At 65.6% G+C, this 56824-nt stretch carries 52 protein-coding genes, 1 other RNA gene and 1 pseudogene (2 of these 54 only partly in view); 38 read left to right on the top strand and 16 right to left on the bottom strand.

Annotated features, from left to right (window positions below; translation table 11 throughout):
- Window positions 1–29, bottom strand: partial view of a TAXI family TRAP transporter solute-binding subunit gene (locus tag CO675_RS25670; RefSeq protein WP_097674617.1) — the 5' end (the start) only. 1357 nt of this gene lie to the left of the window's left edge; only the first 29 of its 1386 coding nucleotides appear in the window; the start codon lies at window positions 27–29; the stop codon falls past the left edge of the window.
- A gap of 138 nt (window positions 30–167) precedes the next feature.
- Here CO675_RS25670 and CO675_RS25665 point away from each other — a divergent pair, with 138 nt between their 5' ends.
- The 3 genes from CO675_RS25665 to CO675_RS25655 all read left to right on the top strand — a co-directional run bounded on the left by CO675_RS25665 (window position 168) and on the right by CO675_RS25655 (window position 2809).
- A complete protein-coding gene (locus CO675_RS25665) occupies window positions 168–1223 on the top strand; it encodes a glycosyltransferase family 4 protein (RefSeq protein WP_097674616.1) in 1056 nt (351 codons plus the stop codon).
- Window positions 1224–1258: 35 nt separating this feature from the next.
- The gene (locus tag CO675_RS25660; protein ID WP_097674615.1) at window positions 1259–1948 is read left to right on the top strand and encodes a class I SAM-dependent methyltransferase; all 690 of its coding nucleotides are present in this window, start codon (window positions 1259–1261) and stop codon (window positions 1946–1948) included.
- A gap of 243 nt (window positions 1949–2191) precedes the next feature.
- Entirely contained in the window at window positions 2192–2809 is a 618-nt protein-coding gene (locus CO675_RS25655; protein WP_097674614.1) for a hypothetical protein, read from the top strand.
- A 294-nt stretch (window positions 2810–3103) separates the two neighbouring features.
- Here CO675_RS25655 and CO675_RS25650 read toward each other — a convergent pair whose 3' ends face one another.
- Window positions 3104–4768, bottom strand: a complete 1665-nt coding sequence (locus CO675_RS25650; protein ID WP_097674613.1) for an aminotransferase class III-fold pyridoxal phosphate-dependent enzyme — start codon at window positions 4766–4768, stop codon at window positions 3104–3106.
- A gap of 34 nt (window positions 4769–4802) precedes the next feature.
- On the opposite strand from CO675_RS25650, the gene asd reads away from it, so the two are divergent.
- A complete protein-coding gene (gene asd / locus CO675_RS25645; protein ID WP_097674612.1) occupies window positions 4803–5672 on the top strand; it encodes an archaetidylserine decarboxylase in 870 nt (289 codons plus the stop codon).
- Between the two features lie 134 nt (window positions 5673–5806).
- On the top strand, window positions 5807–6550 hold the full coding sequence (locus tag CO675_RS25640) for an NUDIX hydrolase (RefSeq protein WP_097674611.1): 744 nt from the start codon (window positions 5807–5809) through the stop codon (window positions 6548–6550).
- A gap of 16 nt (window positions 6551–6566) precedes the next feature.
- Here CO675_RS25640 and CO675_RS25635 read toward each other — a convergent pair whose 3' ends face one another.
- The 5 genes from CO675_RS25635 to CO675_RS25615 all read right to left on the bottom strand — a co-directional run bounded on the left by CO675_RS25635 (window position 6567) and on the right by CO675_RS25615 (window position 11465).
- Complete coding sequence (locus CO675_RS25635; protein ID WP_502693406.1) at window positions 6567–8183, bottom strand: FecR family protein; 1617 nt, start codon at window positions 8181–8183, stop codon at window positions 6567–6569.
- Between the two features lie 71 nt (window positions 8184–8254).
- Window positions 8255–8581, bottom strand: a complete 327-nt coding sequence (locus tag CO675_RS25630) for a hypothetical protein (protein ID WP_244549566.1) — start codon at window positions 8579–8581, stop codon at window positions 8255–8257.
- A gap of 155 nt (window positions 8582–8736) precedes the next feature.
- On the bottom strand, window positions 8737–9351 hold the full coding sequence (locus tag CO675_RS25625; RefSeq protein ID WP_097674608.1) for an inner membrane-spanning protein YciB: 615 nt from the start codon (window positions 9349–9351) through the stop codon (window positions 8737–8739).
- Window positions 9352–9459: 108 nt separating this feature from the next.
- Window positions 9460–10638 carry an AraC family transcriptional regulator gene (locus CO675_RS25620; RefSeq protein ID WP_245452915.1) on the bottom strand — a complete coding sequence of 393 codons (1179 nt, stop codon included), beginning with the start codon at window positions 10636–10638 and terminating at the stop codon, window positions 9460–9462.
- An 86-nt stretch (window positions 10639–10724) separates the two neighbouring features.
- A complete protein-coding gene (locus tag CO675_RS25615; protein ID WP_097674606.1) occupies window positions 10725–11465 on the bottom strand; it encodes a DUF2147 domain-containing protein in 741 nt (246 codons plus the stop codon).
- Window positions 11466–11646: 181 nt separating this feature from the next.
- Between CO675_RS25615 and CO675_RS25610 the strand changes: the two genes are divergently transcribed.
- From CO675_RS25610 to CO675_RS25580, 7 genes are all read left to right on the top strand, one after another.
- Window positions 11647–12483, top strand: coding sequence for a DUF2147 domain-containing protein (locus CO675_RS25610; protein ID WP_097674605.1), 837 nt, complete (start codon window positions 11647–11649; stop codon window positions 12481–12483).
- 104 nt (window positions 12484–12587) lie between these two features.
- Entirely contained in the window at window positions 12588–12917 is a 330-nt protein-coding gene (locus CO675_RS25605) for a hypothetical protein (protein WP_143279103.1), read from the top strand.
- 502 nt (window positions 12918–13419) lie between these two features.
- Window positions 13420–14637 (top strand): extensin-like domain-containing protein, encoded by a 1218-nt coding sequence (locus tag CO675_RS25600; protein WP_097674603.1) that lies wholly within the window; start codon window positions 13420–13422, stop codon window positions 14635–14637.
- 111 nt (window positions 14638–14748) lie between these two features.
- Complete coding sequence (locus CO675_RS25595) at window positions 14749–15132, top strand: response regulator (RefSeq protein ID WP_050403215.1); 384 nt, start codon at window positions 14749–14751, stop codon at window positions 15130–15132.
- A gap of 140 nt (window positions 15133–15272) precedes the next feature.
- A complete protein-coding gene (locus CO675_RS25590) occupies window positions 15273–15467 on the top strand; it encodes a hypothetical protein (protein WP_050403216.1) in 195 nt (64 codons plus the stop codon).
- A gap of 89 nt (window positions 15468–15556) precedes the next feature.
- Window positions 15557–16261 carry an SDR family oxidoreductase gene (locus CO675_RS25585; RefSeq protein ID WP_097674602.1) on the top strand — a complete coding sequence of 235 codons (705 nt, stop codon included), beginning with the start codon at window positions 15557–15559 and terminating at the stop codon, window positions 16259–16261.
- A gap of 375 nt (window positions 16262–16636) precedes the next feature.
- Window positions 16637–19309: a flavin-containing monooxygenase gene (locus CO675_RS25580; protein ID WP_097674601.1), complete on the top strand. Its 2673-nt coding sequence runs from the start codon at window positions 16637–16639 to the stop codon at window positions 19307–19309.
- 84 nt (window positions 19310–19393) lie between these two features.
- Here the strand turns inward: CO675_RS25580 and CO675_RS25575 are convergent, their stop codons facing one another.
- Together CO675_RS25575 and CO675_RS25570 are read right to left on the bottom strand one after the other, a co-directional pair.
- Window positions 19394–19687, bottom strand: coding sequence for a hypothetical protein (locus CO675_RS25575; protein WP_097674600.1), 294 nt, complete (start codon window positions 19685–19687; stop codon window positions 19394–19396).
- A 162-nt stretch (window positions 19688–19849) separates the two neighbouring features.
- Entirely contained in the window at window positions 19850–20692 is an 843-nt protein-coding gene (locus CO675_RS25570; protein WP_097674599.1) for a GNAT family N-acetyltransferase, read from the bottom strand.
- 371 nt (window positions 20693–21063) lie between these two features.
- Here CO675_RS25570 and CO675_RS25565 point away from each other — a divergent pair, with 371 nt between their 5' ends.
- Window positions 21064–24000: a cadherin-like domain-containing protein gene (locus tag CO675_RS25565; RefSeq protein WP_097674598.1), complete on the top strand. Its 2937-nt coding sequence runs from the start codon at window positions 21064–21066 to the stop codon at window positions 23998–24000.
- Window positions 24001–24085: 85 nt separating this feature from the next.
- Window positions 24086–24442, top strand: a complete 357-nt coding sequence (locus tag CO675_RS25560) for a hypothetical protein (protein WP_143279102.1) — start codon at window positions 24086–24088, stop codon at window positions 24440–24442.
- 77 nt (window positions 24443–24519) lie between these two features.
- On the opposite strand, the gene CO675_RS25555 is transcribed toward CO675_RS25560, so the two are convergent.
- Together CO675_RS25555 and CO675_RS25550 are read right to left on the bottom strand one after the other, a co-directional pair.
- On the bottom strand, window positions 24520–25590 hold the full coding sequence (locus CO675_RS25555; protein WP_097674596.1) for a helix-turn-helix transcriptional regulator: 1071 nt from the start codon (window positions 25588–25590) through the stop codon (window positions 24520–24522).
- A gap of 123 nt (window positions 25591–25713) precedes the next feature.
- Window positions 25714–26361, bottom strand: a complete 648-nt coding sequence (locus tag CO675_RS25550) for a TetR/AcrR family transcriptional regulator (protein ID WP_097674595.1) — start codon at window positions 26359–26361, stop codon at window positions 25714–25716.
- A 190-nt stretch (window positions 26362–26551) separates the two neighbouring features.
- On the opposite strand from CO675_RS25550, the gene CO675_RS25545 reads away from it, so the two are divergent.
- The 3 genes from CO675_RS25545 (at window position 26552) to CO675_RS25535 (ending at window position 31682) form a co-directional block, all read left to right on the top strand.
- Window positions 26552–27877 carry an HlyD family secretion protein gene (locus CO675_RS25545; RefSeq protein ID WP_198964738.1) on the top strand — a complete coding sequence of 442 codons (1326 nt, stop codon included), beginning with the start codon at window positions 26552–26554 and terminating at the stop codon, window positions 27875–27877.
- Between the two features lie 50 nt (window positions 27878–27927).
- A complete protein-coding gene (locus CO675_RS25540; RefSeq protein ID WP_097674593.1) occupies window positions 27928–29517 on the top strand; it encodes a DHA2 family efflux MFS transporter permease subunit in 1590 nt (529 codons plus the stop codon).
- Between the two features lie 365 nt (window positions 29518–29882).
- The gene (locus CO675_RS25535) at window positions 29883–31682 is read left to right on the top strand and encodes an ABC transporter ATP-binding protein (RefSeq protein WP_097674592.1); all 1800 of its coding nucleotides are present in this window, start codon (window positions 29883–29885) and stop codon (window positions 31680–31682) included.
- Between the two features lie 53 nt (window positions 31683–31735).
- Here CO675_RS25535 and CO675_RS25530 read toward each other — a convergent pair whose 3' ends face one another.
- A complete protein-coding gene (locus CO675_RS25530) occupies window positions 31736–32479 on the bottom strand; it encodes a sulfite exporter TauE/SafE family protein (protein ID WP_097674591.1) in 744 nt (247 codons plus the stop codon).
- A 106-nt stretch (window positions 32480–32585) separates the two neighbouring features.
- Here CO675_RS25530 and CO675_RS25525 point away from each other — a divergent pair, with 106 nt between their 5' ends.
- Together CO675_RS25525 and CO675_RS40110 are read left to right on the top strand one after the other, a co-directional pair.
- A complete protein-coding gene (locus CO675_RS25525; protein WP_097674590.1) occupies window positions 32586–33302 on the top strand; it encodes an alpha/beta fold hydrolase in 717 nt (238 codons plus the stop codon).
- A 181-nt stretch (window positions 33303–33483) separates the two neighbouring features.
- Window positions 33484–33756, top strand: coding sequence for a hypothetical protein (locus CO675_RS40110; RefSeq protein WP_143279100.1), 273 nt, complete (start codon window positions 33484–33486; stop codon window positions 33754–33756).
- 61 nt (window positions 33757–33817) lie between these two features.
- On the opposite strand, the gene CO675_RS25520 is transcribed toward CO675_RS40110, so the two are convergent.
- The gene (locus CO675_RS25520; RefSeq protein WP_097674589.1) at window positions 33818–34003 is read right to left on the bottom strand and encodes an RNA polymerase sigma factor region1.1 domain-containing protein; all 186 of its coding nucleotides are present in this window, start codon (window positions 34001–34003) and stop codon (window positions 33818–33820) included.
- Between the two features lie 102 nt (window positions 34004–34105).
- An RNA gene (gene rnpB / locus CO675_RS25515) (RNase P RNA component class A) lies at window positions 34106–34528 on the bottom strand.
- A gap of 147 nt (window positions 34529–34675) precedes the next feature.
- Here rnpB and CO675_RS25510 point away from each other — a divergent pair.
- On the top strand, window positions 34676–35032 hold the full coding sequence (locus CO675_RS25510; protein WP_097674649.1) for a YciI family protein: 357 nt from the start codon (window positions 34676–34678) through the stop codon (window positions 35030–35032).
- Window positions 35033–35104: 72 nt separating this feature from the next.
- The gene (locus tag CO675_RS25505; protein WP_097674588.1) at window positions 35105–36340 is read left to right on the top strand and encodes an RNA polymerase sigma factor; all 1236 of its coding nucleotides are present in this window, start codon (window positions 35105–35107) and stop codon (window positions 36338–36340) included.
- An 83-nt stretch (window positions 36341–36423) separates the two neighbouring features.
- Here CO675_RS25505 and CO675_RS25500 read toward each other — a convergent pair whose 3' ends face one another.
- Both CO675_RS25500 and CO675_RS25495 read right to left on the bottom strand, forming a co-directional pair.
- Window positions 36424–36648, bottom strand: coding sequence for a hypothetical protein (locus CO675_RS25500; protein ID WP_097674648.1), 225 nt, complete (start codon window positions 36646–36648; stop codon window positions 36424–36426).
- 107 nt (window positions 36649–36755) lie between these two features.
- On the bottom strand, window positions 36756–37628 hold the full coding sequence (locus CO675_RS25495) for an N-acetylmuramoyl-L-alanine amidase (protein ID WP_198964737.1): 873 nt from the start codon (window positions 37626–37628) through the stop codon (window positions 36756–36758).
- 479 nt (window positions 37629–38107) lie between these two features.
- On the opposite strand from CO675_RS25495, the gene rsmH reads away from it, so the two are divergent.
- From rsmH to ftsZ, 17 genes and pseudogenes are all read left to right on the top strand, one after another.
- Window positions 38108–39103, top strand: a complete 996-nt coding sequence (gene rsmH / locus CO675_RS25490) for a 16S rRNA (cytosine(1402)-N(4))-methyltransferase RsmH (RefSeq protein WP_097674587.1) — start codon at window positions 38108–38110, stop codon at window positions 39101–39103.
- A gap of 2 nt (window positions 39104–39105) precedes the next feature.
- Entirely contained in the window at window positions 39106–39555 is a 450-nt protein-coding gene (gene ftsL / locus CO675_RS25485) for a cell division protein FtsL (RefSeq protein WP_097674586.1), read from the top strand.
- Window positions 39552–41324, top strand: a complete 1773-nt coding sequence (locus CO675_RS25480; protein ID WP_502693405.1) for a peptidoglycan D,D-transpeptidase FtsI family protein — start codon at window positions 39552–39554, stop codon at window positions 41322–41324. Before ftsL ends, CO675_RS25480 begins: the two co-directional genes overlap by 4 nt.
- A 103-nt stretch (window positions 41325–41427) precedes the next feature.
- Window positions 41428–42897, top strand: coding sequence for a UDP-N-acetylmuramoyl-L-alanyl-D-glutamate--2,6-diaminopimelate ligase (locus tag CO675_RS25475; protein WP_097674646.1), 1470 nt, complete (start codon window positions 41428–41430; stop codon window positions 42895–42897).
- Window positions 42894–44327: a UDP-N-acetylmuramoylalanyl-D-glutamyl-2,6-diaminopimelate--D-alanyl-D-alanine ligase gene (locus CO675_RS25470; protein ID WP_097674584.1), complete on the top strand. Its 1434-nt coding sequence runs from the start codon at window positions 42894–42896 to the stop codon at window positions 44325–44327. The genes CO675_RS25475 and CO675_RS25470 overlap by 4 nt, the downstream gene beginning before the upstream one ends.
- A 10-nt stretch (window positions 44328–44337) precedes the next feature.
- The gene (gene mraY / locus CO675_RS25465) at window positions 44338–45444 is read left to right on the top strand and encodes a phospho-N-acetylmuramoyl-pentapeptide-transferase (protein ID WP_097674583.1); all 1107 of its coding nucleotides are present in this window, start codon (window positions 44338–44340) and stop codon (window positions 45442–45444) included.
- 8 nt (window positions 45445–45452) lie between these two features.
- Entirely contained in the window at window positions 45453–46853 is a 1401-nt protein-coding gene (gene murD, locus CO675_RS25460; protein ID WP_097674582.1) for a UDP-N-acetylmuramoyl-L-alanine--D-glutamate ligase, read from the top strand.
- Between the two features lie 317 nt (window positions 46854–47170).
- The gene (ftsW, locus tag CO675_RS25455) at window positions 47171–48322 is read left to right on the top strand and encodes a putative lipid II flippase FtsW (protein ID WP_097674581.1); all 1152 of its coding nucleotides are present in this window, start codon (window positions 47171–47173) and stop codon (window positions 48320–48322) included.
- Between the two features lie 104 nt (window positions 48323–48426).
- Window positions 48427–49527, top strand: a complete 1101-nt coding sequence (gene murG / locus CO675_RS25450) for an undecaprenyldiphospho-muramoylpentapeptide beta-N-acetylglucosaminyltransferase (RefSeq protein ID WP_097674580.1) — start codon at window positions 48427–48429, stop codon at window positions 49525–49527.
- 37 nt (window positions 49528–49564) lie between these two features.
- Window positions 49565–50404 (top strand): class I SAM-dependent methyltransferase, encoded by an 840-nt coding sequence (locus CO675_RS25445; protein WP_097674579.1) that lies wholly within the window; start codon window positions 49565–49567, stop codon window positions 50402–50404.
- Between the two features lie 228 nt (window positions 50405–50632).
- Entirely contained in the window at window positions 50633–52036 is a 1404-nt protein-coding gene (gene murC, locus CO675_RS25440) for a UDP-N-acetylmuramate--L-alanine ligase (protein WP_097674578.1), read from the top strand.
- Window positions 52037–52038: 2 nt separating this feature from the next.
- Window positions 52039–52956 carry a UDP-N-acetylmuramate dehydrogenase gene (gene murB, locus CO675_RS25435; RefSeq protein WP_097674645.1) on the top strand — a complete coding sequence of 306 codons (918 nt, stop codon included), beginning with the start codon at window positions 52039–52041 and terminating at the stop codon, window positions 52954–52956.
- Window positions 52956–53942 (top strand): D-alanine--D-alanine ligase family protein, encoded by a 987-nt coding sequence (locus tag CO675_RS25430; RefSeq protein WP_097674577.1) that lies wholly within the window; start codon window positions 52956–52958, stop codon window positions 53940–53942. Before murB ends, CO675_RS25430 begins: the two co-directional genes overlap by 1 nt.
- Window positions 53943–54068: 126 nt before the next feature.
- Window positions 54069–54337 (top strand): annotated as a pseudogene (locus CO675_RS41530) (hypothetical protein); the annotation flags it as partial.
- Entirely contained in the window at window positions 54277–55287 is a 1011-nt protein-coding gene (locus CO675_RS25420; RefSeq protein ID WP_097674576.1) for a cell division protein FtsQ/DivIB, read from the top strand. The pseudogene CO675_RS41530 and the gene CO675_RS25420, both read left to right, overlap by 61 nt.
- On the top strand, window positions 55284–56600 hold the full coding sequence (gene ftsA, locus CO675_RS25415; protein ID WP_097674575.1) for a cell division protein FtsA: 1317 nt from the start codon (window positions 55284–55286) through the stop codon (window positions 56598–56600). Before CO675_RS25420 ends, ftsA begins: the two co-directional genes overlap by 4 nt.
- Window positions 56601–56689: 89 nt before the next feature.
- Window positions 56690–56824 carry the start of a cell division protein FtsZ gene (ftsZ, locus tag CO675_RS25410; protein WP_097674574.1) on the top strand. Its footprint extends 1650 nt past the window's final position, so only the first 135 of its 1785 coding nucleotides appear in the window; the start codon lies at window positions 56690–56692; its stop codon lies off the right edge, out of view.

Raw genomic sequence — 56824 nt, 5'->3', positions numbered from 1 at the left:
CCGGGATGTTCACTCTGCTGCTCTGACATCTGGCTGTCATGTTACACGAAAAACCGGCAGTTCGCCGTGAAAAACAACCTAACATTTCGATGACGTCATACGTTTGAAACATCCATGTCAGAACGTCGTGCGAGCAGAATCAAGATTAACGATTTGGGTCTCCTGCGATGCGCATACTCGTTGCGACCGATGCCTGGCATCCGCAAGTCAACGGCGTGGTCCGGACGCTGACGTCGCTTGCGCGTAGCGCAGCGGCCCTCGGCGCCGAGATCGAATTCCTCACGCCCGACGGCTTCCGCTCGGTCGGCGTGCCGACCTATCCGGGTCTGCGCATGGCGCTGCCGAACCGCCGCGAGATCGCGCGCCGGATCGAGGAGGCCGCGCCCGAGGCGATCCACATCGCGACCGAAGGGCCGATCGGCTGGGCGGTGCGCGGCTATTGCCAGCGCAACAAGCTCGCCTTCACCACCTCCTATACAACGCGCTTCCCGGAATATGTTTCGGTGCGCACCGGAATTCCCGACAGCGTCGGCTATGCCGTGCTGCGCCACTTCCACGCGTCCGGATCGATGACGATGGTTGCGACCGACTCGCTGCGCACAGAGCTTGCCGAGCGCGGTTTCCGCAAGCTCGGCTTCTGGACCCGCGGCGTCGACACCAAAATCTTCAATCCGGACCAGCCGGCGCTGCTCGATCTGCCGCGGCCGATCTTCATGACCATGGGCCGCGTCGCGGTGGAGAAGAATCTCGACGCCTTCCTGTCGCTGGATCTGCCGGGCTCCAAGGTCGTGGTCGGCGACGGCCCGCAACGGGCGGCGCTGCAACAGAAATATCCCGACGCGATTTTCCTCGGCGAGAAGAAGGGCCAGGATCTGACCTCGCACCTCGCCGCCGCCGACGTGTTCGTGTTCCCGAGCCTGACCGACACCTTCGGTGTCGTGCAGCTCGAGGCGCTGGCCTGCGGCACGCCGGTCGCGGCGTTCCCGGTCACCGGCCCGAAGGACGTCATCGCGGATCATCCGATCGGTGCGATCGACAACGATCTGCGCAGCGCCTGCCTGCGCGCGCTGAACATGTCGCGCGCCGACTGCCGCAATTTTGCGTTGGAGCGTTCCTGGGAAAACAGTGCGCGTCAGTTCATCGGCAATCTGGCCACGTTGCAGCCGAGCCGCGCGCCGCGGCCCGCCCGCCGCGTCGCCGGCCGCAGTGCGGTTCCGAATTAACGGTTCAAACGAACGAAAGACGAGAGACCTAATCTATGGCTGAAATCATCAAGCTGGGCGCCGACCGTTCCATGGACTTCGACCGCGAGACGGTCGAGCAGGCCTATGACCGCTGGGCCCCGATCTACGACCTCGTGTTCGGCGGCGTGTTCAGCAAGGGCCGGCAGGCTGCGATCCAGGCCACCAACAAGATCGGCGGCCGCGTGCTCGAGGTCGGCGTCGGCACCGGCATCTCGCTGCCGCTCTATAGCCAGAACGTGCGCATCTTCGGCACCGACATCTCCGAGGCGATGCTGGAGAAGGCCAAGAAGCGGGTTGCCGAGCAGGGCCTGAAGAATGTCGAGGGCCTCGCGGTGATGGACGCCGAGAAGCTCGAATTCCCCGACAGTTCGTTCGACGTGGTGATGGCGCAGTACGTGCTGTCGGCGGTGCCGAACCCGGAAGCCGCGATGGACGAGTTCGCCCGCGTGCTCAAGCCCGGCGGCGAGATGATCATCCTGACTCGCGTCAGCGCCGATGCCGGCGTCCGCCGCTTCATCGAGCAGACATTGCAGCCGGTGGTGCGCCCGCTCGGGTTCCGCACCGCCGAATTCGCCTGGTCGCGCTACACCAAGTGGCTGGCCGGCGCGCGCGGCATGGAGCTCGCGGAGCGCCGCCTGATCCCGCCCCTCGGCCACTTCTCGCTGGTCCGCTTCCGCAAGGCGGACGTCGCCAAAGCCGCCTGAGGCGGCTTGGCCAAGGCGGCTCAGCCCGCCGGTCTTCCCGGGTGAGGTGGCGCACAGCGCCTCCCAAGCCAGGAGGCTACGATCTCCTCCGCCTCATCTCCGCAAACCTCGCCGGGATGAGGCAGAACTCTTCTCCGGTTGCGTCAAGGCGTCGCTCCGCATTGTCATATGTCATTATGATGATGTCACACGCGATACATCGAATCCCTGTAAATCCTGTCCCGAAAGATGTTGGGGGAACCAATGATCAAGAATTTTCTGCAAGAGCTGCGTACCCAGCGCTGGGATGACCATCGCTTCTACCATCACAGCCGGATCAACCAGAGCCTGCACTTCGTCAGCGCGCTGAGCTTTCTGTTCGCCTATGTGATGCTGTTCTTCGATCCGGTGGTGTCGGCACTGGTCGGCTGGCTGGTCTCGATGACTTCGCGCCAGGCCGGTCACTTCTTCTTCGAGCCGAAGGGGTATGACCACGTCAACCAGGCGACCCACGAGCACAAGGAAGACATCAAGGTCGGCTATAACCTGCAGCGCAAGGTCGTGCTGATGGCGATCTGGGCGCTGTCGCCGATGGTGCTGTACTTCGATCCGACCCTGTTCGGCCTGTTCAAGCCCTGGGTCACGATGGGCGACTTTACCCGCCAGGTCGCCAAGATCTGGCTCGTGGTCGGCATCGGGGGCCTCTTGTTCCGCACCATCCACCTGTTCTTCATCCGCGACGTCGAGACCGGCCTCGTCTGGATGACCAAGATCGTCACCGACCCCTTCCACGACCTGAAGCTCTATCACAAGGCGCCGCTGTTCCTGATGAAGGGCGAACTGATCGATCCGGGTCTCGAGAAGCACGTCAGGCACGCCTGATCGTTGCTCCAACATCTCTCCGATATGCGTCATGCCCGGGCTTGTCCCGGGCATCTACGTCTTAGGGCTATCGTGAACAGACTCGGCCGAACTGCTCGTCACAACGGGACTGCGCTCCCTGTCCCGCTTGCGGGGGAGGGTTGGGGTGGGGGTGTCGCCGCTTGCGACACTCATTGTGAGGAGAGAGCCCCCACCCGGATCGCATCTATCGATGCGATCCGGCCTCCCCCGCAAGCGGGGGAGGCGAAGGAAGGGCAAGAGCGGGGCGAGGGAGCGGAGGGACAGTGCGTCGCTTCAGCGCCCGAACCTCACGGCGACCATCTCTTTCAGGATCTGCCGCTTGATGTTCTTGTTGGTGAGGCCTTCCTTGTGCCACCACCAGGCGTCGCGCTTCATCTTCTCGGCTGCCGCGACGAAACGATCGCTGACCTCGGCGAAGTCGGCGTCGGTGTAATTCAGGGTGAAGATCAGGCGGCCGGTGCCGACCCAGCTCAGCGCCAGTCCCTCGGCCCGCAGATAGTATTGCAGCATCCAGTTGTAGCGGGACGGCTCGGTGTAAGAGACGGTCCAGATCGACGAGATGTTGCCGACGCGAACCGGCAGCGCCGCGGCCGTGAGCCGGTCGTTGAGCGCCTTGGCGCGGCCGTTCCAGGTCTCCTCCAGCCCGTTGTAGATCGAGCGGAAGTTGGGGCTGGTGAGCCGGCTCAAAAACTCGTCCATCGCCGTCATCACATAGGGATGCGAGTTGAAGGTGCCGCGGGCGAAGCAGATATCGGCCGGCCGGTCGTCGCGGAAACGCCGCATCAGGTCCTTGCGGCCGCACACCACGCCGACCGGAAGCCCGCCGGCGAGGCTCTTGCCGTAGGTCGCCATGTCGGCCTTGACGCCGAAATATTCCTGGGCGCCACCGGCGGCGAGGCGGAAGCCGACGAACACCTCGTCGAAGATCAAGACGATGCCGCGCTCGGTGCAGACCTCGCGCAGCTGCTTCAGCCATTCGGTGTAGGCGGCGCGGTCGTAGCGGGAGGAGCGCGACGAATCGACCAGCGCGGAATCGCCGGGCGCGTTGCCGTTCGGATGCAGCGCCTGCAGCGGATTGACCAGCACGCAGGCGATGTCCTTGCGGGTGCGCAGCACGTGCAGGGTCTTCTCCGACATGTCGGCGAGCGTGTAGGTCTCGTGCGGCGACACCGGATTGCCGACGCCGGGCTGCACCTCGCCCCACCAGCCGTGATAGGCGCCGGCGAACCGCACCAGATGCGTCCGCTTGGTGTGGTAGCGCGCGAGCCGCACCGCCTGCATCACGGCCTCGGTGCCGGACATGTGGAACGAGACCTCGTCGAGGCCGGAGATCTCGCAGAGCCGTTTGACGTTGTCGGCAATGATCGGGTGGTAGGGCCCGAGCACCGGGCCGAGCGCGTGCGCCCGCTTCTCACCCTCGGCGATGCACTCCTTGTAGAAGTCGTTGCCGAAGATGTTGACGCCGTAGGAGCCGGTCAGGTCGTAGGACACATTGCCGTCGAGGTCGGTGACGGTGACGCCGCTGGACGCCTCGACGAAGGCCGAGGTGCCGAGATGCTCGCGCACCAGGCGGCTGTACTGGAACGGCACGCGGTAGGTTTCGGTGAACTGCAGGTCGGAGATCCGCTCCGTCACCTCGGCGGTCAGCGCACGGCCCTTGGGGTAGCGATCCGCGTAAAGGCCGGCGAGGCGGAAGAAGCCGTCCTGGCGTTGCATCGCGACGTCCTTCGGTGCTCCGTCGGAGCGGAAGAACTCGTCGATGTCGAATTCGTAGTGCGGCACCATGCGCGCCACCATCTTGGACATCTTGGAGTGTCCGGTCAGCGAGCGGTGCTTGGCTCGCGACAGCGCGAGGCGGGCCTGAATTTTGGGGAAAGCTGCGGCGGCGCCGGCAAGCGCGGCGGCGGACAGCGAGAGAATCGGAAGGGATGTTTCCATGACAGAAGCGCTAGCCTCGGCACCTAACAAATTCATGACAGTCAAGGGCCTGATCTCGGCATTCACCCAGCAGGAAGACCTCAATTTCCTGCTAACAAACCGGATTCCGCGGGCGGCGATCACCCGCTTCATGGGCTGGTTCTCCAAGGTCGAGAACCCCCTGGTCCGCGATGCATCGATCGCCTGCTGGAAGCTGTTCTCCGACCTCGATCTGTCCGAGGCGAAGAAGACCGAGTTCAAGAGTTTGCACGATTGCTTTACCCGCGAGCTCAAGCCCGGCCTGCGCCCGGCGGCGGCCGATCCCGCCATTATCGCGAGCCCGTCGGATGCGATCATCGGCGCGCATGGGCGGATCGAGGATGGGCAGCTGTTCCAGGTCAAGGGCGCGCCGTATTCGCTGCTCGATCTTCTCGGCGATCCCGCGCTGGTGGAGCAGCACAGCAACGGCCGCTTCATCACGCTGCGGCTGACCTCGAGCATGTATCACCGCTTTCACGCACCCTATGATCTTGCGATCGACAAGGTGACGTTCATTCACGGCGACGTCTGGAACGTCAATCCGATCGCGCTGAAGCGGGTCGAGCGGCTGTTCTGCAAGAACGAGCGCGCGGTGCTGCGCGCGAAGCTTCCGACCGGCGAGGCGCTGACGCTGGTTCCGGTCGCCGCGATCCTCGTCGCCAGCCTTCGCCTGCATTTCCTCGACATCACGCTGAACGCGCAGTCGCGCGGCCCGGTGGATTTCTCCTGTGACGCGCATGTCAAGAAGGGCGACGAGCTCGGCTGGTTCGAGCACGGCTCGACCATCATCGTGCTCGCACCCGGCCATTTCGAGTTCTGCGACAATGTCGCGGAGGGAACTCGGATCAAATGCGGCGAACCGCTGTTGCGGAAGCCCGCTTACTGAACTCGCCTTCTCGTTCGCGCCATTCTTTGAGCATGGTCTGCCCGGAAAACCGGTTTCCACTTTTCCCGATCATGCCTTAGAATGGCTGCGATCGTCGTGCGACGATCCTAAATCGCAAACCTTTGGGACACGAGATGGCGCGGACGCCTGTTCTGGCGGCGGGAGGCATTGTGCTGCGGCGGGAGGCTCCGCCGCGCTTCGCCATCGTGCGCCTGCGCAAGCGCAATGAGTGGGTGTTGCCGAAGGGCAAGCTCGACGATGGCGAGACGCCGCGCGACGCTGCCGAACGCGAGGTGCTGGAGGAAACCGGCCACGATGTCGAGGTGCACGAATTCCTCGGCACGCTGGTCTATGATTCAGGCGGGCGTTCGAAGGTGGTGCACTACTGGCGCATGGATGCCGGTGGCAAGCCGGTGCGCGCGTTGATGAGCGACATCAGGGAAGTGGACTGGCTGCCGCTCGATGAAGCGCTCGACCGCCTGTCGCGCGGCTATGAGCGCGTATTCTTGGAAAATGTCGGACCGATCGCGTTGCAGGCCGCGGCGAACGCCGAGCGCGAGCGGCGCACGCGGTTGCGGGTTGCGGCCGCGGAGCGACGGCGCGCGCAGCCTGCCGAGCAAGAGCCGGCCGCTGGCGCGCCCGTGATCGCTGGCGCGCGGGCGGCAGATCCAGCACCGGTTCGGCCGGCCGTGACGCCGGAGTATGCCGCAGCGGATGCCGGCGAAGTGGCCGGGCGTGAGCACGTCGTTGAAGTGACTGCACCCGAAGCGCCGCCGTCATCCGCGCGCGAGATCGCACCCATTGCTGCGGTCGTGCAGCCGACCCCGCGCAAGAACCTGATCGAGCGCGTGCGCGACTGGCTGCGCCGCGCGGCCTGACGCCGCGCGCTTCCAATCAGTTGTGACGCTTGTCCTTGGGCTGCGGCCTCGCGGCGCGCGGCGGCGGTGCGCGCCGTTGCTGGAAGGCGGGGCGTGCCTGCACTGCGGGCCGTTGCATGCCGGGGCGAACGCCAGGCGCTGCTTGCTGAATGCCGGGCCGCACCTGGCCGGGTGCCGGCGGCGCAGGCTGCGCCGTGCCCTGTCTCGGCACGCTTGGTTGACCCGGCTGTCCCGGCTGGCGGACGCCGCCCGGCACTGGCGTGCGTCCGGGCTGCAGGCCGCCTTGACGTGCAGGCGATTGTTGTCCGCCGGGTGGCGTCGCGCCGCCTTGGCGCGCGGGTTCCTGGCGGGCGGGCCGTTGTCCCGCAGGCCGCTGTCCGGTTGGCGTCTGGACGCCGGGCGCGTGCGGCAGCGTCGTGCCGCCGGGCTGGCCGGGCAGCGCGTGCTGTGCGCCGCCTTGCTGTTGCGTGCCCGGCTGCTGCTGCGAGCCCTGCCGGCCAGGTGTGCCGGGTTGCGTGCCGGGTTGCTGCGGCTGGCCCGGACGGTTTTGCTGACCCGGCTGCTGCGGCGCATTGCGATTCTGGCCCGGCAGCCCGTTCTGGCGCTGCGGGTTCGGCTGCACCGGCTGGCCACGGTTCGGATAGGGCGCGGCCGGATTGGCCCTGCGGAAGTCGGGATTGGCTCGGCGGAAGTCGCGCTGCTCGGTCACCACCTGACGGCCCAGCGTCTGCGCGGAATGCACCGCGCGCACGAAGCCCTGGTCGCGCGTCATCTGTTGCGGCGAAATCGTCAGTGGCACCGCGGCAAAGCGGGCGCCGCCGAGGCCTGGACGAATCGCAAAACCGCTGGCGCCGCGCGTCAGCACGCCGAGCGATGCGCCACCGCGGTCGTTGACCTCGATGCGGCCGACATGTCCGTCGGCGTCGGGATAGAGCTTGATGCCGACATTGTTGCTGGTCGCGGTCGCGCCTTCGGGCACCTCGACAAGCCCGGTGGTGCCGCGGATGCCGAGCGTTGCGGTCGGCGTCGAGATCTTCATGTCGCCGGTCTTGGCGACGGCGGCGGCGACGAACGCCGCCGTTCCCTTGGCGACGTTGAACAGCGCGCTGTTCTGCTGGCCGCCGTCCTCGTAGACATAATTGTCGATCGTGATCCTGGCGTTGGCCCGCAGGTTGAAGGTGGTGCCGTCGTTGAAGGTGATGCCGAGCGAGGAGGTCGCGGATGTGGCGACGTCGTCATTGGCGAAGATGTCGTCGCGGATCTGCAGCGGCGTCGTGGTGTTGTTGCGGGTGACGGTGGCGGTGCCGGTCAGGGTCGCGACGTTGCCGATCGGCTCGGGCGCCGTGGCCTGCGGCGCGGCAGCCGGGGCGGGCGTGGCAGGCGCTGGCGTTGACGGTGTCGCGCTCGGCGCGGGAGCGGCCGAGGGCGCCGGTGCAGGCTGCGCTTGTGCAAGCTGCATCAGCTCCGGCGCGGCATTGGCCGTTGTATGCCAACCCATCGTGACGCCGGCACCAAACAGAAGCGCATAAAGGAAGGCGCGGCGCATCACCATCGATTCCCGGGAGGCATTGGGGATCGGCAATTGAGCCGCGTCAGGCTGAATGCCGAATGAACGGTCCTGCCTTGTTGTCATGGCGGATCCAAACGATCAAGCACCGCACTCCCGGAAGGGAGCGCGGTGCCTGGTCGTTGTTGGGGTTTTGCTTAGCCGCGCTTGTGAGGAGTGATGTTGAGTGGCTTCGCCGGCTTGGCCGCGGGAGCGTAGCTTGCAGGCTGCGCGGCGGTTGCGGGCGGCACGTAGTGGAACACCGCCTTGCAGCCGTCGCTGAGCAGCGCGCGCTGCCGGACCATGCAGGCGGTGACGCGATCGACGTCGGGGATTTCCGAGCTGCACAGCCGCATCGCATCGCCGGTGCACATCTGCTGCTGCTCGTCGGTGTAGGCATAGGACGCCGAGGTCAGCAGGCCGAGCGTGAACGCGGTTGCCGCCAGCAGTTTGCCGTGACGCAGCGTGGAAGCGGTGAAAGCCATGATGTCCCCCTTGTGGTGAGCGCGCCGTTGCAGCGCGTCGTCGAGGCCATCACTAGGCAGGCTTGGTTTCGGCAATTCTTCGTGCGCACGGCAAAATGGTTTCGTCGCGCGCCGGTTTGTTTCGTTAACCACACGCCGACGGGCAACGTCAGCGCCTATGGCGTCGCCGTCGCCGGAGCCCCCTCGAGCGCGAGCACGGCCTCGCGCTGGGCCTCGGGCATGGCGCGGATGCGACGTCTGGCGGTGAGGCGGATCGCGGCAAAGCCGCCGAGGAACACGACGATCTTGCTCACGATGCCGAAGATCGGCATCACCATAGCCCAGGTCGTGATCTCGCAGGTCAGCGCGACGAAGGCATTCACGGCGGCGGAGGTGAACATCAGGGCTGCCCAGGCATAGCCGACCATGACGGCGACATCGGGCACGACGGTCTGTGCGATCTCGGGCAGATAGCGGTTGAGCCAGCCGGGCTTCAGCATCACGACGCCGACGATGGCGTAGATCACGCTCGGCTTGAACAGCACGAAGCGCGGGTCGTTCGTGAGCAATGTCGCGGTGCCGGCGGTGACGACCAGGAACAGGCTCAGCCATTCCATGGTGTCGATCCGCTTACCGCGCACCATCTGGATGCCGATCTGCGTGACGCCGAAGGCGATGCCGATACCGACCGAGAGCGCGGTGTTGTGCGTCAGCAGGAACAGAACAAGAAAGACAAGGGTCGACGCCAGGTCGAGGGCCAGCAACCTTGCCGCGGTGAGAAAATGCTTCATCGGCCGTCGAACTCCGCTTGCCATGGCGCGATCCGCGCCGGTGTCGGCACAGCTAGGCAGATCGTGGGGCCGCAAGCCTATCGATTTCTGAAATCGAGGAGCGAATTCTCACCCCGGCCGAGCGTTTTCCGCGGCGTCCGTGGTTTGCGCGGCCGTCGCCCGGCGCCGAAACTCGGTCGGCGTCAGTCCGGTGTCCGCCTTGAAGGCGCGGTTGAACGGCGCCAGCGACTGGAACCCGGCGTCGAGTGCAATCGTCAGCACCGGCACCTCGGCCTGGCCGGCATCGGCGAGCGCCGCCTTGGCTTCGTCGAGCCGGTATCGGTTGAGGAAGGCGTTGAAGTTGCGGTGGCCGAGCCCGTCATTGATCAGCGTCCGCAGCCGGTATTCCGGCATGCCGAGCTTGACCGCCAAGACGCCGATGGTCAGTCCCTCCTGCCGGTAGGTCCGCTCGGTCGCCATCAGATGCTTGAGGTGACTGAGCGCGGCCTGGCTGGAGGGCGCCGGAGCGGCATTGGCGAGCGAACGCGCGGCGACCGGTGCGGCCTGGCCCCTTCCGCCGGTGCCGGCAACCGCCGGCTGGCCCTCGGGCGGATCGAACAGCATCATCCAGATGCCGATCAGCGCGAATGCGCCAAGGGCGAGGGCGGCACTGAGGCTGATGGAACGGGTCGGAATCGCGGCCAGACCGGCCGCCGCGGCGAACATCATCTGAAGGCCGATGCCGATCAGCAGCGCGATCAGGATCCGGCCGCGCGCCGTCGTCGCGGCGGTGCGCCATCCCTTGGGAATTTGCGCGATCCCGAGCCCGGCGAAGCCGATCGTCGCCAACGCCAGGGCGCGGCCGCACGGCCCGGCGAGTTCGGGCCAGATGGTCCAGCAATTGTGGCTCACGACGCCAAGGCCGGCGACCAGTGTCCACACCGCCGCGTGCCAGGGCCGCAAGGCAAACCGCTCGTCGAACATCGCGCGCGCCCACAGCCAGAGAATCACCGGTGAGCCCATCGCAAAGGCAATGAATGGAGAACTCCAGCCGAATGACGATGCGGGAAAGAACGGTGCGGTCGTGATCGCGTAGGCCGCGCCGGCCACGCCCATCGCGGCACCGAGATGCGCGGCGCGATGCACCGCCGCGTAACGCAGCAGCAGCACCGCGCAAACCACCAGGAACAGCGCGACCACCGCGCCGCGGAGACCGAGTTCAAGAGCCGTCATCGCCATCGCAAACCGCCCGCAGGTTCGATTCAACCTCGACACGGCGACGCTTATAGCGCGTCCAGCCATCGACATGAAGCGACCGCCGGACCAGTAAAAGATGATGTCCGCTCGCCGTTGGTGCGGCTGCGGACATCAGAGCGATCCGGAAACTTGACGTGCTAGCTGACCCGCTTCCAGGTCTGGCCGCCGCAGAACATGCCGCCGAAGGCGCAGCCCTGCACGCGCATCGCATTCGGGCCCTTCATCGCGATCGTCGAGTCATAGTTGCGGCCAGAGTCGGGATCGTGGATGCGGCCGCTCCACTTGCTGCCGTCGGGCTTCATGTTGATCAGGATGCGTTCGTTACTCTTCACCGAATAGCCGCACAGATTGTCGCCGCAGGCTTCGACGCGGACGTTGCCCTTGTTCTCCTCGGTGGCCCAGACGCCGATCGGTCCGGTCGGCGCCGGAGCCGGTGCGGCGGCAATCGGAGCGGCTTGCGGCGGCGCTGGCTGTGCGGCGACCGGGGCAGGCGCAGCGGGTGCGGCATCGGCCGGCGCGGGGGCAGCCGTTGCAACCGTTGCCGGCGGCGGAGGCGGCGGCGGGACAGCGGCCGCGACCGGCGCGGCCGGCTGCGGCGCGGCGGCCTGAACCGGTGCGGATGCAGGCGCTGGCGGCGACGAGGTCGTCGGGGCGACATAGTCATCATCGTCGGACTTCGAGCCGAGATTCTTGCTGATGCCGCCGATCGTGCCGCTATAGCCCGGCGCGGAGATGCGGATGCAGGACAGCGCGCTGCAATTGCGTGGCGCCTCGACATGGATGCGCTGGCCGTCGATCTCGAAGGTGATGCCGGTGCCGCCGGCATGCGCTGACGTGGTGGCCATCAGCAGCGCAGCGATCGCAACGAGCTTCTTCATCTTGAGTCTCCATGGCGTTGAGCAGGGGGTAGCGATTGGTCCGGACGCTACGCTCGGCCGGCGCGCGCTTCCGTGATGTGCATCACGTTGCCCCTTGAGCCGGATGGCTCGCCACGGTGACGGAGATCACTGCGCCGCGAGCACAACACCTCTAGCGTCATCGGATGTTTTGGAGGTTTCGATGAAGCGCTTCTGCCTGCTCGTCGCGCTGATGCTGTTCACGCCCTTCGCCCATGCCGGTGAAGGCATCTCGTTCTCGATCGGCGGCCACCGCGTCCATCTCGATTCGACGCGGTGCCGCTCGTTGTCCTGCGTCTCGGTGTCGGGCGGCGCCAGGCGCGATGACGAAGCTGACAACGGCCGTGCGATCAAGCCGGTGCCTGCGTCCGCGGCGACGGCAGCGGCCTCTGCCACGCCGGCCGCTAGCGCGCTGCCCGCGCCTGTGCCGGCAGCACCTCCCGCGCCGCCGCCGAACATCGTGTACAAGCCCGCGCCAGTCGCGCCGGCTGCCGCGCCGCCACCGTCAGCACCGTCGCCGCCGCGCGTGATGACGCCGCAGCCGCCGGTCGTCGCAGCTCCGCCGCCACCGCCGGCTGCGCTACCCGCAGCGCCCGCGCGTCCGGCACCGCCGGTGCTGCAGGTCTCGCACCAGGCCGATGAGGCGGACGACGGTCCGATCGGCGACTGGCAGACCGAAGCCAACGATCTGGTGCGCATCCGTCTCTGCGGCGCAGCGCTGTGCGGCTATGCGCTCGACAGGACCACGCGCGATCTCGGTGAAACGGTGCTGATCAACATGAAGCCGAAGCAGGACGCGCGCTGGGATGGCGGCGTCACCGGCCAGGACAACGGCACCATCCGTTACGGCACGATCGAGTTGAAGGGGGCCGACAGACTGCGGGTATTGTCCTGCGCGCTCGGTCGCGTCTACTGCACCGGTGCCGACTGGGTCCGAGTCTCGCGCGCGCGGCACCGCGTGATCACGCAGGGGCAACTCCGGGGCGAGCCGCGCTCCTGAACGCGCAGCTGTCCAATTTGTAACCGGACGCCGTCGAACCGTTTGCCACCTCGCGCGCGACCGATGGAGGTCAATTGCTGTCTTCGCAAGCGATGGAGGCAAACATGAAACGCCTGAGCCTGGTCGCGCTGCTGCTCGCCGGCAGCGTCGCCGCCGCCCATGCCGATAACGACATCTACACCAACATGTCGAAACAGAAGCGCGGCAACGACGCGCTGCATGCCGACGCTGCGGTCTGCGCGCCTTTGTCGCTGGAGGTGCGAGCGAGCGAGCCTCGAAGGATCGACGGCCCGACTGTGGCCATGCATCCTTCGAGACGCCGCTTCGCGGCTCCTCAGGATGACGGGGTGAGAGAAAAGCAAAGCGCCCGGTGGGGGCGGCCGCCGGGCGCTGAACTCATGCCTGTCGAATGCTTCAGAACACGCCGAGAATGATGGCGCCGACGAAGGCGAACGCGATGTACGCGGCCACAATGCTCAGCTTGCTCAGCAGAGGACTCGCGAAATCCATTGGGAAGCTCCCTCGGTTCACAACGCTGCCCGCATTAACGCAAAAGCTAGCAAGTGGTTCCTGGCCGAAAAAGTCAGCCTTGCTGCCAAGCCCTCTGTTCCCGTCTGATGCCGCATTGCGATGCGTGGCTCAAACAGACGGCGAATCAAGGCGTTGAAGCGCCCGCAAATAAATTCCGCGGCGTTGCGGGTTACGGACCGGCTGCCCGCCCCGGATACCGTCTGTAAGTTTTCGGCAAGATTGCAGTACTCGGCAGCGCAATCTAAAGATGAATGACGATGCGGAGCATTCGCGATGATTGGTGACACAGCGATGCGATCGCGTGGATTGCGCGACCGGGTTCCACTGCATGGTTAAACACAGCTGAAATCAAACGATCGAAATGCGTTGAAGAGTCTTTAATCAAATTCGCAGAACCTCCGCGCCATGACGCGTGGAGTTCGTTTGTATCTCGTCGGCTCCCTTGTCCTTGTGTCGCTTGCTGGTTGCGGCCGCGGTCTGTTTCAGACTGCCGAGCGCGAACCGTGGCGGGCCGAGGCCGAGGCCGCATGCCTGAAATCCGGCGCGGTCAAGGAAGGTCCGGACCTCGTCCGCATCGATCCGATTTCCGGCCCCGGCGTCTGCGGCGCCGAGTTTCCGCTCAAGGTGGCCGCGCTCGGCGAGGCCAGTTCGGCTTACGGATTTGCCGACGACAGCCTGCGTCCACCGGCGTCGGTCGGCAACCAGCCGCGTTGGCCGATCAATCGTCAGCCGGGCCCGCCACCCGCGCAGGCGCCGTATTCCGAACAGGCGGTCGGCCAGCCGAACTATGGCAGCCAGCCGAACGGACCGGTGTCGCTGTCGGCGCCCGGTGTCCCGCCGCAGCAGGGCGAGATCGACCTGCCGCCGGATGGCTCGCCCGATGCCCGCGGCGAGCGACCTTACTATCCGGGCCTGCCCGGCAATCCGCAGCGCGAGGGCGCGGCCGCGCCTTACTCACCTGCACCTTATTCCCAGCAGCCGTCCGGCGCGGCGCCGCCGCCGCGGCTCGGCCCGTCGAACGGCAATTCGGTGATGACGGTCGGTCCGGTTGCAGTAAAGCCTGCCGCAACGTTGGCATGCCCGATCGTCTCGGTGCTGGAGCGCTGGCTTGCCGATTCGGTGCAGCCGGCGGCGCAACGCTGGTTCGGTGCGCGCGTCGTCGAGATCAAGCAGATTTCGGCCTATTCCTGCCGCGGCATGAACGGCAATTCGCACGCGCATATTTCCGAGCACGCCTTCGGCAATGCGCTCGATATTGCGGCCTTCACGCTCTCTGACGGCCGGCGCATCTCGGTGAAGGACGGCTGGAAGGGCCTGCCCGAGGAGCAGGGCTTTCTGCGCGATGTCCAGGCCGCCGCCTGCCAGCAATTCACCACGGTGCTGGCGCCGGGTTCCAACGTCTATCACTACGACCACATCCATGTGGATCTGATGCGCCGGGCCAGCCGGCGCCTGATCTGCCAGCCCGCTGCCGTCTCCGGCGAAGAGGTCGCGGCGCGCGCCGGCGGCCGAAGCCCCTATGCAGCGCGCGAACCTTATGTCACAGGATCGCTTGGCGGCAGAAAGCCGGCTCCGCGGGGTAAAGCGGGGGTCAACGAAGAAGACGAATTCGCCGACGAATAGGACGCGTCTGATACCCGTATTTGTACTGGGGGTGCCGTGCAAACGGTAGCCACTATTTGCTGCATATGCTCGCGGAGCCGGGCGCACCCGGCTGATTTCTGGGGGATAGCTTTGCAAGACGTGCCGATCATTCTCGTCATCGAAGACGATCGTGATCTTCAGATGATGGTAGAGGACGCCCTGAGGGATGGCGGCTATGAGCCGGCGATCGCGGGCTCGGGTGAGGAAGCACTGACGCTGCTCAAGGCGTTCCGCACCAAATACAGCGCGCTGGTGACCGACATTCGCTTGCTCGGCCGGCTCGACGGCTGGCGCGTGGCGCGTGGCGCCCGCGAGATCGATCCGTCATTCCCGGTGCTCTACATCACCGGCGGTGGCGGCGACGAGTGGCCGACCCGGGGCGTGCCGGATAGCGTGCTGCTCAACAAGCCGTTCTCGCCCGACGAGCTGGTCGCGGCCGTGACCAAGCTGCTCAAGAACGGCGCGCCGGCCTGACGGCAGTCCCGAGCGGCCTGCCGCGCCTGGCGGGCTGTTCGCGGCGGGCGCTTATTCCGTCTTTATAAGATCCCGTCGCGGTTCTTCTCGAATTCATACGTGCTCGCGCTCATCTTCGCCGCAACAGCCGGAGAACGAAGATGACGACCTATCGCGCCTACATCGTCGGACCGCACAGCCGATCCATCGGCGTGGTCAACATGGATTGCAGCGACGACGATGCAGCCGTCACATCGGCCAGTCGTCTTGTCGACCGTCATGATATCGAACTGTGGCAGATGGATCGGCCGGTGGCGAGGTTCGACGCCGGTTCGAAGCAGGTGTTCCGGAAGTAGCGGGACGCGGTGCGGCAGACCGGCTGTCGCGCCGCGTGATCCCTGATGATAGACCTTGCTTCAGGTTCGTCATCAATGGGATCTCGATCATGACAACAGAGAAGGTCGCACTCGTCACCGCAGGCGGCAGCGGCATGGGAGCGGCGGCGGCACGGCGGCTTGCCGCGGATGGATTTCGCGTTGCGATCCTGTCGTCGTCGGGCAAGGGCGAGGCGCTCGCCGCCGAACTCGGCGGCATCGGCTTCACCGGCTCGAACCGTTCGAACGATGATCTGGAGCGCGCCGTCGACGGCGTGATGGCGCGCTGGGGCCGCATCGATGCGCTGGTCAACAGCGCCGGCCACGGCCCGCGCGCGGGTGTGCTGGAACTGACCGACGAGCAGTGGCACACCGGCCTCGACGTCTACCTGATGAACGTGATCCGCCCGACACGTCTGGTCGCACCTCACATGCAGGCGCAGAAGTCGGGGGCGATCGTCAACATCTCGACCGCCTGGGCATTCGAGCCGAGCGCGATGTTTCCGACCTCGGCTGTGTTCCGCGCCGGGCTCGCCGCGTTCACAAAACTGTTCACCGACAGCTACGCCGCCGACAATGTCCGCATGAACAATGTGCTGCCGGGCTGGATCGACAGCCTGCCGGCAACCGACGCGCGCCGCGACAGCGTGCCGATGAAGCGCTACGGCAAGGCGGAGGAGATCGCAGCGACGATCGCGTTCCTCGTTTCCGAGGGCGCAGGCTACATCACCGGACAGAACATTCGCGTCGATGGCGGTTTGATGCGGTCGGTGTAGTGCACAATGCGGGTCCCGTCACTTTGAGAACAAGCGAGTTCGTGATTCACAAGCGGGGCCAAATATTCGGTGTCGTCCCGGCGAAAGCCGGGACCCATACTCTGCAGCGGACGTTGTGAAGGGGACTCGTCGTTCCACCGATGCGCAACAATGTCCATCGGTGGTTATGGGTCCCGGCATTCGCCGGGACGACATTGAAGTGTGTGGTGCCGTCCGTACCCGTTGCGTCGTCACTACTTGCGTCCACACGCTACGCATCTTGCTCCAGGCCGCACGCGTCACAATTGCGGCGACCTCAGATTGCGTTTGTCGTGATGACAAACTGAAAGCGCAGGGCTAGCCTTCCGTCAAATCAAAACATACGGGAGGAATGGCATGCCAGACGCAGCGGTTGCAGCACGCGCTTCGGACTCCACGCACAGCGGAACCACGCAGCAGGTCGACGTCGCGGTCGTCGGCGCCGGTTTCGCAGGTCTCTATCTGCTGCATCGGCTGCGCAAGGCGGGCTTCTCGGCGGTTGCGCTCGAAGAGGGCGCCGATGTCGGCGGCACCTGGTACTGGAACCGGTATCCCGGCGCGCGCTGCGACATCCAGACCATCGATTACAGCTACACGTTCGATCCCGAGCTCGATCAGGCGTGGACCTGGTCGGAGAAATACGCGACGCAGCCGGAAATCCTGCGCTATCTCGGCTTCGTCGCCGACCGCTACGATCTGCGCCGCGATATCAGGTTCGGCACCAAGGTGACGCAGGCGACCTGGGATGATGCGACGTCACGCTGGCTGATCGCGACCAACAACGGCGCCAGTGTCTCGTGTCGTTACTACATCATGGCGACCGGCTGCCTGTCGTCGCCGAAGCCGCCGGAGATCGACGGCGTCAAGGATTTCAAAGGCGACATCTATTTCACCGGGCGCTGGCCGCATCAGGGCGTCGATCTGAAGGGCAAGCGCGTTGCCGTGATCGGCACCGGATCGTCGGGCATTCAGTCGATCCCGCTGATCGCCGAACAGGCCGCGCAGCTCACAGTGTTCCAGCGCACGCCGAACTTCGCGCTGCCGGCCGGCAATGGTCCGGCGCCGGAAGATCGCAAGACCTTCTTCGAGACCGACCGCGCGGCCTATCGCGAGCAGGCGCGCTGGTCGATGGCCGGTGTGCCGTATCCGCAGCAGACCGTGGTGAGCTGGCAATTGAGCGATGCGGAACGCCGCGAGCGGTTCGAGAAGGCGTGGGCGGCGGGTGACCTCGTCCACATCCTGACCCAGTTGTGGGCCGACCAGGCGGTCGATGTCGACGGCAACCGGCTGGTCGCCGATCTGATCCGCGAGAAGATCGGTGCCGTGGTCAAGGATCCGGAGATCGCCGCGGCGCTGGCCCCGCACGATCATCCGTTCGGCGCCAAGCGTCCCTGCCTCGATACCAACTACTATGCGACCTACAACCGTCCGAACGTAACGCTGGTCAATCTGCGGCAGGAGCCGATCAAGGCGATCACGGGCGGCGGCATCTCGACCGACAAGCGCAGCTTCGATGTCGACGTCATCGTGTTCGCCACCGGCTTCGACGCGATGACCGGCGCCATCATGGCGGTGCATCCGATCTCCGGTCGCGGCGGCAAGTCGCTGTCGGATGTCTGGGCGCACGGACCGCAAACCTATCTCGGCGTCACCGTCGCGGGCTTCCCCAATCTGTTCATGATCACCGGTCCCGGCAGCCCGTCGGTGCTGTCGAACATGGCTGTCTCGATCGAGCAGCATGTCGACTGGGTGGTCGATCGCATCGCCGCGTTGCGCGACGCCGGCTTCACCACGATGGAAGCAACCGAGACCGCGCAGGCCGGCTGGGAACGCCACATGGCCGATTGCGCGACGCTGACGCTGCATCGTCTCGCCAACACCTGGTACACGGGCGCCAACGTGCCGGGCAAGCCGCAGGGCGTGATGCCCTATACCGGCGGCGTCGGCCCGTATCGCAGCATCTGCAACGAGGTGGTCGGGCGCGGCATGCTCGGCTTCAAGCTCTCGGGTCCCGGCGTTGCCGAGCAGTGCAATGACGGCGAGGTGGTGCGTTTGCAGCCGGACGTGCGGCTGGTGCTCAATATGCTCGGCGAGATGAACCTGCCGCCGATCGAGACGATGGGGGCGCAGGGCGCGCGCGACTTCCTCAACGAGTTCAACAAGGGCCGTCCAGCGGGCCGTCCGGTCGGCGAGGTCGACACCGGCATGCTGCAGGGCGCTGAAGGGCCGCTGCCGTACAAGCTCTACCGGCCCGCAACGCCGGGGCCGCATCCGATTGTGGTGTATTTCCACGGCGGCGGCTGGGTGCTCGGCGACGAGCTGTCGGACGATCCGTTCTGCCGCGATCTGTGCCGGCGCACCGGCATGATCATCGTCAGCGTCGGCTATCGCCACGCACCCGAGCATCGCTTCCCGGCTGCGGCCGAGGACGGCTATGCGGCGACGCGCTGGATCGCAGCCCACACCGCCGAGCTCGGCGGCAAAGCGGGCCCGGTGCTGGTCGCGGGCTGGAGCGCCGGCGGCAACATCGCGGCCGTGACCTGCCAGCTCGCGCGCGATCGCGGCGGGCCCGAGATCGCGGGCCAGCTGCTGATCTGCCCGGTCACCGACTCCTCGTTCGACCGGCCGTCCTATGTCGACAACGCGGCCGGCTACTTCCTGACCCGCGGGCTGATGTTCTGGTTCTGGGACCTGTACTGCTCGCCGGCCGACCGCGCCGATCCGCGCGTCGCGCCGTTGCGCGGCAAGCTCGAGGGCCTGCCGCCGGCGTTCATCGCGACCAGCGAGTTCGATCCGCTGCGCGACGAGGGCATTGCCTATGGCGATGCGCTCGCGAAGGCCGGCGTCAAGGTCGAGCAGCTCAAGGCACAGGGTCACTTCCACTCGTCGTTCGTGATGGTCGACGTCATCATCACCGGCGTCGCCGGTCGGGTGAAGATGGCGAAGGCGCTAAGGCGTTTCGCCGGACTGCCCGAGGAGCTGGAGCAGGACAACGTCGCCGCGCCGAAGGTCAACGCGGCAGCGAATTAGAGGAGCGCTAATCCCCGCTGGCTTGCCGCGGGGATTTCGCACGACTGCGGAGCTCCGGTGCTGTTTCAATCAGAACCGGAAGCTCTAGAGGAAGGCGAGATGCTCGACCTTGTTCACGACGTCGTCGAGCGTCTGCTTGGTGGCGGCAGTATCGCCGCCGGCCATGAACACCTGCCAGAACTGCCGATCGACATTGTGCAGATGCAGGATGGACACGCGGACGCCGTTCTTGTTGCCGGCGACCTCCGACTGGGTGTTGACGACATCGGTGAAGCCGCTCTGCTTCAGCGTGTTGGCGACGACGCCCTTGAGCTCACCGACATTGGCGAGCGCCTCGCTGAGGCCCATGTTGCGGAAATTGAAAAACAGGAACGCCATGCGACACCTCCTTCTATTGCGGACGAGCGCAGCGCGCGGAAGTGCGCCGAACTGGCTCTCTCGCTCAACCAGAGGTGTATTTCCCTATTGAACAATCGCGTTATGAGCCGCTTCACAGGAACCGAGGCCGCGATCGTGCGGCATTTGAACGCAGAGGTTTCTCTAGCCGAGTTCGAACGTCGTGACGCCGAACACGCGATCGATCCGCAATGGCGGGATCGCGCCGGTGTACATCCGCGCGGTCTCGAACACCGGCGACAGCCCGAGGCCTTGCGCCAGCGCCACGGCGTCGCGGTTGACCGCGGGGACATCGAGGAATATCGCGCCGTCGTCTTCGCTCGCGAGCAATGCGGACAGGATTGTCTCGGCGCCGGCGCGGTCGTCGGCGACAAGCGGACCGATCTTGCGGCCGGTGCGGCACGGGCGGATCACACCCCAGCCCGCCAGCCGGCCGCCGCGCATCAGCGCGCGTCCGACATGTCCCGGTGTATTGATCCAGGCGCGCAGGAAGGCCGGACGCGGCGCGGGAAACACCGTGGCGTCATCGGCCTCGATCAGCGCCATAGGCACCTCGGTCAGCGCGACGATGCCGGGGTTCGGCGCGGACGGTGCGGTGACCGTGCCGCCGTAGCGCACATTGGCGTAAGCGAGCGCGAAGCCGGACTTTTGGTAATTCGCCTGCTGCGCCACCACGCCATCGAGCCCGATCACGCGCGGGCTCGCATGCGCGATGGCCGCGTTCCAGATCTTCAGACCGTAGCCGCGGCCGCGCAGATCCGGGCGCACGATGTAGAAGCCGAGGAAGGAGAATTGTGCGCCGTAATTGACGCAGGAGATCACCGCCGCAGGCTCTCCGTCGAGTTCGCCGACGAAAAATCCTTGCGAATCTTCGGCGGCAAAGCAGGCCGCATCGGCGAGACCGGGATTCCATCCCTCCGTCGCGGCCCAGTCGATCGCGAGCGCGATCTCGTCGGGTCGCATATGTCGGATGATGAGGTCGCTCATCAGCGATGATCCCGTGTGATTGGAGTCACGGACTGTGCCTCCATGTTTGTGACGATCACACTACCCTCACAGAATGAGGCTGCCCACAGACGGTGCTTGAGCACGCACAAAATTTTCGACGAATTCGTCTAACAATTTATGGTTTTGTTATAGTGTGAAACACGTTTGACTTGTAGTTGCCGCAAGCCTAACAATCTCGCGCGCCGCCGCGGATTTCAGTGCGGTGCTCGTGAATCCCGGATCAAGCGGCCTTTGCGCCGCAAATTTCGAAATCGGAATCACCCTCAACAGAAAGAATTGCATCGCACGTCAGCAAGACAACTGAACGGAATTGGGGACGTTTTTCATTTCACCCAAAACGGAGTTTTCCCATGACTCAAGTTGTTAATTTGTCCGGTAATCCAGATATCGATGGCATTCTCTGGGGATGGGAGTGGGGTTCGGGCGGCGCGCAGAATCTGACATTTTCGTTTCCCACCAGCAGCGCTGAATACGGCTATCAGGAGATCGACAATTTCAGCGCGTTCACCGCGGCACAGCAGACCGCGGTGCGTACGGCGCTCGCCAACGTCGCAAGTTTCACCAATCTCACCTTCACCGAGACGACGAGTGCCGGCGCGACGCTGCGCTACGCCAATGCCGACAAGATTGACTACACCGACGACAGCAGTGTCGCCCAGCACACCGGACTGCACGTGCCTGGCAACGCGCCGGGCACCGCGGAGGCCAATCCGCCCGAACTGGGCTACAACGGAAACGCGCCGTTCTCCGCGATGGGCGCGCAAGGCGACGCATGGTTCGTCACCGGCGGCTACACCAATCCGGTGCTCGGCAGCTTCCAGGATGCGGCCGGCATCATGCACGAGACCGGCCATAATCTCGGATTGAAGCACGGCCACGTCACGCAGGACGGGCACGGCGTGACGTTCCCCGCGCTGCCGGCTGATCACAATTCCTACGAATACTCGGTGATGACCTACAGCCAGTTTCCTGGCGACAATGCGACCAATGGTGACAACGCGCCCGATCATCCGACCACCTACATGCAAGATGACATCGCCGCGCTGCAGTACATGTACGGCGCGAACTATGGCGCCACGGCGCACAACGGCAACACCACCTATACCTGGAGCCCGACCACCGGCGAGGAGTTCATCGATGGCGTCGGGCAGGGCGCGCCGCAAAGCAATTTCGTGCTGATGACGCTGTGGGATGGCGGCGGCACCGACACCTACGACTTCTCCAATTACACGACCAACCTCTCCATCGATCTCAATCCCGGCGCCTGGACCATTCTGGACACCAGCGCGGCGCACGCGCAGCGCGCCGATCTCGGCAATAACGGGGCGGGCGGCGCCGAGTATTTCGCGCGCGGCAACATCGCCAATGCGCTGATCGATCCGAACGACCCGACCGAGACCGCATCGCTGATCGAGGACGCCAATGGCGGCTCGGGCAACGACACGATCGTCGGCAACGCCGCCGACAACGTGCTTCGCGGCAATGGCGGCAACGACACGATCGACGGCGGGGACGGCACCAACACGGTCGTCTACAGCGGCAGCCGGCTGCAATACATCGCGACCCTGCTCGGCAGCGGCGCGATCCAGATAGCCGACCAGCGCGGCGGGTCACCTGACGGCACCGACACCGTCACCAACATCCAGAAATTCGAGTTCGCCGACGGCACATTCAACGAGACCGAAGTGCTGAACCGTCCGCCGGTGCTGTCGCCCGATCCGGGATCGCCGCATCCGCTGACCGAATTGCCCAACACCACCAATTCCGCCTCGCTGCAGGAATTTCTCGGCGCACTGACGTTCACCGACGCGAATGCCGGCGACACTCACACCGCGAGTGAGGCGTTTGATACCGCGACCTGGTCCGGCGGCGTCACGGTTCCGCTCGCGACGCAGGCGGCCCTCGCAACGGCGCTGACCGATTCGATTGGCGTCGACGGCACCAGCGGGACGCTCAACTGGCAGTTCGACCTGGCGGACAAGAATCTGGACTTCCTGGCGGCTGGCGAGACGCTGACCGTGGTCTACGACGTCACGGTGGCCGACCACCACACCGGCTCGAGCGTCAGTGACACTTCGACCCAGCAGATCACGGTCGTCTTCACCGGTACCAATGATCCCGTGTCGGTGGTGCCGGCACTGTCCAACCTGACGGGCACGATCAGCGAATTGCCCGGCGTCACCGGAAGTTCGACGCCGGATACGACCGCCGGCGCGATCGCCTTCACTGATCCCGATCTCAACGACCGGCCGACTGCGACGATCGATGCCGCCGGCGAGACAGTGACCTGGCAGGACTCGACGCACGATTACACGTCGGAACTCACGCCGACGCAGATTGCCTCGCTCGAGGCCGCCTTTACGATCATGCCCGAGGCCGGCAACACCAACGCAGGCAAGATCGACTGGAGCTACAGCATCGTCGACAAGGATCTCGATTTCCTGTCGGTCGGCGAGAGCCTCACCGTCACGGTGCCCGTCATCATCGACGATGCGCATGGCGGGGCCGTCACCCAGGATGTCGTCCTCACCATCAACGGCGCCAATGACGCGCCGATCGCGGTCGCGGACAGCAACGGCACGGCCAAGAAGTCGACGCTGTCGGTTGACGCGTCGCACGGTGTGCTGTCCAACGACACCGATCCTGACATCCACGATCAGGGGCACTCGGTGGTCAGCGCCGTAGACGGGGCGGCCGGCAATGTCGGGCACACCATCGCCGGCACCTACGGCTCGCTGACGCTGAATGCCGACGGCAGCTATGTCTATGTCGCCAACAAGGGGGGCTTGCCGTCGCAGATCGTCGCGCAGGACACCTTCGCCTACACGATTGCCGATCCGCATGGCGCAACAGCATCGTCGACGCTGAGCATCGTCGTGTTCAATCCCGGCGTCGATTACCAAGCCGGAAGCCATACCACACTGAACGGCGGCAACGGCCAGGACGTGCTCGACGGCTCGGCGGGGCACGACATCCTGATCGGCGGCAATGGCCCGGACGTGCTGATCGGCGGCGATGGTGACACGTTGACCGGCAACAACGGGCCGGACACGTTCCTGTTCCGCCCGCATTTCGGCACCAACGTGATCACCGATTTCGTTGCGCACAATGACGCTGTGCAACTCGACAAGTCGATCTTCGCCAGCGTGAACGACATGCTATCCAATCACACGGCTGATACCGCCGCTGGCGCTGTCATAACTGACGCGTTCGGCGATACGATCACCTTTGCCGGGATCAAGGCGGCGGAGCTGCAAGCGCACGCAGGCGATTTCCATCTGGTCTGAGCCGGAGGAGGGCGTCCTGCGGCTTGATTCATAAAACCACCCGCCGCAATCTGCTTGCGGCGAGTGGATGATCGGGACATTCGAAATGACGTTGCGTTTGCCGATATTTGCCATCTCCGCAATCACCCTTGGTGTGATCGACATGACCTCGACGACGCAGATCAACGCGACAAGTGCCCTTGCCGCTTCGCCGATCTCGGGCGCCGCGCCGCTCGAGGTGATCTTCACCGGCATGGGGCCGGGGATGCCGGAGGGGGTGGTCGTGCTCGATTTCGGCGACGGCCGGACCGATGACACGATCTCACCGATCCGCGGCTTCAAACGGACCCACGTTTATCGCGCGGCTGGATCGTATACGGCCGTGCTCAAGGGCGGCGCTTACGGCGGTCAACGCCCGGCGGTGCTGGACGAAATCGGGCGGGTGACCATCATTGTGGATTGAGTCGAATCTCTCTCGTGACGCTGACGCGTGTGCAGCGCGTCTCGAAGGGTAAGCGCCCCGCCGGTGCGGCGCCATGCTCAGGCGATCCGCAGGACGAGGCTGACCAGTTCGGGCTGGCGGTGCGTGCCGGTCTTGGCGAAGGCCGACTTCAACTGGTTGCGTGCCGTGTCGTGAACGATCCCGAGCCGTTCGGCAGCGTCGGCGATCGAGAGGCCACCCGCGAGCAGCGCCACCAGCCGCGCTTCCGCCGGCGTCAGGCCGAATGCCAGGGCGACTATGCCGGGCTCGGGCATCGCCCGCGGCGTCAAATTGGCGAAGACCAGCATCGCCCGCGCGCCGAGGAAGACGTTGCGTGCCGCGCCGTCGACCGGCAACACGCGCAACACCACCGGCCCCTTGTGCGTACGGCGGATCAGGATCGGCTCGATCGGCAGCGCCGCGCGCTCGGGTGCGCTGCGGATCAGGTCGACGACTTGATCAAGCCGCGCCTGTGCCGCCTTGTCGCGCACGATCAGCCGGCGGTCCCTGATCCTGATATCCGCATCGAAGCCGGCATCGGCGGCCTCGTTGCGATCGATCACGAGGCCCGCGCGGTCGAGTATGACAGCCGGCTGCCGCACCCGGTCGAGGATACCGGTCATGGAGGCGAGCGCGATGCGGCCGACCACGGTCGACAATGTCGCTGTCTCCGTCAGGCGCGGACCCAGCTGCGCCAGCAACCGCGTCTCGCGTGTATCGAAATGTCCTTCCGCTCCGGTGCGCTGCAACGTCAGCACCCACGGTGCGCTGTCGGCCCAGAAGCCGATGCCGGCGAACCAGTTGAAGCCGAACGGATACAGCACCTCGTTGTACATCGGATCGGACCGGATCTGCTCGGGTGTCAGGAAGTCCTGATCGGTGATCACTTCGCCGGCCATTGCTCGCGGAATGCCTGGAGCGCGCGAATCCTGCTCATGCCAGTTGTGTGCGAAGTAGTGCTGCACCATCTCTTCGGTCGATGCGGTGCGCGGCACGTCCGGGGTCCGCACGTCGCTTTGCAGCAGTACGGCGCCGGTTGCGCCCACCGCTTCGCAGATCGACGTCATGATGCCGGTCCATGCCGCCGGGTCGACCACGGCGTCCCCCAGCCGCGCCATCACGCTGGACATTTGATCTGGGTCGATATGCCGGTTCATCCGGGGAATTGTCGCGCGAGGCGGCGGCGCGCGACAAGCGCGAAGTTGCGGTACTTCCAAAAGAAGCCGTCGGATTGGATCGACGCTGCGGGGGGATCAATCCGCCCGCTTCGGCCGGTAGGCGGCGAAGAACACGCGCGTCGCGCTGTCGACGACATCAGCGATCCGCTCCGGCGAGGGCGACGGATTGGCCTGGAAGATGAACGCCTGGAACAGCGTCGCCTGGCACATCTGCATGAACTGCCAGGCGGCGAGTTCGTAGTCGTCGATCACGAGCTCGCCGAGTGCGGCGCGCGTCTCGAGATAGGCGGCGAAGCGCTCGACCGTATAGGCGATCACATGGGTGTAGAACCGGCTGCCGAGCTCGGGCATCCGCTCGGCGATCGCCATCACGGTGCGGATCGCCGAGCCGCCGCCGGGCCGGCACAGCACCGCGACATAGGCACGGCCGAATTCGGGGAGGGTGGTGTCGACGTCGCGCGCCGGATCGAAGTTGAAGGCGACCTTGCCCTGCTCGCGCTTTTCCTCCTCGACGATCGCCGCGAACAGCCCGGCCTTGTCGGGGAAATACACGTAAAGGGTGCCCTTGGAGACGGCGGCGGCGCGGGCGATCTCGCCCATGCTGGCGCCGTCGAAACCGAGCTCCAGGAATACCTTGCGGGCGCCGTCCAGGATCTGGCGGCGCTTCGAGGACTCCTCGTCGCCGACGACGAGGTGGAGGGGGTTTGGGGGCGCTACAACCATTGATTTAGCTTCTCTCGAAAGAACTCAACCCGGAATCAGTCCGGGACGAATCGAAGCCTTATAATCCGCTGGGCGGGAATATAGATTGACCGAACGGTTCGGTCAATGGTAATGGTGGGAGTGACGATGCGCCGCACGGCCCTTCTTCCGCCATTGCGGGCGTCGAGATTTTTTCTGGGGAGCCTTAGTTATGGCCGCAGCACGGGATCAGGCTGCACGCATTGTTCGTTCCGAGCCTGAGATGGCCGAGGACGCGATGGCGCGCGAGGCATCCGCCGATCACGGCGAGCAGGCCAGAACGGACGAAGCCAAAAGGGCCGACGAGGCCAAGGGTCCCGGCGACAAGGGGCCTGGCGAAAAGGGTCCCGCCGGGGCGCCGCCTGCTTCTGCGCCCGAGAAGGCGGCGCCGGCTGCCGCCGCGCCGAAGTCCGGCAAGCGCAAATTCGTGATGATGGGTGTGGTCGGGCTACTGGCGTTCGCTGCCGCGAGCTATGCCGCTTATTACCTGATGGTCGGGCGCTTCTACATCTCGACCGACGACGCCTATGTCCGCGCCAACAACACCATGCTCGGCGCGCGCGTCGCGGGCCATATCGCGGCGATCCTGCCCGGCGACAACGCGCTGGTGCGCGCAGGCGACGTGATCTTCCGGATCGATGACGGCGACTATCGCATCGCGGTCGACGCCGCCCGCACCAGGATCGGGACCCAGCAGGCGACGATCGAGCGCATCGGCCGCCAGGTTGCCGCCGCGGTGAGCGCGGTCGAGCAGGCGCAGGCGCAGCTGGTGTCCGCGCAGGCCGGTCTGAAGCGCGCCGATCTCGATTACGATCGCCAGCAGGCGCTGAGCACCAAGGGATTTGCCTCGCGCGCCACCTTCGAAGTCTCCGAAGCCGGCCGCGACCAGGGGGCGGCTGCGGTGCGCTCGGCGCAGGCGGCCTATGATGCGGCCAAGGACAATGTCGAGGTGACCAAAGCGCAGCAGGCCGAGGCCCGCGCCCAGCTCGCCGAATTGCAGACCCAGCTCGCCAAGGCCGAGCGCGATCTCGATTTCACGAAGGTGCGCGCACCGGTCGACGGCACCTTCTCCAACCGCCTGGTCAACACCGGCGACTACATCAATGTCGGCCAGCGCCTCGGCAACGTGGTGCCGCTCGACGGCGTCTTCATCGACGCCAACTACAAAGAGACCCAGCTCAAGCGCATCCGCACGGGCCAGCGGGTGACGATCAAGGTCGACGCCTACGGCTTCCGCAAGTTCACCGGCATCGTCGACAGCATCTCGCCGGCCGCAGGCTCGGTGTTCACGCTGCTGCCGCCCGACAACGCCACCGGCAACTTCACCAAGATCGTGCAGCGCCTGCCGGTCCGCATCCGCGTGCCGAACAGCGTCGCGAAGCAGGGCATGCTGCGCGCCGGCATGTCGGTCTATACCACCGTCGACACGCGAGAGGGCGCGGCCGACGCCGACGCCGATACCGACCTCGACGCGCCGATGATGATCCATCCGCAGTGATGCCTTGAAGCTTCGAACCGCAGGTTCGAAGCGCGGAGCCTGATGAGCCCATGGCCGACGCGACCACTGCTTCGCCTTCGATGATGACCGGCGCCTCCGAGACCGAGCGGCTCCAGCCCAAGCGGGTGGTCGCCTTCATCATCATGGTGTTCGGCATGTTCATGTCGATCCTGGACATCCAGATCGTCTCGGCCTCGCTCACCGAGATCCAGGCCGGCCTGTCGGCGTCCTCGACCGAAGTGTCGTGGGTGCAGACCGCCTATCTGATCGCCGAGGTGATCGCGATCCCGCTGTCCGGCTTCCTGTCGCGCGCGCTCGGCACCCGGCTGCTGTTTGCGATCTCGGCGTTCGGCTTCACGGTGTCGAGCCTGTTGTGCGGCTTCGCCTCCTCGATCGAGCAGATGATCCTGTGGCGCGCGCTGCAGGGTTTCCTCGGCGCCGGCATGATCCCGACGGTGTTCGCCTCGGCCTACACCATCTTCCCGCGCTCCAAGTTCTACATCGTGGCGCCGATCATCGGCCTCGTCGCGACGCTGGCGCCGACCGTTGGGCCGACCGTCGGCGGCTACATCACCGACCTGATGTCGTGGCACTGGCTGTTCTTCATCAACATCGTCCCCGGCGTCATCATCACCATCGGCGTGCTGGCGCTGATCGATTTCGACCAGCCGAACTTCGCGCTGCTCGATCGCTTCGACTGGTGGGGCCTGATCTTCATGGGTGGCTTCCTCGGCTCGCTCGAATATGTGCTCGAGGAAGGCCCGCAATATGAGTGGCTGCAGGACACTTCGGTGGCGGTCTGCGCCGCGATCGGCTTCGTCTCGGCGGTCGCCTTCTTCTGGCGGGTGCTGACCGCGGAGGAGCCGATCGTCGACCTCTATGCCTTCTCCAACCGCAACTTCGCGGTCGGCTGCGTGCTGCAGTTCTGCATCGGCATCGGGCTGTACGGCCTGACCTACGTCTATCCGCGCTATCTCGCCGAGATCCGCGGCTACAGCGCGCTGATGATCGGCGAGACCATGTTCATCTCCGGCATGACGATGTTCTTCATGGCGCCGGTGGTCGGCCGTCTCATGCAGAAGGTCGATCTGCGCTACATCATCGCCTTCGGCCTCGTCACCTTCGCGCTCGGCTCCTGGCAGATGACCTGGATCACCCGCGAGTACGACTTCTACGAGCTCCTGGTGCCGCAGATTCTGCGCGGCATCGGCATGATGTGCGCGATGGTGCCGACCAACAACATCGCGCTCGCCACGCTACCGCAGGACCGCGTCAAGAACGCCTCCGGCCTGTTCAACCTGATGCGCAATCTCGGCGGCGCGCTCGGGCTCGCTTTGATCAACGAAGCGCTCAACGACCGCACCGATCTGCACATCGCGCGGCTGCAGGATCGCGTCACCTGGGGCAATGCAACCGCGGTCGAGACCCTCAACAATTTCGCCCAGCGCCTGCAGGGCATGGGCGATGCCACCACCATGGCGATGAAGCAGCTGTCGCAGCTGGTGCACCGCCAGGCGCAGGTGATGAGCTATGGCGACGCCTTCTTCATGCTGTCGCTGTTCTATGTCGGGCTCAGCCTGCTGGTGCTGTTCGTCAACAAGCCGCCGTCGATGACCGCAGGCGGCGGCGACGCGCATTGAGCGCGTCGCATTCGCGCGCGGGGTGCGCCCGGTCGCGTGCAGAACGTTGCATCATCGACACATTGACGCACTCACGCGCTTGTCATCTTGCCAATCGCGCGTGATGCATTTATAAGCAGCGCATTCCTTACTCGAACCCGGGAGATGCGCATGAAGTCGTTTATTTCGCAGATCGCGCGCCCGCGTTCGATGGTGCTTGGCGCGGCTTCGCGTTAGCTCCCGGCGCTGATCGGGCCTGATCCCCGATCACCCAAACTTCCCAACACGTTATCTACAATTTCCAGCGACATTAGCGGCCGGATTCCGTCCGCCTGTCGCCCTAGATGGAGCCGGCTTGCGCTGCAGAAGCGTGGCCGGAATGTGCCATGACCTCTCTGACGACCAAGCGACCGGCCGCGATCCGGATCGTCCTGCCATTCGTGTTCCGCCATTGGCTGGAGCAGCCGCTGCGCGCCTTCGCCGTGACGGCGGGCTTCCTCGGTGCAACCGCCGCCGACCTGTTCATGCCGGTGTTCTCCGGCCATCTGGTCGACGCATTGACCGCGGGCGCCACCGATGCCGCCGCGCGCCATGCGGCGATGCTGGCGTTCGGCGCCATCGTCGGCCTCGGCGCGCTGTCGCTGGTGCTGCGGCTGGTCGGTATCCAGACCATCGTGCCGTTCACGCTGAAGACGATGTCCGATGTCGGGCAGCAGGCCTTCATGCGCGTGCAGCGTTTCTCGACCGACTGGCACGCCAACTCGTTCGCGGGCTCCACCGTGCGCAAGATCACGCGCGGCATGTGGGCGCTCGACCTGTTGAACGACACGATCCTGATGGCGCTGTTGCCGTCGCTCGTGGTGCTGCTCGGCTCGATGATCCTGCTCGGGCTGCACTGGCCATCGCTCGGCGCGGTGATTGCCATAGGCTCGGTGATCTATGTCGCGATGACCATGGTGTTCCAGGTGCGCTACGTCGCGCCGGCCGCGCGCGTCTCCAATGCGTGGGACACCAAGGTCGGCGGCACGCTGGCCGATGCCTTGACCTGCAACGCGGTGGTGAAGTCGTTCGGCGCCGAGACGCGCGAGGACATGCGGCTCGGCGGCGTCATCAGCCGCTGGCGCCGGCGGGTGCGGAGAACCTGGTTCCGCTACAACCACACCTCGACGGCGCAGCTCCTGGTGCTGTTGTGCTTCCGTGCTTCGGTGATCGGCGGCGCGATCCTGCTATGGGCGCAGGGTCACGCCACGCCGGGCGACGTCACCTATGTGCTGACCAGCTACTACATCATCCACGCTTACTTGCGGGATGTCGGGATGCACATCAACAACCTGCAGCGTTCGGTCAACGACATGGAGGAACTGGTGCAGATCCATGGCGAGCCGCTCGGCATTGTCGATGCTGATGATGCGAGGACGATCGACATCCAGGGCGGCCGCATCGTGTTCGACGACGTCACGTTCCACTATGGCGGCCATCGCCGGCCGCTCTATGACGGACTGTCGGTCGACATCGATGCCGGCGAGCGCGTCGGCCTGGTCGGGCGCTCCGGCTCCGGCAAGACCACCTTCGTCAAGCTGGTGCAGCGGCTCTACGACGTCACCAGTGGCAAGATCCTAATCGACGGTCAGGATATCGCCAAGGCGACGCAGCAATCGCTGCGTAGCCAGATCGCGATCGTGCAGCAGGAGCCGATCCTGTTTCACCGCACGCTGGCGGAGAACATCGCCTATGGCCGGCCCGGCGCCAGCATGGAGGCGATCGAGCAGGCGGCGCGGCTTGCCAATGCGCACGACTTCATCATGCGGCTGCCGAAGGATTACGGCACGTTGGTGGGCGAGCGCGGCGTCAAGCTGTCGGGCGGCGAACGGCAGCGCGTGGCGCTGGCGCGCGCCTTCCTGGCGGATGCGCCGATCCTGATCCTGGACGAAGCGACCTCGAGCCTCGATTCGGAATCCGAGGCGCTGATCCAGCAGGCGATGGAGCGGCTGATGAAGGGCCGCACCTCGATCGTGATCGCGCACCGGCTGTCGACCGTGCGCAGCATGGATCGCATCCTGGTGTTCGATCGCGGCGAGATCGTCGAGCAGGGCACGCATGAGGCGCTTGCGGCACGGCAGGGCGGCATCTACCGCGGCCTGTTCGAGCGGCAGGCGACCGAGTTCGGCCAGGCGGCGGCGGAGTAGTGAACGATAGCGCGCGACTGATGGGCGGTGTCCCATCAGTCGTGCGCTGTCGGCTATTTCGGCGCCAGCCCGTTCCAGACCAGCGCGACGCCGGACAGGAACAGCAGCACCAGCACGACGTCGGAAAAATTGCGGTCGCTGAGCGCGTGATAGAGGCGCGAGCCGAGCCAGGCGCCGAGCAGCGTTCCCGGAAACGCACAGGCCACGAGCCAGATCAACTCGGGCTTCACCAGGCCGCTTGCGACCTGGACCAGAAGCGCGGCCGCCAGGATCGTGAAGTTGAATATCTGAAACACGCCGCGGCGCTGCTGCTTGCCCCAGCCGCGCAGGCTCGCCCACAGGATCGGGAGCGGGCCGGACAGTCCGGCGAGGCCGCCGAGGATGCCGCCGGCAAATCCGATTGCGCCGTCGGCCCATTTGCCGCCGAAGGCGATCGACATCGGCTTGCGCTGCAGGAACAGCAAGGTCGGGAACACCAGCAGGAAGACGCCGATCGTCAGCTTGAACACCTCGGGGTCGGCGCGGGCGATCAGCAGGATGCCGATCGGCACGCCGGCGAGGCCCGCGATGACGAACGGCCAGACCAGGCGGAAATCGATGGTCTTCCAGATCGACGGCAGCGTCGATACCTGCGCGATCACCGAGCACACCAGCACCAGCGGCACCGCGAGCGTCGGCGGCAGCACATAGAGCCAGATGCCGAGCGCCATCAGCGCGGTGCCGAAGCCGGCAAGACCGGAAACGAATCCGCCGGCAAGCGCGCCGAAGAACAGGACCGCGTAGCTTGCCGGACTCATCCTCGTCTCTTTGTTTTGTTCATTGCCGCGACGTTTACACGACGCGCGCGGCGGGTACACTTCAAAATCGCCGCTCATCAACGACAATCGGAATGGAAGCTTCCTCATGACTGCGAATTCGTCGAAAACCTTTCTGGTCTGTCACGGCGCCTGGTCGGCCGGATGGGCGTGGAAGAAAATGCATCCGTTGATGCAGGCCGCCGGGCACCGACTGGTCACGCCGAGCTACACCGGGCTCGGCGAGCGCGCCCACCTTGCGCATCAGGGGCTCGACCTCGAGGCGCATATCCAGGACGTGCTCAGCGTCATTTCATATGAAGATCTGCGCGACATCGTGCTAGTCGGCCATTCCTATGGCGGCATGGTCGCGACCGGCGTCGCCGACCGGGTGCGCGAGCGGATCGCGCAGCTGATCTATATCGACGCCTTCGTGCCGCGCGACGGCCAGTCGCTGTTCGACCTTAACGACGTGGCCATCGACAAGATGGGGGAGGCGGCGCGCAATGGCGACGGCTGGCGCATCCCGCCGATGCCGACGCCGCCGGATACGTCTGCCGCAGATGTCGAGTGGTTGACCGCGCGCCGGGTCGACATGCCGATCAAATGCTTCGAGCAGAAGCTGAAGCTGCAACATGGCGAGACCAGCCTGCCGCGCAGCTACATCTACGCCACCCGTATCACGCCGGCGGACACGTTCGGGCAATTCGCAAAACGCACGAAGAACGAAGCCGGCTGGCGCTATCTCGAGATCGACGCCAGCCACTCGCCGAACGTCACCGCGCCTGAGGCGCTGATGGCGATGCTGCAGCAGATCGTGACGTAGCGATCGTCATTGGGTTCGATGCGGCGTATCGCACCTCTATCTCGAATAGTGTTGCCGATTGCGCGCGACGCTACCGCCAGACAGGCTTCGCGCCGACCGAACGCGGCAGCCGCATCTCTCTTGCAAACCTGCTTTGGCGTATATAACAACTCGATCGGTTTGTTTCAGCTGGAGGTTGTCGGTGCCTAAACTGGCCTTGGCTCTGAAAACGGCGATCGTCGGACTGCTGCTGCTGTCGAGTGTCGACGCCAATGCGGCGCGGCTCGACGTGGGCCCGCGTACTTGCAGCAATCAGCGCGATCAGTGCGTTGCCTACCGGTTCCGAATTGGTCCAGTCGGATCGCAAGAAACCTGCCTCACCGTATTCCGTAGCTGCATGCGGTCTGGTGTTTGGGACGGCGCCACTGCGTTTCCCTATGGGGGAGCACGCATCACCGGAATGATCCGTCGCTAGCGCAAGCTTGCTGCGCCAGTTGCAGGATCTGCGGCTTGGCTTGTCCGCAGAGCGAGCATGATCATTCCGGTGTGTCGGCCTCCTTGTCCGTGAGCTGGATGCCCTCCTTGTTCAGCGCCTTGAACAGGGCTTGGACGTCCTCGGCACTGAGTTCCTTCGGGCACAATTCATTGAGCTGATCAAAAGTGATGACACCGGTCTGATCGCTGATCTTGCGCGCGGCCTGGATGATCTTCTGAAGGTCCATCTGCGTTCCCTCCGCAAGGGGCACTCTAGCAAGCGGGATGCGCTTGTGGCGGCCTAAATGGCGAAGGGCCCGGCGTGTTACGCCGAGCCCCTCATACTCCAAAATATCAGCCGGCCTGTAAGCCGGGTTCTGTAGGGCACCATTCTTACGAATGGTACGCGACGGCCATTCCTCTGGGACAAGGTTTGCACCTTGCCTCGAGCAACCTACCCGGACGGCGGGCCTGACATCGCCCTGCGGTGTTATCGCGCGTGCGCGAACTAACCACGTTGCCGTCCCTATTCGGTTTTGCTCCCGGTGTGGTTTGCCATGCCGTCTCCGTTGCCGGAAACGCGGTGCGCTCTTACCGCACCTTTTCACCCTTACTCGTCCCTCCCTTTCGGAAGGTGAGCGGTTCGTTCTCTGTGGCACTTTCCCTGGGGTCGCCCCCGCCGGACGTTATCCGGCACCGCATGTCGATGGAGCCCGGACTTTCCTCCCCCGCGGCCTTTCGGCACCAGCGGGAGCGGCCGTCCGGCCGACTGACCTCCACGGCATGGGCGTTTCCGCCCGATCCGTCAAGCAGATAACGGCCGCCAAAACGGCCAAAATAATTTATCCTGAAGATGTCGTTTGACCTGTCGCCCGTTCGACTGGGTGTCGGCGATCCAGCCGATCAAGAGGAGAGACGAGATGCAATATTTGCTGCTGATCTACCGGAGCGACGCGCAATACGCCCACATGTCCGCTGAAGACCGCAAGGCCGTGTCGGCAGAGTACGGCACCTACACCCAGTCCATCATCCAGAGCGGGCACTTCAAGGCCGGCGACGGGCTGCAGCCGGTGTCGACGGCGACCACCGTGCGGGTCCGCGACGGCAAGACGCTGACGACCGATGGGCCGTTCGCGGAAACCCGCGAACAGCTCGGCGGCTACTATCTGGTCGAGGCCAAGGATCTCGACACCGCGCTTGGCCTTGCGGCGCGGATTCCCGGCGCCAAGACCGGCTCGATCGAGGTCAGGCCGGTGATGATCTACGACAACCCGTGATGACGGCATTGTCGCATCATGAATGCAGCGGCCGCGTCTTCTGGCGCGGCCGTTGAGCACCGATTGATGGCCATGACCCCGAGCCAGATCGAGAAAATCTTCCGCGACGAGGCGGGCCGGGCGCTCGCCACGCTGATCCGTCTCGTCGGCGATTTCGATCTGGCCGAGGATTCCCTGCAGGAGGCCTTCGCGGTCGCGCTGCAGCGCTGGCCGATCGGTGAATTCCCCGCCAATCCACGCGCCTGGCTGGTCAATGTCGGCCGCAACAAGGCGATCGACCGCGTCCGCCGCGCGGTTTCGTTTCGCGGCAAGCAGCAGGAACTGACGCATCAATTGCTGCTGGACGCGGCGCCGTCGCCCGAGCCGCCCGACGCGACGCTCGACGACGACATGTTGAGGCTGATCTTCACCTGCTGCCATCCGTCGTTTGCCGCCGAGGTCCAGGTTGCGCTGACCCTGCGCACGGTGTGCGGCCTGACCACGGCGCAGGTCGCGCGCGCGTTCCTGGTCAGCGAGGACGCGATGGCGCAGCGCCTGTTGCGCGCCAAGCAGAAGATCAAGCTCGCCGGGATTCCGTATGAGGTGCCGGAGCGCGAGGCGCTGGAGCCGCGGCTCACGGGTGTGCTCGCGGTGATCTATCTGGTCTTCACCGAAGGCTATGCCGCGACCGCCGGCGAGGATCTGATGCGGCCCGATCTGGCGCGTGAGGCGATCCGGCTGGCGCGGCTGCTCGACGGGTTGATTCCGGCGCGCGGCGAGATCAAGGGCCTGCTGGCGCTGATGCTGCTGCACGATGCGCGCCGCGCCGGCCGCCAGACCGCAGGCGGCGACATCGTGCTGCTCGAGGAGCAGGACCGTTCGTTGTGGGATTTCCGGCAGATCGCCGAAGGTGTGAGGCTGGTCGAGGAGGCGCTACAGATGCCGGGCCGGCCGCAATCCTACGCGGTGCAGGCTGCGATCGCCGCACTGCATGCGCGAGCGCCGAGCTATGAGGATACCGACTGGCCGCAGATCGCCGGCCTCTATGAGGTGCTGCTCCGCATCAGCCCGTCGCCGGTGATCGAGCTCAATCATGCGGCCGCGGTGTCGATGGTCGACGGCCCGGCGCGTGCGCTCGACCTGATCGATGCGCTGGACGCGCGCGGCAGCCTGAGGGGATACGACCAGCTGCCCGCGGTGCGCGCCGATCTGTTGCGCCGCCTCGGCCGCCAGGACGAAGCGCGGCAGGCCTATCTTGCCGCCACCGCGGCGACGCAGCTCGAGCCGCTGCGGCGGCTCTATGCGCGCCGCATCGCCGAGATGGGGTGACATCGCCTCATCTCGTGCGTGGCGCGCGAGGGCACGCCTCTCACATCAGCGATCGTCAGCGCGCCGCGCGGCGTCGACCGTGCTCAGTATCCTGTCTTCGCCTTGGCGCCGGTCGATTGCCCGGTCGTGGTTCCACTCGACATGCCGGTCGTGGTGCCGGGCGCCATCATCTTCTTCTGTGCGTGATGGACCTTGTGGGTCTTGTGATGGATCGACATGGACTTGTCCTGGGTCGACATCGCACCTGCGGCGACTGGAGCTGCGATGAGGCCGATGGCGACAGCTCCGCTGATGAGTGCTTTGAACATGGACGAATCTCCACTCAGACCGCCCCAAATGAGAAGACGCAGGATGGTGAAAAGTTCCATCTTGCGCGTGCGCATTTGGCTCGCAATGACGGTGCAGAGACGAAGTCTTACTTCGCCTTGGCCGCGACCTGCGCCGTCGCATCCGGCGGCAGGCTCTCGAGCAGCGCGAACAGCGTTGCCATGGTGGAGCGGTCGGCGATGCCGTCGACGCGCTCGGGGCGGAAGTGACGCTGGAAGGCGGTGACGACCTCCATGGTCGGGCCGTCGAACTTGCCGTTGGTCGGGATGTTGTAGCCGTAGCGCCGGAACGCGGCCTGCATGTTGGAGACGGCATCGCTGATCGCACCGAGCTGCAGCGCGTCGCCGCGCACGATCGGCGCCGGCTGCACCCAATGCCCGACGCCGGAATTGGCCAGCGAGTGCCAGGGAAATTTCTCGCCTGGATCCTTCTTGCGCCCCGGCGCCACGTCGGAATGGCCGAGCACGCGATGCGAGACCACCTTGCGGCGAAGCATGATGCCGCGGCACAGCGCGATGACGGCCGCGATCTGCCGCAGCGGGAAGTCGGGATAGCCCCAATCGTGGCCGCGGTTGACGATCTCGACGCCGATCGAGCAGGAATTGATGTCGTCCTCGCCGGCCCAGGCGGAGACGCCGGCGTGCCAGGCGCGCTTGCTCTCCGGCACGCACTGCACGATGCGGCCGTCCTCGAGCACGATGTAATGCGCCGAGACCTCGGTGCCGGCCGTGCAGAGCTGGGCGATCGCGCCCTCGACGTCGGGCATGCCGGTATAGTGCAACACGATCATGTCGGGCTGCCGGTTGTTGGCGCGGTCGCCGAAATTCACCGACGGGATCACGTCGGAGGCAATCGAGGAATCCGGCGTGAACGTCTTCACGTCGGCCACGCCCTTCGGAACAGGAAGGACGCGCTGACGCTTCGAATCAGCGTTGCCGGACGAGGACGAACCAGAAGCCATACGAATCACTCAAACCCGAACCAGGAGAACGCATTTTGACATATGGATAAACAAATAGGCGTTTACTATTCCTTTACCGTGAGGGCCGCGCAATCGGCCCTGCCGGGTTCCAGGGTCTGCTCCATGAGCCGCGCAATGATGCCGGGAGCGAGTGCCGAGAATATCACTCGAATGCGGGTCAAAGTCGTGCGATTCCGCTAACCGATCATCAACGTTTTCTTAACGTTAAGTGCCGTTACTGAGAGGTGAAGTGCCGAACCGGTTTCGGGGGACGGCCAAGGCCCGCTGTTGCGCGAAATCCCATGGAAACCCTCCCAATTCCGGTCGGATATCAGGATTTGCGGCCGAGGACGGGAGTTGGCGCTGGGATCACGCAGCGGCCTTTTTGCCGGAACAACCAGCGCGAGGATTCGAGACGCAATGAGTCGGCGCGCAGCCAGCTTGCATGCCAGCAACGCGGCCCTCTCCGGGGGCCGCGCATGAGCGAGCGTGCTCCCCGTCACATTTCCGTGCTGGGCCGCGAGGCGGTCGGTTATCTCGAGCCGCGCGCCGGTGGCATCTATGTCGACGCGACCTTCGGCGCCGGCGGCTACAGCCGCATGATTCTCGATGTCGCCGGTACGCGTGTCATCGGCATCGACCGCGACCGCACCGCGATAACAGGCGGCTTCGATCTGGTCGACGGCGCGGACGGCCGCCTGACGCTGGTCGAGGACCGCTTCTCCAATCTTGCCGAGGTCTGCGCATCGCAGGGGGTGGACCAGGTCGACGGCGTCGTGATGGACGTCGGCGTCTCCTCGATGCAACTCGACCAGGCCGAGCGCGGCTTCTCGTTCCGCTTGGGCGGCCCGCTCGACATGCGGATGGCGCAGAGCGGTCCGACCGCGGCCGATGTGGTTGCCACGGCTTCCGAGAAGCAACTCGCCGACATCATCTATATCTTCGGTGAGGAGCGGCATTCGCGCGGCGTCGCCCGCGCCATCGTCGCCGCGCGCAAGGACGCGCCGATCACGACGACCGATGCGCTCGCCGACATCGTCGGGAAAGTCGTGCGCGCCAAGCCAAACGAGATTCATCCGGCGACGCGGACCTTTCAGGCGCTGCGCATCTTCGTCAACGAAGAGCTCGATGAGCTGCATCGCGCGCTGGCTGCGGCGGAGCGCGTGCTGAAGCCGGGCGGGCGGCTTGCCGTGGTCTCGTTCCATTCGCTGGAAGACCGCATCGTCAAGAATTTCCTGAGCGAGCGCGGCAAGGTTTCCGGCGGCTCGCGGCATCTGCCGGAAGTGGCGCAGTCCGCGCCGAGCTTTCAGATCCTGACCAAGCGCCCGGTGACACCGGGCGAGGCGGAGATATCGGCCAATCCGCGCGCCCGGTCGGCCAAGCTGCGCGCGGCCGAGCGCACCGCGGCGCCGGCGCATGCGGACGACGACTTGCCGTCATGGCCACGGCTGTCCGACCTGAAGCGGGGAGGCTGACGATGCGCCTTCTCCATCTCCTCGTCATCGGCATGCTGATCTTCGCGGCGTCCTATGTCTATCGCATCAAGATGGAATCGACCGCGCGCGTCGAACGCGTGCTGCAGCTCAATGCCGAGATCCGCGAGCAGCGCAACGCGATCGCGACCTTGCGCGCAGAATGGGCCAAGCTCGACGCGCCGCTGCGGCTGCAAGGGCTTGCCGAGCGGCATCTGCCGCTGAAGCCGGTCAACGCCAACCAGTACGATTCCCTGAAGAACCTGCCGGAGCGGCCGCCGAGCTTCACGCGGCCCGGTTCGCGCGATCCGATCGGCGCGATGATCGACACCATCGAGGCCGCCGCCGCGCCGGACAGCACGACCGGATCGATCGGCAAGCCGGCGACCGACCAGCCGGCCGCCGACCAGCCCGCATCCGAGGAGTCCGAGCAGGGCGCGGGAGACCAGCAATGACGGGACCTGCCATGACCGATCCGGCACCCGCCACTAAACCGGCCGCGAAATCCGCCGAACCCTGGCGCACGCGGCTGATCCGCACGCTGCTGTACGGAAGCAATGTCGACCGCGCCGCGAAGGCGCGCGCACGCGTCGGCCTTGCGATCCTCGCCTTCGCCGCGGTCTATTGCGTGCTGGCCGGACGGCTGGTGCTGTTCGCCGTCGGCGCCGACAGCCATGGCGCGCGGCGTACCGCCTCGCAGGATGCGATCGCAACCGCGCGGCCCGACATCACCGACCGCAACGGTGAAATTCTCGCCACCGACGTCAAGGCGCCGAGCCTGTTCGCGGAACCGCGCCGCCTGATCGACAAGGACGAGGCGATTGAGCTTCTGACCGCGGCCTTGCCCGATCTCGACACCAGCGAGGTGCGCGACCGCCTGTCGTCGCGCAAGGGCTTCGTCTGGCTGAAGCGCGAGATCACGCCGAAGCAGCAGCTCGACATCCATCGCCTCGGCCTTCCCGGCGTCGGCTTCCTGCGCGAGAACAAGCGCGTCTATCCGACCGGCAACGAGGTCGCCCACCTGATCGGCCTCGTCAACATCGACAACCAGGGCATCGCCGGGATGGAGAAGTGGCTGGACAACAACGGTCTGGCCGACCTGCATCGCGCGGGCTTCGCCACCGACCGGCTGCAGAAGCCGGTGGAGTTGTCGGTCGATCTGCGTGTCGAGCACGCGCTGCGCGACGAACTGATCAAGGCGAAGGAGAAGTTCAAGGCCAAGGCCGCTTCCGGCCTCGTCTCCAACGTGCGCACCGGCGAGATCGTGGCGATGGTGTCGCTGCCGGATTTCGATCCGAACAATCCGAAGGAAGCGCACGACCCCGATCGCATCAACCGCCTGACCACCGGCGTCTACGAGATGGGCTCGACCTTCAAGGCGTTCACGCTGGCGATGGCGCTGGACAGCGGGCGGTTCGACCTCAACTCGATGTGGGATGCGCGCGGCCCGCTGCACTACGGCAAGTTCGCGATCCATGACGATCACAACATGGGCCGCATGATCAACATGAAGGAGGTGTTCTACTATTCCTCCAACATCGGCGCCGGGCGCATTGCGCTGGCGATGGGCGTCGACGCGCACAAGGCCTTCCTGCGCAAGATGGGGCAGCTCGAGCGGCTGCGCACTGAATTGCCGGAGAGCGCCTCGCCGATCGTGCCGAAGAAGTGGGGCGAATTGAACACCGTCACCATTTCGTTCGGCCACGGCATCGCGGTGGCGCCGCTGCAGGCGGTGATGGGCATCGACGCACTGGTCAATGGCGGCTATCTGATTCCGCCGACCTTCCTCAAGCGCACCGAGCAGGAGGCGATGGCGCTGGCCAAGCGCGTCATCAAGCCCGAGACCTCGGACAAGATGCGCTATCTGATGCGGCTCAATGCCGAGATCGGCACCGCGAAGAAGGCCGACGTCAAGGGCTACTATATCGGCGGCAAGACCGGCACCGCGGAGAAGGTGATCAACGGCCGCTACGCCAAGAAGCGCGTGCTGAACGCCTTCACCGCGATCCTACCCGCCGACAATCCGAAATATCAGCTCTTGATCATGCTCGACGAGCCGCAGCCCCTGAAGGAGACCTACGGTTTCATCACCTCGGGTTGGAATGCGGTGCCGACCGGCGGCAACGTGATCGCCCGAATTGCGCCGCTTTTGGGCGTTGAACCGCGCTTCGACCTGCCGCCGTCCGACCGCCTTATTCTTGCGGCATCCAGAACAACCCAGTAAGGCGTATAATCACAGCATGATCCGGAAAAGTGCGAAGCGGTTTTCCGGACCAGATCATGCTCAGACGATGGCGCCAGAACGGCGCCGGCCAGACTGGAAGATCATGAGACTTCGCGACCTCTTCAGCGCCGATGCCACGATCGATCCAAAGGGCGATCCAAGTGCCGACGGGATCGTCGTCGGAGGGCTTGCGGTCGACAGCCGTGCGGTGAAGCCGGGCGATCTGTTCTTTGCGCTGGCCGGCAGCAGGACCGATGGCGCGCGCTTCGTCGATGCGGCGATTGCCGCGGGCGCGGTCGCGGTCGCCAGCGACCATCTGCCGCAAGGTCACGGTGGCGTCCCGTTCGTCATCACGCCGAATCCGCGCCGCGCGCTAGCACTCGCAGCGGCTAAATTCTATCCGCGTCAGCCCGCGACGATTGCAGCGGTAACCGGCACCAGCGGCAAGACCTCGGTCGCGGCGTTCACGCGCCAGATCTGGCAGCAGCTGGGGCACTCCTCCGCGAGCATCGGCACCATCGGCCTGGTCTCGGACAAGCGCACCGTCTACGGCTCGCTGACCACCCCCGATCCGATCGCGCTGCATCGCCAGCTCGACGAGATCGCGCGCGACGGCGTCACCCATCTTGCCTTCGAGGCCTCCTCGCACGGCCTCGACCAGTATCGGCTCGACGGCGTGCGCATCGCCGCCGGCGGCTTCACCAACCTGTCGCGCGATCACATGGATTATCATCCTGATGTCGCGCATTACCTGAACGCAAAGCTGCGCCTGTTCCGCGATCTCGTCGCGGACGGCGGCACTGCCGTGATCTCGGCCGATCACGACTGCTCGCGAGAGGTGATCGATGCGGCACGGGCGCGCGGCCTGCACATCATCACGGTCGGCCGCAATGCCGACACCGGCGAAGGCATCCGGCTCACGGACGCTGCGATCGAAGGCTTTGCCCAGAAGCTTGTGATCGAGCACCGCGGCCGCAAACATGCGATCCGGCTGCCGCTGGTCGGCGAATTCCAGATCGAGAATGCGCTGGTCGCGGCGGGCCTCGCGATTGGCACCGGCAGCGCCGCCGATGACGTGTTCGGCACGCTCGAACACCTCGAGGGCGCCAAGGGCCGGCTCGAATTCGTCGGCGAGCACAATGGCGCGCCGATCTTCGTCGACTACGCCCACAAGCCCGATGCGCTCGCCAAGGCGCTGCAGGCGCTGCGGCCCTATGCGAAGCGCAGGCTGGTCGTGATCTTCGGCGCCGGCGGCGACCGCGATGCCGGCAAGCGTTCGATCATGGGCGCGATCGCTGCCGAGAATGCCGATCACATCATTGTCACCGACGACAATCCGCGCAGCGAGAAGCCCGAGGCGATCCGCGCCGCGATCATGGCAACCGCAAAGGGCGCGCGTGAGATCGGCGACCGTGCCGCCGCGATCCGCGCCGGGATTGCCGGCCTCGAGCCGGGTGACGCGTTGGTCGTGGCCGGCAAGGGCCATGAGGTCGGGCAGATCGTCGGCAACACGACGCTGCCGTTCAGCGATCATGAGGCGGTCGCGAATGCATTGGCCGAGGAGGGCGCATGAGCACGATGTTGTGGACCTCGGATGCGATGGCGCAAGCAATGCGCGCCGCCACGCAAGGCAAGCTGCCGGAGGGCGTCAGTGGTCTCTCGATCGACAGCCGCACCATCGCGCCGGGCGATGCGTATTTTGCCATCAAGGGCGACGTCCATGACGGCCACGCCTTTGTCGAGGCGGCGCTGAAGGCAGGCGCCGGGCTCGCGGTCGTCGAGACTGCACAACGTGCAAAATTTCCGGCCGACGCGCCGCTGCTGGTGGTCGACGACGTGCTCGCCGGCCTCGTCGAGCTTGCGCATGCCTCGCGGGCGCGGCTCAAGGCACAGATCATCGCGGTGACCGGTTCGGTCGGCAAGACATCGACGAAAGAGGCCCTGCGCCGCGTGCTGTCGGCGCAGGGCGAGACCCACGCCTCGGTGGCGTCGTTCAACAATCACTGGGGCGTGCCGCTGTCGCTGGCGCGCTGTCCGGCGAGCGCGCGCTTTGCGGTGTTCGAGATCGGCATGAACCATGCCGGCGAGATCACGCCGCTGGTCAAGATGGTGCGGCCGCATGTTGCCGTCATCACCACGATCGAGCCGGTGCATCTGGAGTTCTTCGCCGGCATCGAGGCGATCGCCGACGCCAAGGCGGAGATATTTTCAGGCCTCGAGCCCGGCGGCGCCGTCGTGCTCAACCGCGACAACGGGCAGTTCGCGCGGCTGCAGAAGCAGGCCAAGAAAGCCGGCATCTCGCGCATCGTCTCGTTCGGCGCCGACAAGCGCGCCGAGGCGCGGCTGATCGACCTCTCGCTGCACGCGACCTGCTCGGCCGTGCATGCCGACATCCTGGACCATGACATCACCTACAAGATCGGCATGCCCGGCCGCCACATGGCGATGAACTCGCTCGCGGTGCTCGCGGGCGCCTCGCTGCTCGGCGCCGATATCGCGCGTGCGGCGCTGTCGCTGTCGCAGCTCGAGGCACCGACCGGCCGCGGTCTTCGCCGCACGATCGAGGTTGGCCATGGCGAGGCGACGCTGATCGACGAGAGCTACAACGCCAACCCGGCCTCGATGGGCGCCGCGCTCAACGTGCTCGGCCAGGCCCAGACCGGGCCGCATGGCCGCCGCATCGCCGTGCTCGGCGATATGCTCGAGCTCGGGCCGACCGGGCCCGACCTGCACCGCGGCCTCAACGAGGCCGTGACCGCCAACCGCATCGACCTCGTATATTGTTGTGGTCCGCTGATGCGGAATCTCTGGGATGCCCTTTCCACCGGCAAGCGGGGAGGCTATGCCGAGAGTTCGGCGGCGCTCGAGGCGCAGGCAGTCGCCGCGGTCCGTGCCGGTGACGTGATCATGGTGAAGGGCTCGCTGGGATCGAAGATGAAGCTCATTGTCAGCGCGCTGGAAAAACGCTTCCCCGACAAGGCCGCGCACGAAGAAGCGGTATAGGACTTTTTGAATGTTCTACTGGTTGATCGAACTGTCCAACACCGTTCCGGGTTTTGGGGCATTCCGCAGCGCTCTGAACGTGTTCCGCTACATCACCTTCCGCACCGGCGGCGCGATGGTGACCGGGGCGCTGTTCGTGTTTCTGTTCGGGCCCTGGATCATCGATCATTTGCGGCTGCGGCAGGGCAAGGGCCAGCCGATCCGCACCGACGGTCCGCAGTCGCACCTGATCTCCAAGAAGGGCACGCCCACCATGGGCGGGCTGATGATCCTGTCCGGGCTCGTGGTGTCGACACTGCTCTGGGCCAACCCGCTCAATCCCTATGTCTGGATCGTGCTGGCGGTGACGCTCGGCTTCGGCTTCGTCGGTTTCTATGACGATTATCTGAAGGTCACAAAGCAGTCGCACAGCGGCTTCGCCGGCAGGCTCAGGCTCCTGATCGAGGCGGCGATCGGGCTCGCCGCCACCTACGCGCTGGTCCGGCTCGGGCGCGACGTGTCCTCGACGTCGCTCGTGATTCCCTTCTTCAAGGACCTCGTGATCAATTTCGGCTGGTTCTTCGTGATCTTCGGCGCCTTCGTGATGGTCGGCGCCGGCAACGCGGTGAACCTGACCGACGGCCTCGACGGCCTTGCCATCGTGCCGGTCATGATCGCAGCCGCGAGCTTCGGCATGATCTCGTATCTCACCGGCAACGCGGTGTTCTCGGACTATTTGCAGATCAATTACGTCGCCGGCACCGGCGAACTGGCGGTGCTATGCGGCGCGGTGCTGGGCGCGGGCCTCGGCTTCCTCTGGTTCAACGCGCCGCCGGCCTCGATCTTCATGGGCGACACCGGCTCGCTCGCGCTCGGCGGCATGCTGGGTGCCACCGCGGTTGCGGTGAAGCACGAGATCGTGCTCGCGGTGATCGGCGGCCTGTTCGTGCTGGAGGCGGTCTCGGTCATCGTCCAGGTCACCTCGTTCAAGCTCACGGGAAAACGCGTGTTCCGGATGGCGCCGCTGCACCATCATTTCGAGCAGAAGGGCTGGACCGAGCCGCAGATCGTGATCCGGTTCTGGATCATCTCGGTGATGCTGGCGCTCGCCGGCCTCTCCACCCTCAAGCTGCGCTGAGCGCCGTCATGATCCCGGTCACCTCCTTCGCAGGCAAGACGGTCGCAGTCTTCGGGCTCGGCGGTTCCGGGCTCGCGAGTTGCCAGGCGCTGAAGGCCGGTGGCGCGGAAGTGATCGCGGCCGACGACAGTGCCGACAACGTCGCCAAGGCGGCGCAGGCCGGCTTCACCACCGCCGATCTGCGCACCGTGTCGTGGGCGAATTTCGCCGCGCTGATCCTGACCCCCGGCGCGCCGCTGACCCATCCGGCGCCGCACTGGAGCGTGCTGAAGGCGCGCGAGGCCGGTGTCGAGGTGATCGGCGACGTCGAACTGTTCTGCCGCGAGCGGCGCCGTCACGCGCCGAACGCGCCGTTCGTCGCCATCACCGGCACCAACGGCAAGTCGACCACCACGGCGCTGATCGCGCACCTGATGAGGGTTGCCGGTTACGACACCCAGATGGGCGGCAATATCGGCACCGCGATCCTGTCGCTGGAGCCGCCGCGGATGGGCCGCGTCCATGTCATCGAGATGTCGTCCTACCAGATCGACCTCGCGCCGTCGCTCGATCCCTCGGTCGGCATCCTGATCAATATCAGCGAGGACCACATCGATCGCCACGGCACGCTGGCGCATTACGCGGCGGTCAAGGAGCGGCTGGTCGCAGGCGTGCAGCAGGGCGGCACCGCAATCGTCGGCGTCGACGACGGCTGGTGCCGCGACATCGCCGACCGGCTCGATCGCGCCGGCAAGCGCGTGGTGCGCATCTCGGTGAAGAACCCGCTGCCCGACGGCCTCTATGTCGAGCACGAGACCATCGTGCGCGCCTCGGGCGCGGCGCGCAGCGAGATCGCGCGGTTAGGCGGCATCGGTTCGCTGCGCGGCCTGCACAATGCCCAGAACGCCGCCTGCGCCTCGGCCTGCGCGCTGGCGATGGGGATTGCGACCGATGTGTTGCAGAACGCCCTGCGCAGCTTCCCGGGTCTGGCGCATCGCATGGAGCAGGTCGGCCGCCGCGGCAACGTGCTGTTCGTCAACGACTCCAAGGGCACCAATGCGGATGCCGCCGCGCATGCGCTGTCGTCGTTCGCCGACATCTACTGGATCGCGGGCGGCAAGCCGAAGGCCGGCGGCATCACGGGCCTGACCGGCTATTTCCCGCGCATCCGTAAGGCCTATCTGATCGGCGAGGCGGCGGCCGAATTCTCCGGCACGCTCGGTGACCGCGTTGCGCACGAGATGTCCGGCACGCTCGACGTCGCGATCGCCAGCGCCGCGCGCGATGCGGAAGCGTCGGGGCTCGCAGAGGCCGTCGTGCTGCTGTCGCCGGCCTGCGCCTCGTTCGACCAGTACCGCAATTTCGAAATCCGCGGCACCGCCTTCCGCGACATCGTCCAGGCGCTGCCGGGTGTGAAGCCGGTGGTGTGAGAGCCCAGCAGAATTGTGGGATGGGTAGAGCGTAGCGAACCCACCAGATCGTGCCACGCATTCATCGTCGTCCCGGCGAAGGCCGGGACCCATAACCACAAAATGATATTGTTGAGCGTCGCTGGAACGACGTGTCCCGTTCACGACACCTGCTGCGGCGTATGGGTCCCGGCCTTCGCCGGGACGACAGCTGTAGTTGGGGTCTGCGGCAGTGAAAGAGCCCTCTGCACCTCCCTCAAAAGTTATCCAACCCATTAACCCCTTGGAAACCATCCTGCGCCACGAATGGACGTTACCTCTGCCATCTGGGGACGCCCATGCTCGCCCGTGACCAACGCACCCCGTTCTCGGACTGGTGGTGGACCGTCGACAAGCTGCTGCTTGTCGCGATCGCCGCGTTGATGCTGGCCGGCGTCATCCTGTCGCTGGCGGCAAGCCCGCCGGTCGCGACGCGGATCGGGCTCGATCCGTTCCACTTCTTCAACCGCCATGTCATGTTCCTGGTGCCGTCGCTGATGGTGCTGATCGGGGTGTCGTTCATGACGCCGCGGCAGATCCGGCGCACCGCGCTGATCGTGTTCGTGGTCTCGATCGCGCTGATCGTGTTGACGCTCTTGATCGGGCCCGAGGTCAAGGGTTCGCGGCGCTGGATCACGCTGCTCGGCGTCAACATCCAGGCTTCCGAGGCCGCCAAGCCCGCCTTCGTCATCGTCGCGGCCTGGCTGTTTGCGGAATCGACCAAGCGGCCGGAGATGCCGGCGACCTCGATGGCGCTGGCGTTGCTGCTGACGCTGGTCACGCTGCTGGTGATGGAGCCGGACTTCGGCCAGACCATGCTGATCCTCACCGTCTGGGGCGCGCTGTTCTTCATCGCGGGCATGCGGATGATCTGGGTGTTCGGGCTCGCCGGCGCGGCCGGCGCGGGCCTGTTCGGCGCGTATCTTTTGGTGCCGCACGTCGCCGGCCGCATCAAGCGCTTCATGAATCCAGCCTCCGGCGACACCTTCCAGGTCGACACCGCGATGGAGGCCTTCTGGAACGGCGGCTGGTTCGGGCTTGGTCCCGGTGAGGGAATTGCAAAACGCAGCCTGCCGGACAGCCACACCGACTTCGTGTTCGCGGTGGCAGCGGAAGAATTCGGCATCATCCTCTGCCTGATGCTGGTCGCCCTGTTCGGCTTCATCGTGATCCGCACGCTGACGCGTGCTTACGCCACCGAGGACATGTTCTCGCGCTTCGCGGCGTCGGGGCTTGCGATCCTGTTCGGCGTGCAGGCGACCATCAACATGGCGGTCAACCTGCAACTGATCCCGGCCAAGGGCATGACGCTGCCGTTCATCTCCTATGGCGGCTCCTCGTTCGTGTCGCTGGCCTATGGCGTCGGCATGATGCTGGCGCTGACACGGCAGCGGCCGCGCACGGAGATCGAATCGATGGAAGGCGCCAGCACCCGGCGCGCCTACGCATGAAGCTTTCCATCGTCATTGCGGGGAGCGCCATGGACTGCTTCCGCCTTCGCCAAGGCTCCGGCGGACAAGTCGCTTCGCGCGCAATGACGGTATAAATTGCTGCCATGGCTGAGTCCCCCCTGATTCTGCTGGCGGCCGGTGGCACCGGCGGCCATCTGTTCCCGGCCGAAGCGCTCGCCGTGGAACTGATCAAGCGCGGCCTGCGGGTGCGGCTGGCGACCGACGGCCGCGCGCTGCGCTACTCAGGCCTGTTCGGCCGGGAGAGCATCGAGCTGGTGCCGAGCGCCACCGTGCGCAGCCGGAACCCGATCTCGCTGGCGCAGACCGTGCTGATGCTCGGCTACGGCACGCTGGTCGCCGCCAATGTGGTGCGCCGGTTGAAGCCGTCGGCCGTCGTCGGTTTCGGCGGTTACCCGACCCTGCCGCCGCTGATGGCGGCGCGGATGCTCGGCGTCCCCGGCATCATCCACGATGCCAATGCGGTGCTCGGCCGCGCCAACCGCTTCCTCTCCGGCCGCGTCAACGCGATCGCGACCTCGCTGCCCGGCGTGCTCGATCGCGATCCGGCGCTCGCTGGCAAGGCCACCACCGTCGGCACGCCGATGCGCCCCGCGATCCTCGCCGCCGCCGCGGTGAAATACACCCCGCCCGAGGTAAACGGACCGCTGCGCCTGCTGGTCGTTGGCGGCAGCCAGGGCGCGCGCGTGATGAGCGACATCGTGCCGCCGGCGATCGAAAAGCTTGCGCCCGCGTTGTGGAGCCGCCTGATCGTCACCCAGCAGGTGCGCGACGAGGACATGGCGCGGGTGCGCGCGGTCTATGACCGGCTCAAGATCGATGCCGAACTCGCGCCGTTCTTTGCCGACCTGCCGGCGCGGCTGGCCTCGAGCCAGCTCGTGATCTCGCGCTCCGGCGCCGGCACCGTGGCCGAGCTCGCCGCGATCGGCCGGCCCTCGATCCTGGTGCCGCTGCCCGGCGCGATCGATCAGGACCAGTTCGCCAATGCCGGCGTGCTGTCGCAAGCGAACGGCGCGCTGCGCATCACGCAGGGCGACTTCACGCCGGAACGGCTCGCGGCTGAGATATCGGCCTTCGCCGCCGAGCCCGAGAGACTGACCGCGATGGCGGAAGCCGCGCGCAGCGTCGGCCGGCTCGATGCAGCCGAGCGGCTGGCCGATCTGGTCACGAAAGTGGCCGGGATTTGATGCGCCAATCCGGCAGGACGCCGGGGGAGACTAGATCATGACGGGTCTTTTGATTCACTCCGTCTCGGAATTCTCGGAGCTGATCCTCGAAGCGCTGCGGCTCTCGAATGCGCAAGACATCGTCGAGATCGGCGCGGAGTATGGCGGCATGTCGGCGCTGCTCGCCGATCACTGCCGCGCCCGCGGTGGCCGGCTCACCAGCATCGATCCTGCGCCAAAGCGCGAATTCCTCGACTGGGTGAGCGCTAATCCGGATGTGCGTCACATCGCGAAGCCCAGCCTCGATGCGTTCGGCGAGCTGGATGCGGCCGATGCCTGGATCGTTGATGGCGACCACAATTGGTACACGGTCTATCACGAGCTCAGGCAGATCGAGGCGATCAGCCGCCGTGACGGCAAGCCCGTGCTGGTCTTCCTGCACGATGTTGGCTGGCCTTGCGGGCGGCGCGACATGTATTACGCGCCCGGCCAGATTCCCGCCGAGTTTCGTCACCCGCACAGTTTCAACGCCGGCGCCACGCTGGATCGCCCGGTGCTGGTCGAGGGCCGTGGATTTCGCGGCGCGGGCTTCGCCGCATTCGCAAACGTCGCCGGCGGTGCGCGCAATGGCGTGATGACCGCGATCGATGACTTCCTCGCTGAGGAGCTGGCGCAGGGCAGGGAGTTCGGCTTCGCCGAGATCCCCGCCGTGTTCGGCCTCGGGGTGCTGTTCGACATGAACGCCAGCTGGAGCGCACAGCTTGCCGAGCTCGTGCTGCCCTATCACCGGAACAAGCTGCTGCGCGCGCTCGAGACCAACCGGCTGCGCAATTATCTTCGCGTCATCGAGATGCAGGATGAGTTCGCCGCACATGCCGTGCGGTCGGGAGCGGCGTAGCTGCCGGGTCGGGATGGAGATGTCCGTGGTGTCAGATCACCAGCACCGGCCGCTAGCTGACAACGGCGACATTTCCACGGCCGTGGGGCGGAAAAAGCCCTTGTCACGCATGGGAAAAGCGGGGCATCCAGTAGTCCGCGCTGCCGCTATAAGGCGCGCAGAGAAGCCAAATCGTCCGCTCCGCAGCGAAGCTCGCACAGGGCGGACGATGATATCAGGAACCGGATCATGAGACTGCCGCGCGAGATCGGACCCATTCACTTCGTCGGGATCGGCGGCATCGGCATGAGCGGCATCGCCGAGGTGCTGATCAATCTCGGCTACACCGTGCAGGGCTCCGACGCGTCGGACAATTACAACCTCGACCGGCTGCGTAAGAAGGGCGCCAAGATCTCGGTCGGCCACGCTGCCGAGAACGTCGATGGCGCCGATGTCGTCGTGGTCTCGACCGCGATCAAGCGCGACAATCCGGAGCTGATGGCGGCGCGGGCGCAGCGCATTCCCGTGGTGCGGCGTGCCGAGATGCTGGCGGAGCTGATGCGGCTGAAGAGCTGCGTCGCGATCGCCGGCACCCACGGCAAGACCACCACGACCACGATGGTGGCGACCTTGCTCGACGCCGGTGGCCTCGATCCGACCGTGATCAATGGCGGCATCATCAATGCCTATGGTTCCAATGCCCGGCTCGGGGCCGGCGACTGGATGGTGGTCGAAGCCGACGAGAGCGACGGCACGTTCCTGAAGCTGCCGTCTGATGTCGTCATCGTCACCAATATCGATCCCGAGCATCTCGATCACTTCAAGACCTTCGAGGCGATCCAGGACGCGTTCCGCAATTTCGTCGAGAACGTTCCGTTCTACGGCTTTGCCGTGATGTGCACCGATCATCCGGTGGTGCAAACCCTGGTCGGCAAGATCGAGGACCGCCGCATCATCACCTACGGGCAGAATCCGCAGGCCGATGCGCAGCTGCTGGATCTGACGCCGATGGGCGGCGGCTCCAAGTTCAAGGTCGCGATCCGCGATCGCAAGTCGGGCGCAACGCACGAAATCGCCGACATCATGCTGCCGATGCCGGGACGTCATAACGCGTCGAACGCGACGGCGGCGATCGCGGTCGCGCACCAGCTCGGCGTGTCCGATGACGTGATCCGCCAGGCCATGGCCGGCTTCGGCGGCGTCAAGCGGCGCTTCACCAAGACCGGCGAGACCAACGGCATCACCGTGATCGACGATTACGGTCATCATCCGGTCGAGATCGCGGCCGTGCTGAAGGCGGCGCGGGAATCCACCAACGGCAAGATCGTCGCCGTGGTGCAGCCGCATCGCTACACCCGTCTGCAGTCGCTGTTCGAGGAATTCTGCACCTGCTTCAACGATGCCGACGCGGTCGTGGTCGCCGAGGTCTATCCGGCGGGCGAGGCGCCGATCACAGGCATCGACCGCGATCACTTTGCTGCCGGCCTGCGCGCCCACGGCCATCGCAACGTGGTCCCGCTGCCGAACGCCGGCGAGCTCGCGAAGATCGTTCACGGCATCGCCAAGTCCGGCGATCTCGTCGTCTGCCTCGGCGCTGGCAATATCACGCAATGGGCCTACGCACTGCCCGGCGAACTGAAAGCGCTGGGGTGATCGTGACCTTCCCCGACATCACGCCCGACCTGAAAGCCGCGATGCCGGAGTTGCGCGGGCGGCTGCTGGCGAACCAGTCGATGGCGGAGCTGACCTGGTTTCGCGTCGGCGGCCCGGCGCAGGTGCTGTTTACGCCGGCCGATGAGGATGATCTCGCCTACTTCTTGAAGCGGCTGCCGCAGGAATTGCCGGTCTATGTCGTCGGCGTCGGCTCCAATCTGATCGTGCGCGACGGCGGCATGCCCGGCGCCGTGATCCGGCTCGCGCCGCGTGCCTTTGGCGAGACCAGTGCGGCCGGCGATGTCGTCACCGCCGGCGCCGCGGCGCTCGACAAGCGCGTCGCCGAGACGGCGGCGGCGGCAAACATCGGCGGCATGGAATTCTTCTTCGGGATTCCCGGCACGGTCGGCGGTGCGCTGCGCATGAATGCCGGCGCCAATGGCGGCGAGACCAAGGACGTGCTGATCGAGGCTACCGGCATCGGCCGTGACGGCACCAGGCACACGTTCGGCAATGCCGACATGAAGTTCGTCTATCGCAACTCCGGCGTCGATCCGTCCATCGTGTTCACCTCGGCGCGCTTCCGCGGCAGGATCACCGATGCGGATGCGATCCGCACCCGCATGAATGAGGTGCAGACCCATCGCGAGACCGCGCAGCCGATCCGCGAGAAGACCGGCGGCTCGACCTTCAAGAATCCGCCTGATAACAGCGCCTGGAAACTGATCGACGCTGCCGGCTGCCGCGGCCTCAAGGTCGGCGGCGCGCAGGTGTCGGAGATGCACTGCAATTTCCTGATCAACACCGGCAACGCCACCGGGCATGACATCGAGACGCTCGGCGAGACGGTGCGCGAGCGGGTCAAGCAGAGCAGCGGAATTGAGCTGCATTGGGAAATCAAGCGGATCGGGAAAAGCTGATGCAGGTGACCATTCTGTTCGGCGGCACCAACAAGGAGCGGCTGGTCTCGGTGGCGAGCGCGCAGGCGCTGCACCGCGCACTGCCCGACGCTGGTCTCTGGTTCTGGGACGTCGACGACACCGTGCATGCGGTGACGTCCGAACAGCTGCTCGGCCACACGCGGCCCTTCGAGATCGACTTCAAGCCCGGCGGTCCTGGCATCGCGCTCGACAAAGCGCTCGACAAAGCAGGCGCCGAGCAGCGCGTGCTGGTGCTTGGCCTGCACGGTGGTCGCGCCGAGAACGGTGAGTTGCAGGCGATGTGCGAGATGCGCGGCGTCGCGTTCACCGGCTCCGGCTCGGCGTCGTCGCATTTGGCGTTCGACAAGCCGTCGGCGAAGCGCTTCGCCGCGATCGCGGGCCTCAACGCGCCGCAGGGCATCACCGTCGATCAGATCGACGATGCCTTCGCCCAGCACGGCAGGCTGATCGCAAAGCCCGCCAAGGACGGATCGAGCTACGGGCTGATCTTCGTCAACGCCAAGCAGGACCTCGCCGCGGTCCGCAATGCCGCCAAGCATGAAGACTATCTGATCGAGCCGTTCGTATCGGGCGTGGAGGCGACCTGCGGCGTGCTCGAGCAATCCGACGGCACGGTGTTCGCGCTGCCGCCGATCGAGATCGTGCCGGCGGAGGGGGGCTTCGACTACACAGCCAAATACCTTCTGAAGTCGACCCAGGAGATTTGCCCCGGACGTTTCGCGCCCGAGGTCAGCGCCGCAATCATGGACCATGCGTTGCGGGCGCACCGCGCATTGTCCTGCACCGGCTACTCGCGCAGCGATTTCATCGTGTCGGCCAATGGCCCGGTCTACCTTGAGACCAACACGCTGCCCGGCCTCACCGCGGCATCGCTGTACCCTAAGGCCTTGAAAGCACAGGGCATCGCCTTTGCCGACTTCCTGGTCGACCAGATCGAGCTCGGCCGTCGGCGCGCCAGGAGTTAAGGCCGATCGGGCGGGGAACCCGCCGCGAGCCGGCCGCATGGAACCCGGCGCTGTTGCTAAAATGCTAACGGGTTCGCGGCAAAGTACTCAAAGCGTTGATCAAAATACACTCCAGGCTGAACTCCTTTACCATTTGTTTACCAGGAAGCCCGAAGGTTAACGCTGGCGGCGCATGTAGCGCTTGGCTGCCGGGGCGTGAGCTGTCGCGGATTACCGCTTCGAGGATCGCAACCAGGGAACAGGGGGCCTCTCTAATCCCACCGGTCCAGCCGAGACGACACTTGTGCCGAGACCCCGCAGGGTTTGCGGGCGCAACATGTGACGAGCTCGTGCAATGGATGGTGCAGGACGCCTCACCCGATCGCTGCGATCGCTGGGGCCTCAAGCTGACCTGAAAGCAGCCGCTATTGGAGCGGCAGTGCTGCTGCGCGAGTATGTCGGCGCCCATCTCGCACGCCGCAGGCAGCGTCCTGTCAGGCGGCCGCCAGTCATCATCGATCGCGAGCCGCCGAACCGCTACATCGTGATGGTCGAACGCTATCTGCCGCGCCGCATCGGCCTCGTCGCGACGCTGGCGATCCTGTTCGGCAGCCTGGGCTTCGGCATCGTCAGGGGCGGCCATCTCGAGGAATTCACCGCCGCGCTCAGCGACACCCGCAACGCGCTGGCCAATTCCGCGGGCTTCCGCATCACCACCGTCGGCATCAACGGCCGCAAGCAGCTGAGCCAGGACGAGGTGCTTGCGATCGGCGGTGTCAACGGCCGCTCCTCGCTGCTGTTCCTCGACGCCGACATCGTGCGCGCCAAGCTGAAGGCCAATCCCTGGATCGCCGACGCCACGATCCTGAAACTCTATCCGGGCCGGCTGCAGATCGACATCGTCGAGCGCACCGCCTTCGCGCTGTGGCAGCAGAACGGCCGCTTGTCGGTGATCGCCTCCGACGGCGCGGTGCTCGAGCCCTACGTCTCGCGCCGCTTCCTCAATCTGCCGCTGGTGGTGGGCAAGGGCGCCGATGTCAGGGCCCAGGACTTCCTGGCGCTGCTCGACCGTTATCCGCAGGTGCGTTCGGTGACCAAGGCCGCGATCTTCGTCGGCGAGCGGCGCTGGAACCTGCGCCTGAAGGACGGCCTCGACGTCCGCCTGCCGGAGAACGACGTCGGCAACGCTTTGGCCGCGCTCTCCAGGCTCGACAAGGACGAGAAGCTGTTCTCGCGCGACATCGTTGCGGTCGACATGCGCCTGCCCGATCGGCTGATCGTCCAATTGTCCGAGGAAGCCGGCAAGGCGCGCGACGAACTGTTCAAGGACAAGAAGTCCAAGAAGAAGCCGGGTGATTCCGCATGACCGGCCTCGATCGCAATCTGACCCCGAAGACCCGGCCGATGCAGAAGCGCACCGCGATGGTGGCTTCGCTCGACGTCGGCTCCAGCAAGATCGCCTGCATGATCGCGCGGCTCAAGCCGTCGCCGCCGAACGAGGCGCTGCGCGGCCGCACCCATGCGGTCGAATTGATCGGCTACAGCCAGATCCAGTCGCGCGGCGTCAAGGCCGGCTCCGTCGTCGATCTCGCCGAATGCGAGAAGGCGGTGCGCCATGCCGTGGCGCTGGCCGAGCGCATGGCCAAAGTCCGTGTCGAATCCGTCCTGCTGTCGGTCTCCGGCGGCAGGCTGCATGGCCAACTGGTTGAAGCCGCGGCCGATATCCACGGCGGCTCGGTGACCGCGGACGACATCAGCCGCGTCACTTCGGCGGGCATGCGTCACGCCGCCGGCGCCGGCCGCACCGTGTTGCATGCGCTGCCGGTCGGCTACGCGCTCGATGGCGTCAAGGGCATCCGCGATCCCAAAGGTATGGTGGCGCGCCAGTTCGGCGTCGACATGAATGTGGTGACGTCGGATGCGACGGTCGCCAAGAACCTGATGCTGGTGGTCGAGCGCTGCCATCTCAACGTCGAAGCCATGGCGTCGAGCCCCTATGTCGCGGGCTTATCGGTGCTGACCGATGACGAAGCCGATCTCGGCGCTGCCGTCGTCGAGATGGGCGCAGGCTCGACGACGATCGCGACCTATTCCGGCGGCCGCCTCGTGCACGCATCCGGATTTGCGCTCGGCGGGCAACACATCACGATGGATCTTGCGCGCGGCATCGGTGCGTGCATTGCGGATGCCGAGCGAATCAAGACTTTATACGGCACCGTGCTGACCGGCGGTTCGGACTCGCGCGAGCTGATGTCCGTTCCCACTGCAGGCGACGATCGGGAGACTCCGCAAATCGTGTCCCGCGCCACGATCGCCAACATTGTCCGGCATCGCGCCGAGGAGATTTTCGAAATGATCCGTGACCGGCTCGCGGATTCTCCCTTTGCGGCAGAGCCGAGGGCGCGCGTCGTGCTGAGCGGCGGCGCCTCGCAGCTCACCGGCACCGTCGAGCTTGCCACCCGTATCCTGAACCGTCAGGTCCGCATCGGTCGCCCGCTCGGCTTCGGCCGGCTGCCGAACGAGGCGAAGGGCGCCTCGTTCTCGGTGCCGACGGGCCTCCTGGTCTATCCGCAATACGCACATCTTGAACATGTCGAACCGCGGCGCACGCGGCAGCTCAGGACAGGGACAGACGGTTACTTCGGAAAGGTCGGACGATGGCTTCGCGAGGGCTTCTGATGACCACACCCCGGCTCATTGCATTTTCACCAGCTCCTGCGGCCAGCGGCCGGGACGAACCAACGCGCGCATAATCGAGAGAGGCAACCATGGCACTCAATCTGACACCCCCTGACATCAGCGAGCTGAAACCGCGGATCACCGTCTTCGGCGTCGGCGGCGCGGGTGGTAATGCCGTCAACAACATGATCACCGCCGGGTTGCAGGGCGTCGACTTCGTCGTC

It is taken from the genome of Bradyrhizobium sp. C9 (genome assembly GCF_002532045.1).
Lineage (GTDB): Bacteria > Pseudomonadota > Alphaproteobacteria > Rhizobiales > Xanthobacteraceae > Bradyrhizobium.
Note: the sequence above shows the minus strand (reverse complement) of the source record. Positions and strands in the feature narration are given on the sequence as shown.

What these genes read in the sequence shown, in the direction of transcription:
- CO675_RS25665 (WP_097674616.1), top strand. Translation starts at nt 168, where the DNA reads ATGCGCATACTCGTTGCGACCGATGCCTGGCATCCGCAAGTCAACGGC.
- CO675_RS25660 (WP_097674615.1), top strand. Translation starts at nt 1,259, where the DNA reads ATGGCTGAAATCATCAAGCTGGGCGCCGACCGTTCCATGGACTTCGAC.
- CO675_RS25655 (WP_097674614.1), top strand. Translation starts at nt 2,192, where the DNA reads ATGATCAAGAATTTTCTGCAAGAGCTGCGTACCCAGCGCTGGGATGAC.
- CO675_RS25650 (WP_097674613.1), bottom strand. Translation starts at nt 4,768, where the DNA reads ATGGAAACATCCCTTCCGATTCTCTCGCTGTCCGCCGCCGCGCTTGCC.
- asd (WP_097674612.1), top strand. Translation starts at nt 4,803, where the DNA reads ATGACAGTCAAGGGCCTGATCTCGGCATTCACCCAGCAGGAAGACCTC.
- CO675_RS25640 (WP_097674611.1), top strand. Translation starts at nt 5,807, where the DNA reads ATGGCGCGGACGCCTGTTCTGGCGGCGGGAGGCATTGTGCTGCGGCGG.
- CO675_RS25635 (WP_502693406.1), bottom strand. Translation starts at nt 8,183, where the DNA reads ATGACAACAAGGCAGGACCGTTCATTCGGCATTCAGCCTGACGCGGCT.
- CO675_RS25630 (WP_244549566.1), bottom strand. Translation starts at nt 8,581, where the DNA reads ATGGCTTTCACCGCTTCCACGCTGCGTCACGGCAAACTGCTGGCGGCA.
- CO675_RS25625 (WP_097674608.1), bottom strand. Translation starts at nt 9,351, where the DNA reads ATGAAGCATTTTCTCACCGCGGCAAGGTTGCTGGCCCTCGACCTGGCG.
- CO675_RS25620 (WP_245452915.1), bottom strand. Translation starts at nt 10,638, where the DNA reads ATGTCGATGGCTGGACGCGCTATAAGCGTCGCCGTGTCGAGGTTGAAT.
- CO675_RS25615 (WP_097674606.1), bottom strand. Translation starts at nt 11,465, where the DNA reads ATGAAGAAGCTCGTTGCGATCGCTGCGCTGCTGATGGCCACCACGTCA.
- CO675_RS25610 (WP_097674605.1), top strand. Translation starts at nt 11,647, where the DNA reads ATGAAGCGCTTCTGCCTGCTCGTCGCGCTGATGCTGTTCACGCCCTTC.
- CO675_RS25605 (WP_143279103.1), top strand. Translation starts at nt 12,588, where the DNA reads ATGAAACGCCTGAGCCTGGTCGCGCTGCTGCTCGCCGGCAGCGTCGCC.
- CO675_RS25600 (WP_097674603.1), top strand. Translation starts at nt 13,420, where the DNA reads ATGACGCGTGGAGTTCGTTTGTATCTCGTCGGCTCCCTTGTCCTTGTG.
- CO675_RS25590 (WP_050403216.1), top strand. Translation starts at nt 15,273, where the DNA reads ATGACGACCTATCGCGCCTACATCGTCGGACCGCACAGCCGATCCATC.
- CO675_RS25585 (WP_097674602.1), top strand. Translation starts at nt 15,557, where the DNA reads ATGACAACAGAGAAGGTCGCACTCGTCACCGCAGGCGGCAGCGGCATG.
- CO675_RS25580 (WP_097674601.1), top strand. Translation starts at nt 16,637, where the DNA reads ATGCCAGACGCAGCGGTTGCAGCACGCGCTTCGGACTCCACGCACAGC.
- CO675_RS25575 (WP_097674600.1), bottom strand. Translation starts at nt 19,687, where the DNA reads ATGGCGTTCCTGTTTTTCAATTTCCGCAACATGGGCCTCAGCGAGGCG.
- CO675_RS25570 (WP_097674599.1), bottom strand. Translation starts at nt 20,692, where the DNA reads ATGAGCGACCTCATCATCCGACATATGCGACCCGACGAGATCGCGCTC.
- CO675_RS25565 (WP_097674598.1), top strand. Translation starts at nt 21,064, where the DNA reads ATGACTCAAGTTGTTAATTTGTCCGGTAATCCAGATATCGATGGCATT.
- CO675_RS25560 (WP_143279102.1), top strand. Translation starts at nt 24,086, where the DNA reads ATGACGTTGCGTTTGCCGATATTTGCCATCTCCGCAATCACCCTTGGT.
- CO675_RS25555 (WP_097674596.1), bottom strand. Translation starts at nt 25,590, where the DNA reads ATGTCCAGCGTGATGGCGCGGCTGGGGGACGCCGTGGTCGACCCGGCG.
- CO675_RS25550 (WP_097674595.1), bottom strand. Translation starts at nt 26,361, where the DNA reads ATGGTTGTAGCGCCCCCAAACCCCCTCCACCTCGTCGTCGGCGACGAG.
- CO675_RS25545 (WP_198964738.1), top strand. Translation starts at nt 26,552, where the DNA reads ATGGCCGCAGCACGGGATCAGGCTGCACGCATTGTTCGTTCCGAGCCT.
- CO675_RS25540 (WP_097674593.1), top strand. Translation starts at nt 27,928, where the DNA reads ATGGCCGACGCGACCACTGCTTCGCCTTCGATGATGACCGGCGCCTCC.
- CO675_RS25535 (WP_097674592.1), top strand. Translation starts at nt 29,883, where the DNA reads ATGACCTCTCTGACGACCAAGCGACCGGCCGCGATCCGGATCGTCCTG.
- CO675_RS25530 (WP_097674591.1), bottom strand. Translation starts at nt 32,479, where the DNA reads ATGAGTCCGGCAAGCTACGCGGTCCTGTTCTTCGGCGCGCTTGCCGGC.
- CO675_RS25525 (WP_097674590.1), top strand. Translation starts at nt 32,586, where the DNA reads ATGACTGCGAATTCGTCGAAAACCTTTCTGGTCTGTCACGGCGCCTGG.
- CO675_RS25520 (WP_097674589.1), bottom strand. Translation starts at nt 34,003, where the DNA reads ATGGACCTTCAGAAGATCATCCAGGCCGCGCGCAAGATCAGCGATCAG.
- CO675_RS25510 (WP_097674649.1), top strand. Translation starts at nt 34,676, where the DNA reads ATGCAATATTTGCTGCTGATCTACCGGAGCGACGCGCAATACGCCCAC.
- CO675_RS25505 (WP_097674588.1), top strand. Translation starts at nt 35,105, where the DNA reads ATGACCCCGAGCCAGATCGAGAAAATCTTCCGCGACGAGGCGGGCCGG.
- CO675_RS25500 (WP_097674648.1), bottom strand. Translation starts at nt 36,648, where the DNA reads ATGTTCAAAGCACTCATCAGCGGAGCTGTCGCCATCGGCCTCATCGCA.
- CO675_RS25495 (WP_198964737.1), bottom strand. Translation starts at nt 37,628, where the DNA reads ATGGCTTCTGGTTCGTCCTCGTCCGGCAACGCTGATTCGAAGCGTCAG.
- rsmH (WP_097674587.1), top strand. Translation starts at nt 38,108, where the DNA reads ATGAGCGAGCGTGCTCCCCGTCACATTTCCGTGCTGGGCCGCGAGGCG.
- ftsL (WP_097674586.1), top strand. Translation starts at nt 39,106, where the DNA reads ATGCGCCTTCTCCATCTCCTCGTCATCGGCATGCTGATCTTCGCGGCG.
- CO675_RS25480 (WP_502693405.1), top strand. Translation starts at nt 39,552, where the DNA reads ATGACGGGACCTGCCATGACCGATCCGGCACCCGCCACTAAACCGGCC.
- CO675_RS25475 (WP_097674646.1), top strand. Translation starts at nt 41,428, where the DNA reads ATGAGACTTCGCGACCTCTTCAGCGCCGATGCCACGATCGATCCAAAG.
- CO675_RS25470 (WP_097674584.1), top strand. Translation starts at nt 42,894, where the DNA reads ATGAGCACGATGTTGTGGACCTCGGATGCGATGGCGCAAGCAATGCGC.
- mraY (WP_097674583.1), top strand. Translation starts at nt 44,338, where the DNA reads ATGTTCTACTGGTTGATCGAACTGTCCAACACCGTTCCGGGTTTTGGG.
- murD (WP_097674582.1), top strand. Translation starts at nt 45,453, where the DNA reads ATGATCCCGGTCACCTCCTTCGCAGGCAAGACGGTCGCAGTCTTCGGG.
- ftsW (WP_097674581.1), top strand. Translation starts at nt 47,171, where the DNA reads ATGCTCGCCCGTGACCAACGCACCCCGTTCTCGGACTGGTGGTGGACC.
- murG (WP_097674580.1), top strand. Translation starts at nt 48,427, where the DNA reads ATGGCTGAGTCCCCCCTGATTCTGCTGGCGGCCGGTGGCACCGGCGGC.
- CO675_RS25445 (WP_097674579.1), top strand. Translation starts at nt 49,565, where the DNA reads ATGACGGGTCTTTTGATTCACTCCGTCTCGGAATTCTCGGAGCTGATC.
- murC (WP_097674578.1), top strand. Translation starts at nt 50,633, where the DNA reads ATGAGACTGCCGCGCGAGATCGGACCCATTCACTTCGTCGGGATCGGC.
- CO675_RS25430 (WP_097674577.1), top strand. Translation starts at nt 52,956, where the DNA reads ATGCAGGTGACCATTCTGTTCGGCGGCACCAACAAGGAGCGGCTGGTC.
- CO675_RS25420 (WP_097674576.1), top strand. Translation starts at nt 54,277, where the DNA reads ATGGATGGTGCAGGACGCCTCACCCGATCGCTGCGATCGCTGGGGCCT.
- ftsA (WP_097674575.1), top strand. Translation starts at nt 55,284, where the DNA reads ATGACCGGCCTCGATCGCAATCTGACCCCGAAGACCCGGCCGATGCAG.